Origin of the sequence: Marinobacterium jannaschii DSM 6295, from assembly GCF_000620085.1 — a bacterium.
Taxonomy (GTDB): Bacteria; Pseudomonadota; Gammaproteobacteria; order Pseudomonadales; family Balneatricaceae; genus Pontibacterium; species Pontibacterium jannaschii.
In genome coordinates, this window is record NZ_KK211071.1 from 5,315 (window position 1) to 62,985 (window position 57,671).

Here is a 57,671-nt window from a genome sequence, read left to right on the forward strand (position 1 = left end):
CGGTCATCGGTGGCAACGGTGTTGATGCTCAGGGTTGGCGCGGTCTTGTCGTAACTGATCGACTTGGTGGCCTGGGTGGCGTTATTACCCGCCTGATCAGCCACATCCGCCGTGATCGATACGGTACCTTCACTCAGGCCCTGCACTTCGCTGCTGCTGAGCGTCACGCTCCAACTGCCGCTGCTGGCGGTCGTTGTTTTGCTGACTCCGCCAACATCGACGCTGATGGTCTGGCCATCTTCGGCGTTGGTGCTGCCGCCAATGGTCAGGCTGCTATCATCTTCGCTGGCGTTAATCCGGTCATCGGTGGCAACGGTGTTGATGCTCAGGGTTGGCGCGGTATTGTCGACGTTATAGCTGGTTTCATTGCTACCTGATGGCGTAGTGTTCGTCAGGTTATTTCCAGACGGATCCTGAATACCATGACCGCTGGCGAATGCCAGAGCAACGGTGCCGTCGAGATCGGCGAGATCACCACCGCTCAGCGTGATATCCCACGCATTAGAACCAGCCGACGTTACGTTGGTAATGGTCGCGGTGGTACCGCTAACAGTGAACTCACTGGCAGATAGGTTGTTGATCGTTTCGGAGAAGGTTACCCGATAGGTCAAACTGTCGGCATTGGTCTGCTCTGAGGTCGGTGTCTGGCGTTCGATACTAACAACCGTAGGTACCTTGGTATCACCGCTGAAGTCCAGATCATTGCTGGCAAGGTTGTCTTCACTGGCAGCGCTGGTAAAGGTGTTGGCAGCAATAGAGATCTGGCCGCTCAGGCTCTGGGTATCAGCATCCGGTGTATAGGTTGCGGTATAGAGACTGTCATCACCACCATCTACTTGCAGATTGGTGAGGACACCGCCGCTGACAGTAATATCGTCGGCAGTGAAGCCAACCGGTGCTTCGCTGAAGTTAAAACTAACTGTAGCCGTCTCACCTGCCAACAGGGAGCTGGTATTGGCGGATATCGTTACGGTCGGGTTAACAACAACAGAGATCGTGGTTGCTGCAGTATCTGAAGTACCGCTGTCACCATCGGTCAGAACCAGATTCAGCACCCTGTCACCCGCCGTATCGCTGTCAGTATCAAACGTCAGGTTCTGTACCAGGGTCGCAACACGGGTCGCAGTTGCCTGGTCATTCAGGCTAACAATCAGGTTATCACTACCGCTGCCAGTACCATTGCTGGCGATGGTACCAATCACCTGTCCATCTACGGTAATTGAGCTGCCCACATCGGTATTGCTGGACAGAGTCACGCCGGAACCGGCACGGATGCTGATCAGATCACCTGTCAGGCGACCCGATGCGAAGGAAACGGTCAGCGCCCCACCATCAAAATCGCTGGAATCAATATCGCTGATCGCAGCCGCTGTGCCCTGATCAATCAGGACAGCGGATAGCGCAGATGCAACCGTCTGATTATCGGCTGCTCCCAGATAAGCGATAACCGGTTTATCGTTAATTGCATTGACGGTGACATTCCAGGTCACGCCGCTGGCAGAAACATGCGAAGAGGCATCGTCCGCCGTGGTATCGAAGGTATGGCGTGTTTCGCTGGTGCCATCCCACTCGGTATAGGACTGGTTGACACCCTGGCTGTTATCTACCGCATAAACGGTCAGGCCACCGGGTGTGCCGCTGAAATCAGCCACTGGCACAAAACGCAGATAGGTGTACTGAGACTCCAGCAACAAGGCTGCGCTGGCTGATACGGACCCAATATCATGCCAGTAATCCCCGTACTCGTCGTTGGAGTACTGCCACTTACCTTCAGTGGTTGGATTAGAAGCATCAGTGACTATGGCTATCCCCGCCTTGTTATCGCTATCCGCATCGGAAAAACCGCTAGCCACAAGCAGGTCATCGACGGAATCACCCAGGTTGGGCCCTTCATTACCATTAAAGACGTCCTCGAAATCCTTACTGACGATATCTTCATCAATCGCGGTCAGGCTGGCATCCGAGGACACTGTCGGCGCATCGTTGACCGCAACCGTATCAACCACCACCTGTACTGCACTGACGGACTCGGCTCCGGCGTTATCTTTCGCAACTACGGTAAAAGCACTTAAGCCAGTGTTGGGGGTATCTGGATCAAGATCAACACCATTGGCATTACTGGCCGGAGTCCAAAACGCCTTATTGCTGGCATCGATAGTATCGTTACTGCCCGCCGCCCAGGCAGCGGCTGTACCGGCCGTAGCTCCAATCTTAAGAGTGCCGGTAGAAACCGCTTGAACCACAAAGCCAGTTACAAAGCCATCGCCATCCGCTTCGTTCCCTGCTGAGGCCAGGTCAGAGAAACTGATCTCTTTCTCGGTATCTTCAGTGCCGCCGGTGATGTTGCTGATAGAGGTCAGGGTAGGAAGATCATTAACTGCTGCGGTTGATACAACCACCTGCACCGCACTGGCCGACTCGCCAGCGACATCATCTTGCGCAACAACAGTAAAGGCGTTGAGGTTACCGTTCGTATTGCTCGCTGGCGTCCAGAAAGCTTTATTGCTGGCATCGATAGTATCGTTGCTACCCGCCGCCCAGGCAGTGGCCGTGCCGGCCGTGGCACCAATCTTGAGTGTGCCGGTAGAAACCGTTTGCACCACAAAGCCAGTAACAGAGCCATCGCCATCCGCTTCGTTCCCTGCTGAGGTCAGGTCAGAGAAGCTGATCTCTTTCTCGGTATCTTCAGTGCCGCCGGTGATATTGCTAATGGAGGTCAGGGTAGGAAGATCATTAACTGCTGCGGTTGAAACAACCACCTGCACCGCGCTGGCCGATTCCGCATTGGAGTCATCCTCAGCAACGACGGTAAAGGCATTCAGGCTACCGTTGGCATCTGCTGCGGGGGTCCAGAAAGCTTTATTGGTGGAGTTGATCGTATCGTTACTACCCGCCACCCAGGCCGTTGCAGTACCAACAGATGCACCAATTTTCAGAGTACCGGTAGACACGGCTTTCACCACAAAACCGTTCACCAAGCCATCGCTATCCGCTTCGTTACCTGCTGTCGTCAGGTCGGAGAAACTGATCTCTTTTTCTGTATCTTCGGTGCCACCAGTGATACTGCTGATGGAGGTTAGGATCGGCGCATCATTAACCGCAGCCGTCTCAACCACCACCTGTACTGCACTGGCCGACTCAGCACCGACATTATCCTCCGCGACAACTGTAAAGGCATTGAGGTTGCCATTGGCATTACTGGCCGGAGTCCAGAACGCTTTATTACTGGCGTCGATGGTATCGTTACTACCCGCCGCCCAGGCTGTAGCCGTACCTGCCGTAGCACCAATTTTAAGGGTACCGGTAGAAACTGCTTTCACCACAAAGCCAGTAACCGAACCATCGCTGTCCGCTTCGTTACCTGCTGCGGTCAAGTCAGAGAAGCTGATCTCTTTCTCGGTATCTTCGGTGCCGCCGGTAATATTACTGATAATAGTCAGTGTTGGGTTAGCATTTGAAACCGCCAGCTCGTCATAGACAAAGTTATCGACCGCGAGGTAGTTCATCGATCCGCTAAGGACGAACTCAACGGTATCGATGTCCGTTGTAAGGAAACCTGTACCGGTCAGATCGATACGCTGCCAGGCTCCACCTTCAGCAGCCGGACTCTGGCCAAAAGCGAAAGTGGTAACATTTGCTGAAACCACCTGCTGGCCATTGAGTTTACCTATGACGGTAATTGTCTCACCAGCATCCATGACATTTCCGCCCTTGTCAGAGGATGGCCAGACATCAAACATCACGGCCTTGAAGGCGTACCCACTTGGCGCACTAATACCGCCAATATTTCCTGTCCGGATCTCACCGAAGCCAGAATCCATATAGGCATCGGAGTTACCGTTAGCGCCAATCTGATTGGAGCCATAATTATCTACTTTCTGGCCAATCATATTGCCGGTGAGGGTAAAAGTCTGACTGGAGGCGGTAAAGCTCGTGCCATTGTTAGCAATCGCCTCATAGTCATAGGAGTCGCCGGTACCCACATCGGAGATATTTACAGTGACCGTTGCATCGGTCGTGTTGTTACTGGCTCCACCGTCATCAGTCCGAACCGTCAGGGTATAAGCGGTTGTACCATCTTCATAATCCAAGTCACCGCTATCGTTAACAGTGACGGCGCCGGTAGAGCTATCGATAGCAAATGCCAGATTGCCGTCTTTATCACTATCAGTATTGCCAGAGGTAATGCTGTAAGTGAGTCCTGTATCGGTAGCGCCACCATCGCCATCGTTGGCATTTACATCAATAACACTGGTGCCGTTAGCACTGTTTTCGGCAACGGCGACATTTTCTGCGCCGTCAGAGAGATCTCCCGAAAATACAGGCGCTGTATTAACCGCGACTGGGGAAACACTTATATTGTCAATCTCAGGCATAGCCGGAGCATTAAAGGAGAATCGAACCTCATCGACATTATCAAAAGATGCGCCAAAAGTTAGTACGCCGTAGACCCCACCAGCCGTCGTTGCTGTCATAGTGTAGCTAATGCTACCGGCACTATCAGATGTGTTCAGGTCTACAGACTCGGCCGATACCACCAACGAGTTGTCTCGATATCCTGAAATCGAGACAATTGTTCCAGCCTCAGTGCTACCGTTCCCGAAGTCGAATGAGTTTAGATCGAAATCCGTACCATCAGCAGATTTCATATAATATTCGATCTGAGCAAGACTGCCTCCTTGGTTGTATAGAATACTCCGATCAGAAGCATCCCCGTCGTTATTCAGGTTTTGACCTTGCTCTGTAAATGTAGGGTTTGCAATATTGATTGCGCTATCTGCCCCAAGTGTCCAACCACTAAGCGTATAGGTAGTCACCCCTATTTCATATTTGAGGTTAGTGTTATCGAAATTTTCGCTGTCGATAGCCAACACACCCTTGAAGCTATTACCCACTATCAGGGAAGACAAAGGGCTACCATCAATTTGTCCTAGCATCTGCTCCAGTATCCAATCTCCATTTTTCAACGTCGATCCGGTTTTGTTGTCCGAAGCAGCCACATCGGCATCTGTCAGTTGTGCTATACGAGCAATAAAGTCAATCCCAGCATCACTTTCGGCCACATCACAGCCATAGATCAGCAGATCACCATCATCCGTCAGTGCCGATCCGATATCCGCCAGGGCCACGGAGTGGCTCTCGATGTTTTCATCAGAGAGTACCGCTTCACCCAGACTGATCTGTCCATCATCGCCATGGGATAAAAGATGAATCGCATCATAGCCTTCGTTCTGCTGTGCCCAGCGCTGCAGCTGGCTGATACCATCAGATTCGCCATTCAGCAGGTAGATCTCGACACCCGGGCGTATACCCTCGACCAGCGATTGGTAGTCGTCCACGCTGGTATCGATAAACGCAACTTCCTTTCTGCCGTTATTCGCTGCAGGATCGGCGGCCTGAACCTGAACAGGTGCGAGTGCGTCCGGCTGGCTTGTGGACTCAGTGACGTCACTGTCATAGGCCACATCAGTCAGTGCTTCCGCACCGGTTGCAACTGCGGCGCCATCAAGCAGAATACGCGGCTCCAGCGCAGTAATAAGAGGCTTACGTTTAAACTGGACGGCGTTTTTAGCGGTTTTTGGATACTTAGGCATAGCTAATTTCCCTGCTACCATGCGACAAGACACCGACTTAAAGCGGCTAACCTTGCAGACACGGATCTGACTTATTCTGTTTCTGAAGGCGCGTCAAAAAAGGCGGTCGCGCTCATTCCGGGTATCAAACTATCACTACTGGCAAAACGGGCTCTGAGAGTCAGAGTCTGACTCACCGGATCGATAGCCGGGTTTATGGCCACAACGCTGGCTTTAAGCTCTCCCCCGGTTTCATCGATCTTCATTCGCAGGTTCATACCTGCACGAAGCCATTTCATCCAGACCGCAGGCACTACCAGCTCAGCCTCAAGGCGCTTATCGGCAACGATCTCGATAAGCTCTTGTTGCTGACGGATATTTTCATGACGATTAACAAGTAAGCTAACGACCCGACCACTGTAAGGAGCACGAATACTGCACCGTTTAGTGTTAAGGCGGGCAATTTTCAGCTCCGCACGGGTCTGTTCAAATTCTGATTGGGCCAGGGCTACATCAAGTGCACCGATAGAGGCAAGTTCATTCAACTGCTGGGCATTTTTCAGCTTGATCTCCGCCACTTTATTTTCAGCTCCGACCTTTTCAGCCTGGGCCTCATAAAGATCACAATTCAAGCCGACAAGCAGGTCTCCTTTTCGGAATCGTTCGCCCGCACGCTTAGGTAGCGCAATGACTTTAGCCGCAAGTTCGCCGGAGAGGATCGCCCGGTCCAGCGATTTAACGACAGCCCTCGCCTCCAACGCTGCTGTTGCCTGTGCAGAAAAAAGCAGCGCCAGAGAAAGCCCAATCAGAGGTTTCATTTATTAAATCGCCTCGGTCAGATCAACGGACTATCGGAAGACTGATTTGCTTCAGCAGACTTCGTTAGCGATGGGTTCTCAATATCGGCCTCAGCACTAACTGGGGTAGCCGCTTTCACCTGCTCCAGCTCACCACGCTTCCAACGATCAAAGCGCTGTTCGATCGCACTGGTCAGGTTGGTCAATCCAGCTTCTTTATAGTCGTCCGGCAGCAGATCCATACCCATGGTCACGAATACGCGGCCATAGCTATTTTGCAGATTGGCGTAGGCCACATCACGACGAAGCTCCGCCAACAGGGTGTTGAGTGACTCGCGGATCAGATCCAGTTCAGAGCCTCGCTGGGTCTGAGCGCTGTTGCGGGTATGCGCGTTAATCCGGTTAGCAACATCAAAATACTGATCTGCCAGCTCGAAGGATTTACGCGCCTGCTCGAAGCGAATGTTTGACAGGTGCACCTGGGTCAGTACCGCCATTGACGCGGCCAGTCTCTGTTCCTCAGCCAGGGCTTCCCGGGTCTTAGCCAGATCTCGCTCAGCCCCTACTTTGAACACATCAAACAAGTTCCAGCTGATTCGGGCACCTACACTGGTCCAGTCCTGGTTCAACAAGAAGTCGCTATTGTCGCGATAAGCGCCGGCTTCCAGCGTAATGCCAGGCAACATGCTCAACATCGCGGCGCGGGTATCAGCGGCCGATATACGTTTCTGGTAGTAGGTCTCGACCAGTTCAGGACGCTGGCTTAATGCCTGCTCTTCCATCTCTTGCAGCGAGATGGATAATTCCGGCACGGTAAAATCGGGCTGGCTGACATCGGCAAGTTCGAACTCACTGCCTGGCTTCATGCCCATCAGGGCCGCCAGCTCAGTTTTTGCGTTAATCAGATCCTGCCGTAATGACTGCAGAGAACGCTGTACATCAAGTAGCTCGCGCTGATAAAAAAGGGCCTCAAGCGGCGAACGCAGGCGTAACTGCTCTACCCTGCGGGAGTTATCCAGCGCCCTGGATGCATCACCGATCAAAGGTGAAATTTTCTGCAGCAGGCGTTCCGCCGATACCGCACGCCAGTACGCGGCACGGACCTCCTGGGTAATGTTGTGACCGACTTTGCGCTCACGCTCTTTAGCGATCAGGTAACGATCCGCCTGCTGATGGGCACGTACGTAGGAAAGGCCAAAATCGAGGATATTCCAGCTGAATGCAACGCTGCCGTTGGAACGCTCTTTATCCTGGGAGACTGAGTAGGTCGGATTTGGTCCTAAGGCGTTGGGCTGCCCGTCGGTGAAGGTCACGCTGGCAGAGGCAGCAAAGTTATTGCGCTTGGCGTAACCCGCTGAAGCGGTCAGGTCTGGCAACATCTCGTAGCGCACCAGATCGACCTGCCCCTGGGCTAGCGCAGATTCCAGTGCCTTTAGTTTCTTTTCGCGGTTGAATTTGACCGCGCGGGCGATCGCCTCATTCAGAGAAACGGGGGCATCGGCTACAGCTTGTTCGCGATCCAGCCGATCCAGATCCGATTTGACGGTACTCAGTACGTTATCTGGTGAAACTACCTGAGGAGAAACAGAGCAGCCACTGATCGCAGCAGCCAGCGTTGTAGCCAGTATTGTTTTTCTGAACATCATTCCATTCTCAGTCAACTAGGATTGAAGCCTTATCACTACGGACAGGACCTCTCCATTGCTGAGTGGCGTTCCATGCCCAGAGTAGCTCATTTGGTAGCTGCAATCTGGTAGCGTTTAGTATCCCTTGGCTTAGCCAGCGCTAAATCAGCCCAGATTGCAAAAACCATAAAGATTATAGTTGAAAGATAGCAGGAGACAAACATGAATGGAACGAATATTAAAGTAAACCGTTTATGAATTTAAAACAATTCAATAACCTGATCCCTTACAGGCTTTTCGGCAACATTCTTCGACAATAAAAAGCTAACGAGGTGAATCAAAATTGTAAGCTTCTGCGCTCCAGCATCCCGAAACACAGCCGTTCAATCCATAACCTATTGATTAGCCGATTACATACTGGAAACAAAACCTGCCACAACTACCAGGTAAGTCGAACCCAAAGCCAAGCTAGCACAACCCACGCAGCTAAAGACAGCTGCACAGACACGCCTGAAGCCCATACTAATCAGAGGCAGCATTCAAACAAACCAATACCAGAAAAGTGCTGATACTATATTAACAGCACCACCAACCGCTGAAAGCAGGCATAAAAAAACCGCCTCAACAGAGACGGCTTTAACATTCAAACCAGAGATCCATCAGATCTCAGTAACACCACCCATATAAGGCACCAGCGCCTCAGGGATGCGAATCTTACCGTCGGCAGTCTGGTAATTTTCCATCACTGCCAACAGAGTACGCCCCACGGCCAGACCAGATCCGTTCAGAGTATGCGCCAGTTCTGGTTTACCAGTCTCAGGGTTACGCCAGCGAGCCTGCATACGACGCGCCTGGAAGTCGCCCATATTGGATACAGAGGAGATTTCACGGTACTTGTCCTGGCCTGGCAGCCAAACTTCGATATCGTAGGTCTTCTGCGCGCTGAAGCCCAGGTCACCACCGCAAAGCACGACAACACGATACGGCAGCTCAAGCTTCTGCAGGATCGCTTCGGCATTAGCCGTCATATCTTCCAGCGCGCCCCAGGACTTGGACGGTTCAACAATCTGAACCATCTCAACCTTTTCAAACTGGTGCTGGCGGATCAGACCGCGGGTATCCTTACCGGAAGAACCCGCTTCGGAGCGGAAGCAAGGCGTATGGCTGGCAAATTTCAGCGGCATCTGCGCTGCATCGATGATTTCATCACGCACCATGTTGGTAACAGGTACTTCAGCCGTTGGAATCAGGTAGTAGTGGCGTTCACCAAAAGGTACTTTAAACAGGTCTTCCTCAAACTTCGGCAACTGACCGGTGCCACGCAGGGAGTCAGAGTTGACCATATATGGCACGTAGATCTCTTCGTAGCCATGCTCGTTGGTCTGTACATCCAGCATAAACTGAATCAGCGCACGATGCAGGCGCGCCAGCCTGCCACGCATCACCGCAAAGCGGGAACCGGTCAGCTTGGCTGCGTTTTCGAAGTCCAGCTCGCCGCTGCCTTCACCCAGATCAATATGATCCTTAGGTTCAAAGTCGAAGCTGCGTGGAGTACCCCACTGACGCACTTCAACATTGTCTTCCTCATCAGCACCTTCCGGCACGCTGTCGTGAGGGATATTGGGTACACCTGCCAGCAGATCTTCCAGACGCTCCTGAAGCGCATTTAATTCCGCTTTGGCAGCATCCAGCTTACTACCCAGCTCAGCGACTTCAGCCAGCAACGGCTGGATATCTTCCCCGGACGCCTTCGCTTTACCGATGCTTTTCGATCGGGTGTTACGCTCATTCTGCAGCCTTTCGGTCTGAACCTGGAGTTCCTTACGCTGGTTTTCCAGCTCTACGAACTGCTCTACAGGGAATTCATAGCCCTTTTTCTTAAGCAGCTGTGCAACCTCTTCCGGGTTGGTTCGTACGTATTTAGGGTCAAGCATGACGTTTTAATGCACCTTAATCAGAACAAGCGTGTAATCCATAAGCCCGCAGACAGCGCGGCTATACATAACAAGACGCTTAATAATATATAAATCATTGCGGACATTACATGCCCTTCCTGCAGCATTGCCACAGTTTCCAGAGAAAAGGTGGAAAAAGTGGTAAAGGCGCCCATAAACCCAACCATTAGCAGCGGCCGGAATTCAGGATCAAGCTTTGATTTCTCGAGGATCAGCACAAAGCAGACACCCATCAGGAAGCTACCAACGGCATTACAGGCCAGGGTACCCATTGGCAGCTTATGAGTTGCGTTGTTGAGCAATCCACTCACCCAGTATCGCCCCAGCGCCCCCAACGCTCCGCCGATGGCGATGAATACAATATGCAGCACCGCTTTCCCCTCAAAGATCCCCGTATCGTTTCTGACCACTGCGGGCATCAAGGCCCTTCAGGTAGTTCAGCTTTTCACCTATTTTCTTTTCCAGCCCCCGATCTTCCGGCTGATACCAGTTACGATCAGCCAGCTCTTCCGGCAGATACGATTCTCCGGCAGCATAGGCGCCTGGTTCGTTATGGGCATAGCGATATTCATCACCATAGCCCATTTCCTGCATCAGCTTGGTGGGTGCGTTTCGCAGATGCACCGGCACCTCATAGCTGGGCTGCGCGGCCACATCTGCCTTGCACTGATTGAATGCCATATAGAGCGCATTACTCTTCGGTGCGCAGGCACAATAGACGGCCGCCTGAGCAATTGCGCGCTCCCCCTCTGCTGGCCCGACACGATCAAACGCATCCCAGGCATTGAGTGCCACCTGCATTGCGCGCGGGTCAGCATTACCGATATCTTCAGAGGCAATCGCTACCAGGCGCCGGGCAACATAGAGCGGATCACAGCCACCATCGAGCATCCGACAATACCAATAGAGCGCGCCATCCGGCGACGAGCCCCGTACTGACTTATGAAACGCCGAGATCATGTCATAGAACAGATCACCCTGCTTATCGTAACGCCGACCAGTGGACCGCAGTACTTCATCAAAAACGGCATCGTCGACGATCTCAACATCACCTTGCGGCTGCGCCAGATCAGACGCAATCTCCAGCAGATTCAGCGAGCGCCGCGCATCGCCATCCGCCGCCTGAGCAATCTTAGCCAGCATATCATCGGCAATCTGCAGAGATCGCCCACCCAGGCCTCTTTCAACATCATGCAAAGCCCTATTCAGCAGCTGCCGGATCTCGCTGGCTTCCAGACTGCGCAACAGGTAGACCCGCGCCCGCGACAGCAGTGCGTTATTTAGTTCAAAGGAAGGGTTTTCGGTGGTCGCCCCGACAAAAATCAGCGTGCCATCTTCGATATAGGGAAGAAAAGCATCCTGCTGCGACTTATTGAAGCGATGCACCTCATCCACAAACAGGATGGTCTTGCGGCCGCTCTGGGCCTTAATCTGCTTTGCCTGCTCAACCGCGGCGCGAATCTCCTTCACGCCTGAGAGGACCGCAGAGATGGTCAGAAACTGGGCATCAACATGGTGAGCAATCAGCTTTGCCAGGGTAGTCTTGCCCACCCCCGGCGGCCCCCAGAAAATCATGGAGTGCGCCGCCCCCTGCTCCAGGGCCGTACGCAGGGGCTTACCGGGCGCAAGAACATGACTCTGCCCGCAATATTCAGAAAGGTCTTGAGGCCTCATACGGGCCGCCAGCGGCTCGTATGCATTTGCCTGGTCGCTAAACAGGTCTTCCATTACACACCTGGGTCGACGATCAGATCTGCCCCCTCCGGCAGCTCAAATCTAAACATATCTTCAGAGAAGTCCGGATTCACCTGCTGATCATTAAACAGAATCGTGGTCCGTTGGCCTAGCGAATCTTCCAGCATCAGCTCGCTTAAAACCCCTTCAGCAAAAGCCAGCCGGATACGCTGAAAGCTGTCCTGATCACTCTTCGGCGTAAGCTCGTAAAGCTTCATCTGAGGCGTTTCACCTGCCAAAGCAACGATACTGTAGCGTTCCTGCAGCTGATCAATTCTGCCATTAAGGATCATTGCCGGTGCATTAGAGGTACTGTCATCCAATGCCCGCCGGGTTACCTGTTCCAGATCCGGATCATGGATCCAGACAAACTCGCCATCGCTGACAATTTCCTGAGGAAAAGGCTCAGAGGCCTGCCAGCGAAACAGGTTAGGCTTAGCGACAGCCAGGGTACCGGTGCTGGTCTCATTGCGAGATCGCCCCTGCCCGCTATAGGTCACCTGCTGAAAAGTAGCGCTAAAGCGGGAATAACCGCCCATCAGGCTTTTAAGTTCAGTTGCAGCATCGGCCGCATATCCGGTGACGGTAGTAAATGATGCCGAAACCAGAAGAACGGTGGTTGTCAGAATACGACTTAATTTCATCTCTTAATCCCTTACTGGAGGTGGCGCCAATACTTCTCGCTGCCCGTTGCTGCCCGCTTCGGAGACAACCCCGGCAGCCTCCATTGCTTCAATCATTCGCGCCGCGCGGTTGTAGCCGATTTTCAGCTTGCGCTGCACACTGGAGATAGAGGCCTTACGTGTTTCAGTTACAAACGCCACCGCTTCGTCATAGAGTGGGTCTTGCTCATCATCAAACATCGAACCTGAACCCCCGCCGACTGAATCTGCATCGCCGGCACTTAGAATTTCATCGACAAATACCGGTGCCCCCAGCTTTTTCCAGCCCTCCACCACACGATGAACTTCATCGTCGCCGACAAAGGCCCCGTGAACACGATTAGGTACGCTGGTTCCGGCAGGCAGATAGAGCATATCGCCATAGCCCAGCAGGTTCTCCGCCCCGGCCTGATCAAGAATGGTTCGCGAATCGATCTTGGATGAAACCTGGAAAGCGATACGAGTCGGCACGTTGGCCTTGATCAGGCCAGTAATGACGTCGACCGATGGACGCTGAGTCGCAAGAATCAGGTGAATACCAGCAGCTCGCGCTTTCTGGGCAATACGGGCGATAAGCTCTTCAACCTTCTTGCCGACAATCATCATCATGTCGGCAAATTCGTCCACTACCACCACTATATACGGCAGCGTTTCAAGCTCCGGCGCTGGCTCATCCGACGGCAATCCCTGCTGTTCAGGATTCCACAACGGATCTTTCAGTGGCTGACCGGCCTTACGCGCATTCTCAATCTTGTCATTGAATCCGGCAATATTTCGCACACCCATCTTCGCCATCAGGCGGTAACGGCGCTCCATTTCTGCCACACACCAACGAAGCCCCGCAGCGGCATCTTTCATATCGGTGATAACCGGAGTCAACAGATGAGGGATACCATCGTAGATCGACAGTTCCAGCATCTTCGGGTCGACCATGATCAGACGCACTTCATCGGGCGTTGCCTTAAACAGCAGACTGAGCAGCATGGCGTTGACACCTACCGATTTACCGGAACCGGTGGTACCCGCCACCAACAGGTGGGGCATTTTTGCCAGGTTCGCCACAACCGGATTGCCGGCAATATCGTTACCGAGGCCAAGCGTCAGCTTTGAAGAGGCTTCAAGATAAGGCTTGGAGTTCAGGACCTCACTCAGCTGCACTGTCTGGCGCTCTGAATTTGGAATCTCGATCCCCATTACCGACTTACCAGGAATGACCTCCACAACCCTAACACTGCTTACCGCCATCGAGCGGGCAAGGTCTTTGGCCAGATTGCTGATCTTACTGGCTTTGACTCCCGGCGCCGGCTGAATCTCAAAGCGGGTAATCACCGGCCCCGGATTCACTTCCACAACCTCAGCGACAACGCTGAAATCCTTCAGTTTCGCCTCCAACAACCGGGACATCGCTTCCAGCTCTGACTCTGAATATCCAGCCGCCTGATTGAGACTTGGGGGATCAAGTAGCTCGAGCGATGGCAAGCGACGCTTCGGACGCGGCGGTTTCTTGGCTGAAGCCGCCGGATCAAGCCCAAGATCCCGATCCTGCATAGGCTTATGCGCTTCAGACAGCGGCACAATCCGGACGTTCTTACGATTTTCTTCCAGCGGCACCACGGCAGCCTGCTCCAGCGGAGAAAACGCCTCTATGACATTCGCGCTGTCTGAAACTGGACCATCAGCGTCTTCGATTACCGCCGCCACTTCCATCACCTGCTCTGGTTCAGCCACCTTCCGCCGGGTACGCGCAAGCTCCTCAACAACGGGAGGATCTGGCTCAAAGGGTGGTTCATCATCAAACACAGCCGTAGCCTGACTGTCGGCTTCTGTCAGATCGTAGAGGCCGGCATCTGATTCAAATCGCGGTTCCTGACGCTCGGCCAGATCTACCCCTTGCGTTGCAACAGAGTCATTGCCAGGCTTGACCCCGAAGAGTTTACGGGACAGCTTATTGCCAGCACTCTCGGTAACTTCCCGATGACCTATATCGTCCTGATCCTCATATTCGGTCAGCTCGTCGTAGTCAGTTGCATCATCCTGGACAGGTTTTCTCGCCGGCAAGGAAACCGCGGCTGGCAGCGACAACACCAATTGCCCCAAGCGTTCAAGCAGGGACTTCCAGCTGGCTTCAAGATACAGAGTAATACCAAACAGCAGGACGGTAGACCAAAACACCGAAGCCCCGGCAACACTGAACCAGGAAACACCCCAGTCGGAAAATGCTTCGCCCAATAACCCACCCGCCGTAAAGGGAAATTCCAGACTACGGTTGGTAATGTGCGTTGATACCAGTGCACAACTACTCCCCAGCATCACCAAGAGACCACTGGTTCGCAAAATAAAATACGGCACCCCGTCAAAAAAACCACTACCCCTGCGCAACAACACCCGCACGCAAGGGTACGCAATCAGCACAGGCAACAAATAGGCACAGACTCCGACCAGAGAGATACCTAAATCAGCAAGCCAGGCACCCACCTGCCCGGCAAAATTGCTCACTTCAGGCTGATAGCCCAGGTGAGACCAGCCCGGGTCTCTCGGGTCATATCCGAGCAGTGCGAGTAACAGAAGAATATTGGCTCCGAGTACAACGATAACAGCGGCCTCCGCCGCCACTCGGGTTAACTGCGGTACAAAGCTTAAACGCTGTCCGTGATCGGGTTCGCTCAAGACAAGCTTCCTCATTTCTACATACAAAAAAACGGCCTAGACAATACCACATTTGGCCGACGCAAACCGTTGCTCCTCCCTCCCTTTAAAGCCAGCTGCGGCCTTCCCAGTCGCTTTCATCAATGCAACCACCACTAAATACCGTTAAAAAAATTCATCTTGTTGCTGAACTAATACTTATGGGCCATAGTAGATGCAACGCTTTTAACACTGGCTTAGCAGGGAACAATCAGGATCATGTCACTGCCCAATCTTTTTATGGATAATAATCGCGCGCTAACCTTTTCTATCGGTGATCGTCACTTTGGCATTGATGTAAAGAACATTCTGGCATTCACGGATTCCTTCACTGACATCAAATCAGCAGCACAGGACTCGACCGGCTTTATCGGATACCTGGACTACCGGGAAACACTAGTGCAGGTGTTTGAATGTGCGACAGCACTCAAATTACCGAGGGAACGCGACCTCCAGGAAGCGCTGATTTCAGAACTGAACAGTTACCAGCAGGCGCATATCGACTGGGTGGACGCCCTGACCCAATCAATCACCGAAGGCAAGCCTTTCACCAAAGCCCGCGATCCCCGCATGTGTGATTTCGGAAAGTGGTACTACAGCTTCACTACTGAGGATGAAGGCCTTCGCGGCATGCTTAAAAAGCTGGAGAACCCGCATAACCAGATCCATGCGCTGGCAGACCGACTGCTGGCGATGCGCGATGCCGACGATACTGCGCAGGCGATTCGGACACTGGAGATCGAACGGGACACCACACTGAAAAACCTGTTGCGTACACTTCATTCTATTCAGGATTACCTGCGCACCAACATACACCCCGTCGTCCTTCATATTACTCACGACGGACAGACTCCGTGGTTTTCAATGGTGCTCGATGAGATAGATGAAATCATCGATTACGACATCAACCGACTGGATACAGCGGCCACCAGCAACTCTCAGGAACCGGTCGATGGCTACGTCAGAGACAAGTCGGGCGTCAATTTCATGATGCTTTCAATGGACAAGCTGCATGCCTCATTAACAGGCAAAATTGCAGCAACTGCTTGAAAAATGGAAATGTGGCCTTATTCTTGGCCCTTATCTATGTCCATCTGATTGACGGTATACAATGAGCGAAGTACAACACCATCGCCTGATCATCCTGGGTTCAGGCCCCGCCGGATACACCGCAGCAGTCTATGCTGCCCGCGCCAACCTCAAACCTGTGGTAATCACCGGCATGCAGGCGGGCGGGCAGCTGACCACCACCACTGATGTCGACAACTGGCCTGGAGACGTCGATGGCGTTCAGGGTCCAGAGCTGATGGCGCGCATGCAGCAGCATGCAGAACGCTTCGATACCGAAATCCTGTTTGATCATATCAACGAAACCGATCTGAACAGCCGCCCATTCCGCCTTAAGGGCGATATGGGAGAGTACAGCTGCGATGCGCTGATCATCTCCACTGGCGCCTCAGCGCAGTATCTGGGACTGGAATCCGAAGAAGCCTTCAAGGGCAAGGGTGTATCAGCCTGCGCAACTTGTGACGGTTTCTTCTATCGCGGCCAGAAAGTTGCAGTAGTCGGTGGCGGCAACACTGCTGTTGAAGAGGCGCTGTATCTTTCCAACATCGCAGAAGAAGTCACCTTGGTTCATCGCCGCGACAGCCTGCGAGCAGAGAAAATCCTGCAGGACAAGCTGTTCGAACGTGCTGAAAACGGCAATATCAATATCATCTGGAATCATCAGCTTGATGAAGTCCTGGGTGATGATATGGGCGTAACCGGTATGCGTGTGAAAAACACCCAGAACGGTGAAACTCAGGAGCTGAACCTGGCGGGTGTATTTATTGCCATCGGCCACAAGCCGAACACGGATATCTTCGAAGGCCAGCTTGATATGAAAGATGGCTACCTGAAAATCCAGTCCGGTTCTGAAGGCAATGCAACCCAGACCTCCGTACCGGGCGTATTCGCTGCGGGCGATGTTTGCGATCACATCTACCGCCAGGCGATTACCTCAGCAGGCTTTGGCTGCATGGCAGCGCTGGATGCCGAGCGCTTCCTGGACGACCACGAAGGTTAAGTCTGTAGCGGGCATCCCAGGATGCCCGCCTTTCAACTCCTATGATATTCTGGCTTGAATCCCCCACTGCCCCGTTCCCGCCTGTCGGCACCGCCCTGAAAGACCCCAACGGCCTCCTGGCTGCGGGTGGCGACCTTTCCACCGACCGCCTTCTCGGCGCATACAGACGTGGCATATTCCCCTGGTACAACCCAGGCGAGCCCATTCTCTGGTGGAGCCCCGACCCGCGCTGCATAATCACCCCCGACCGGTTGCACATCTCCCGCAGCATGAAGAAGCGCCTGCGTAAGAAAGACTTTCAGATCACATTTGATCAGGATTTCCACGGCGTTATCGAAGCCTGCGCTGCACCGCGTGAAAACGAGGCTGGTACCTGGATTAGCCGCGAAATGAAACACGCCTACCAGACGCTGCATCAGGAAGGTCACGCACACTCCGTCGAAGTCTGGATGGATGGCGAACTGGCCGGCGGGCTTTACGGTGTAGCCATAGGGCGGGTTTTCTTCGGCGAGTCAATGTTCAGTCGCCAGAGAGACGCCTCAAAAATTGCATTTATCGGACTGGTCGAACAACTCAGATTCTGGGGCTATGCTTTAATTGACTGCCAGGTAACGAACTCGCACTTACTCAGCCTGGGTGCCTATGAAGTCCCGCGAAGCACGTTCCTGCAGCATCTGGAGCAGTCTATCGATATAACTCCGGAACATGAATGGATCTTTGATCCTAACTGCTTTGAGTGCGGAAACGATGTATGACCAATCTGAGAACACTGCATTTTTATGCCACCCCGGAACATGACTGCAGCTATCTGCAGGACCGGGAAGCCAAAACACTGTTTGTAGACCCTCAGGCGATTATCGCCAAGGATACCTACAGCCAGCTTTCAGATCTTGGATTTCGCCGCAGCGGCCGTCATATCTACCGCCCTCACTGCAATGACTGCCAGGCATGCATATCAGTCAGAATCCCCTCTACAGAGTTCCAGCCAAGCCGCAGCCAGAAACGGGTCCTGAGTAAGAACAGTGATATTAAGATCCGCGTCGTCACGCCACAGTTTAATCAGGAATACTACGAACTCTATTCCCGCTACATCTCCTCACGCCATGCCGATGGTGACATGTACCCACCCAGCGCAGAACAATTCAATTCTTTTCTTGTCGATGGCGATCAGGAAAGCTGCTTTATTGAAATGAGGGGACCAGACAACAGCCTGATGGCGATCGCCGTGACCGATTACCTTGAAAATGGACTGTCCGCCATCTATACCTTCTACGACCCGGATGACACCCGGCGCAGCCTGGGCACCTTCGCGATTCTTGCCCAGATTCGCCATGCATGCCATATAGGACTGCCTTACGTCTATCTGGGATACTGGGTACGAGAATGCAGAAAGATGAGCTACAAAATTGCATTTCGTCCCAGTGAACTACTTCTGGATGGCCACTGGGTAACAATTAAGTAATTGCCCTACAACATAAATGTCTTTGATATTGCAGGCCATTTAGGGCAGAATACGGCGCTTAAAATACAGGTCTGGGCTTTAAAAAGCCGAACGAGGTAGGTACTGAATGGCTAAAGAAGATAGCTTTGAAATGGAAGGCACCGTTGTTGACACTCTGCCGAACACTATGTTCCGTGTAGAGCTCGAAAACGGTCACGTTGTTGTTGCTCACATCTCCGGTAAAATGCGCAAAAACTACATCCGCATTCTGACAGGTGACAAAGTTAAGGTCGAACTGACACCTTACGATCTGAGCAAAGGTCGCATTGTTTACCGCGCCCGTTAAGCAGCTACCCTGACCTGCCATAGAGGCAGCCATCAGGCTGCCTCCATAACCTCCACAACAATCTCCCCATCTTCAGAGACGGTAATAAATACCTCTCCACCGCGGTCCGCCAGGTCACCGAAAAGAATCATTTCAGCAAGCGGCTTCTTCAGCTTATCCTGAATCAATCGTTTCATCGGACGCGCACCCATCTGCTCATCATAGCCATTGCTGGCAAACCAGCTACGGGCAGCCTCATCCATATGCAACACAACCTTCTTCTCATCAAGCTGCGCCTGAAGCTCTGTCAGGAACTTGTCGACGACGCCTTTGATAATATCGTGAGTCAGTGCTTTGAACTGGATAATTGCATCCAGTCGGTTACGGAACTCCGGTGTAAACATCTTACGGATTGCCGCCATGCCGTCACTGGTATGATCCTGATGAGTAAAACCAAATGATGCCCTGGCCATCGCCTCAGCCCCGGCATTGGTGGTCATCACCATAATCACATTGCGGAAATCAGCCTTGCGACCGTTATTGTCGGTCAGGGTACCGTTGTCCATCACCTGCAACAGCAGATTAAAGACTTCCGGATGAGCTTTCTCTATCTCATCCAGCAACAGCACACAGTGCGGAGACTTGGTGATCGCTTCAGTCAGCAGACCGCCCTGGTCGTAACCAACATAACCCGGAGGCGCACCGATCAGTCGAGAAACCGTATGGCGCTCCATATACTCTGACATATCGAAGCGCACCAGCTCGATTCCCATCAGCCGTGCCAACTGAGTGGTCACTTCCGTCTTACCTACACCGGTCGGACCTGAAAACAGGAAGCAGCCCACAGGCTTATTTGGATCCTTCAGACCTGCACGGGAAAGCTTGATTGCCGATGACAGGGTATCAATAGCCTCGTTCTGACCCAACACCACCATCTTCAGATTGCCATCTATATTCGCCAGGAGATCCTTATCAGAGGCCGAGACACTTTTCGGCGGGATTCTGGCGATCTTGGCAACGATAGCCTCAACGTCGATGACTTCAATAGTCTTCTTACGCAACTCAGAAGGCAGGAGGCGCTGGTAAGCACCCGCTTCATCAATCACATCAATGGCCTTATCAGGCATATGCTTATCATTGATATAGCGGTCAGCCAGCTCTGCGGCCGCTCTCAGGGCATCATCTTCATAGGTCAGCTCATGATGGGACTCAAAACGCTGTTTCAAGCCGCGCAGTATCTGGTAAGTGTCGTCCACGCTAGGCTCAACCACATCAACCTTCTGGAAGCGGCGGGCCAGCGCACGATCCTTTTCAAAAATTCCGCGGAACTCCTGGAAAGTGGTAGATCCAATACAGCGAATCTCACCGGAACTCAGCAGAGGCTTAAGCAGGTTGGAGGCATCCATTGAGCCACCGGACGCGGCGCCCGCGCCAATAATGGTGTGGATCTCATCAATAAACAGGATCGCATGTTCCTGACGCTTGATTTCGTTCAACAGCCCTTTAAGGCGTTTCTCGAAATCACCGCGGTATTTGGTCCCGGCGAGTAGCGCACCCAGATCCAGTGCATGGACAACTGAATCCTTAATAATGTCAGGTACCTTACCCTCGACTATAAGCTTGGCCAGACCTTCAGCTATTGCGGTCTTACCAACACCGGCCTCACCGACCAGTAGCGGATTATTCTTGCGGCGTCGTGAAAGAATCTGCACAACGCGCTCCACTTCCGAGTCACGCCCCACAAGCGGATCGATACGGCCCTGTGATGCCTGAACGTTCAGGTTCACTGCATACTTGGCCAGCGGGCTTTTCTCGCCCTCTTCAGTCGCTTCTCCCTCAAGAGGTGTATTAGGCTCTTCCACATCATGCTCCGGCGACTTGGAAACACCGTGGGAGATAAAGTTGACTGTATCTATGCGCTCCACACCCTGCTTCTGCAAGGCATAGACAGCTTGGCTTTCCTGTTCACTAAAGATAGCCACCAGTACATTGGCGCCAGTAACTTCGCTTTTACCGGATGACTGAACATGAAACACTGCGCGCTGCAGTACACGCTGGAATCCCAGTGTTGGCTGAGTTTCCACATCAGGAATGTTATCGGGCAACAATGGCGTGGTTTCATCAATGAAATCAGTAAGCTGCTTACGAAGCTGCTCGAAATCAGCTCCACAGGCGCGCAATACGTCCGACGCTTCGCGGTTATCGAGCAATGCCAGCAGCAAGTGCTCAACCGTCATAAACTCATGCCGCTTCTCTTTCGCATTCTTGAAGGCTGCACTGAGCGTGTCTTCTAAACCTCTATCAAGCATGGTGCCTCCTTCCAGCTATACGCTCTCAATTTCACATAACAAGGGATGCTTATTATCTCTTGCATATTGATTCACCATTGCCGCTTTAGTTTCCGCGACTTCACGGGTAAATACCCCACACACTCCCTTACCTTGAGTATGGACCGATAACATCACCTGCGTCGCCTTTTCCTCATCCATGTGGAAGAAAAGCATCAGGATTTCAACCACAAATTCCATAGGTGTATAATCATCATTGAGTAACACCACACGATACAGCGATGGCCGTTCGAGCTCTGGCTTAGCTTCCTGAGTCGCTACGCCATGATCAAACTCTTCATTGCTATCGTGGCCCTCATCGGACATTCGTATCTCTTTCACTGTCAGTTGCACCTTGTCGTACTCAATCCAAACTCTAGTTCGTTACCCTTCAGCATAACCTTTGTTGCAGCAATTTCACCTGAAAATCTCTTAAAGCCGATACAGCCTCGCCAAAATCCGCAACATTCCCGGAATACGGCGTAATACTGGCAGCCAATTACTAACATCAATGTGGCGACAGGCCTCATCACCGACCGGCACGCCACCCCAATACAGCAAAGCCTGTTCACTCCGGCTGGCGAATCCTCAGCGAAAAGTCCGGCAAGCATTGACCTATCATTCAAGAAAACAACACGACCTGACACGCAAGATAGTTGAATTAATGCCACCAACAGACAATCAGGCCGAATGACAGACCTCTGACCTAGGGAAGGAGAAGAATATGTCTGAAATTTATAGTGGACTCCTGATCAGGTGCTATACTGCCGTGAGCAGGTGCAGCACAGTCGTGACTCAGCAACCTCCAATTAAAAATTGACACACCCTTTTCGCTTTTGCAGATCTTGCTCAGGGCTCTGCATTGTAACAGCTGAAAAAGCGCAAGTTTAAGGCGACAGGTGCCTTTAGTATTTTTGAGTTTTAGGAGTTTTCTATGCAGACAGGGAAAGTAAAGTGGTTTAACAATGCGAAAGGTTACGGATTCATCCTTTCAGAAGATTATGAGGAAGATCTCTTTGCACACTACTCTGCGATACAGGCTGACGGATATAAAAGCCTGAAGGCCGGACAGATGGTTGAGTTTGAAACCCAACCGGGGCCAAAAGGAACCCACGCCATAAACATTAAGCCTCTCGACAAGCAATAATTGTCACACAATAAAAAACCAGCCATTTGGCTGGTTTTTTATTATTGATCGAACACTACATATTATCGATCACAGCTCCGCCAAATTCAGAGCATGAAAGCAGTGTTGCATCGTCCATCAAACGTTCGAAATCATAAGTCACCGTTTTAGCCGCAATAGCTCCGTCCATACCGCGTATTATGAGATCGGCAGCCTCAGGCCATCCCATATGTCGCAACATCATCTCGGCTGACAGGATCACTGAACCCGGATTAACCTTATCAAGCCCGGCGTATTTAGGCGCCGTACCGTGCGTCGCTTCGAAGATGGCCACCTCATCCGACAGATTTGCTCCTGGGGCTATACCTATACCACCCACTTCTGCAGCCAACGCATCGGAAAGATAATCCCCGTTCAGGTTCAGGGTCGCAACCACATCATATTCGGCCGGCCTCAAAAGTATCTGCTGCAACATCGCATCCGCTATTACATCTTTAACTACGATCTCTTTTCCGGTATTGGGGTTCCTGAATACCATCCAGGGACCATCCCCCATTAAAGTGGCACCAAATTCCTCTGCCGCCAACTCATAACCCCAGTCCTTAAAGGCCCCTTCAGTAAACTTCATGATATTGCCTTTGTGCACCAGGGTTAAAGAACTGCGATCATTATCTACGCAGTACTGAAGCGCCTTCCTTACCAGGCGCTTGGTTCCCTGTTCCGATACCGGCTTAACCCCTATACCGCAATTCTGATCAAAGCGGATTTTAGTCACGCCCATCTCTTCTTTCAGAAACCTGATCACCTTATCGGCCTCAGCGCTACCGGCCTTCCATTCGACGCCCGCATAGATATCCTCGGAGTTTTCACGATAGATCACCATATCGACATCACCGGGTTTAACCACCGGACTGGGCACCCCTTCAAACCAGCGAACAGGTCTCTGACAAACATAGAGATCAAGTTCCTGTCGCAATGCAACATTGAGCGATCGGATCCCACCGCCCACCGGGGTTGTTAACGGCCCTTTTATGCCGACGACAAACTCTCTGAATGCCTCCAGGGTTTCTTGCGGCAACCAGGTATCCTGATCGTATACCTGCGTTGCTTTTTCACCCGCATAAACTTCCATCCATACGATTGACCTGGCACCGCCATAAGCCTTTTGGACCGCCGCGTCCACGACTTTAATCATCACCGGGGACACATCCATACCAATTCCGTCACCCTCGATATAGGGGATGATCGGGTTCTCAGGTACGTTCAGCGATGAGTCTGCATTAACAGTAATCTTCCGGCCTTCAGCGGGCACCTGTATGTTCTGATATCCCATTCTTCACTCCAGATGTTCACTTTCATTTATAGAGAGAGCTTGCCCTGATCAGGCATAGATTTTTTAGCCTGAGGTTACAAATCACTAACCCACAGCCCCTAATCAGCCTAGACGCTGCTCTGCCCTTTAGCGACTTTTTATAACAACTTGCGAAGAAACGACTTTCCTGAGGAATAAGCAAACGGAAGGCGCTGGCCTGATCCGGTCAACTGCGAGATACTTGCCGCCATGTCAAATATCATTCTGCTCAATAAGCCTTTTCAGGTCCTGACTCAGTTCACTGACTCTGAAGGGCGCACAACACTGGCCGATTACGTAAAAGAAGATGGGTTCTATGCCGCTGGCCGCCTCGACTATGACTCGGAAGGACTTCTGATACTCACTGACGATGGCAAACTACAGCATCATCTGGCCCATCCCCAGTTCAAACTGGAGAAGACCTATTGGGTGCAGATTGAAGGCGAGGCCGACGAGAAAGCGATTGATACCCTGCGAAAAGGCGTCACGCTGAAGGACGGTAAGACCCGGCCAGCCCGTATCAAGCGCATCCCGGAACCCGATATCTGGCAACGAACGCCGCCGATAAGAGAGCGTAAGAACCAGGCGACAAGCTGGCTTGAGATCCGAATTACAGAAGGTAAAAACCGCCAGGTCAGGCGTATGACTGCAGCCGTGGGATTCCCGACGCTCAGACTGATCAGATACGCCATAGGTAACTGGACGCTGGGAGATTTATCGCCTGGACAGTACAGAAAAGAACAGGTGAATCTGGCTTTACCAGCCAGCAAACAAAGCGGGAAAAAACGCCCCTCTTCTGTCACACCTCGCCGACAAGGTGCGAAGCGCCCGACAACCTCCTCAGGCCGTCGAGCCAGACCCTGAGAATCCTGTCAGGGACTTAACGGCCGCACATCTGTGCTGTGTGCGGCCCAACCTCTTTGCACTAACGGCTTTTCCAGGATTCTGCAGCGGAGAGATCGGTTGCCTTCTGATCAACCCAGCTCTCACCCTGAGCGGTTATTTCCTTTTTCCAGAAAGGCGCATCGCGTTTCAGGTAGTCCATGATAAATTGCGAAGCCTCAAACGCATTCTTACGATGCGCACTGGCCACACCAACAAATACAATATTTTCGTTCAACGCCATGCGGCCAACCCGGTGCAATACAATGACATTGCCGAGCTCCCAGCGTTCACGGGCCTGAGCGACGATCTTCTCCAGCGCCTTCTCAGTCATCCCCGGATAGTGTTCAAGATAAAGCCCCTTAAGCGAATGGTCAGATACCAGTTCACGTACAATTCCGGTAAAAGTGACGACCGCCCCACTGCGGGCATCGTCACAGCGCAGCTGTTCTGTTAGCGCTCCGGTATCGAAGTTTTCGCTCTGTACAAGCACAAGGGTACGGCTCATCGATATAATCCTTAAATAAAATCGTAAGTCTGCCTCAGTCTACCATGTCGCCCGGAGCAACCGTCAGTGATTAATCTGGCGCGTCCGGCGCTTTATTGGTATCGTTTGCCGTTTTGAAAAATCAGTGCACGGAGATCATATGCGCTGGACACCGCACTCAACTGTCGCGGTCGTTGTTGAACAAAACGGCCGCTTTCTTTTGATTGAAGAAAGATCATCTGGCCGGATTGTCCTGAATCAACCCGCCGGGCATATCGAACAGGGTGAAACCTTCATCGAAGCAGCGGTCAGAGAGGCCAGGGAAGAGTCAGGCTGGGAAGTAGAACCGAAGAGTCTGATCGGCTTTTACGTTCATCCTTCCATTAATAACGACATCACCTACCACCGGATGTGCTTTCATGCCGCGGCTGTGCAGCACTACCCGGATCAGCCGCTGGATGATGGTATCATCACAACACACTGGCTGACGCTGGGCGAGATCGAACAGCAAGCCGCTCGGTTGCGCACGCCGGTCGTATTACAATGCATCTACGACTACCTGGCCGGCCGCTCGTTACCACTTGATTTTATTGTTGAAGAAGTTTGACTGGAGATATACCGAGTCCATGAGTGACCACGGAAATACCAAAGTAATTGTCGGCATGTCCGGCGGCGTGGATTCTTCTGTTTCGGCCCTACTGCTGATGCAACAGGGCTATCAGGTCGAAGGCCTGTTTATGAAGAACTGGGACGAAGATGACGGCACTGAATACTGTACCGCCAAGGATGACCTTGCCGATGCCCAGGCCGTATGCGACAAACTTGGCATCCACCTGCATAAGGCGAATTTTGCCGCCGAATACTGGGATAATGTCTTCGAACACTTCCTCGAAGAATATAAGGCCGGTCGCACACCCAATCCGGATATTCTCTGTAACCGTGAGATCAAATTTAAAGCCTTCCTCGAATACGCCAAGATGCTTGGCGCTGATCTGATCGCCACCGGTCACTATGTGCGGCGTGGCGACATTGATGGCCACGCTTCGCTGCTCAAAGGCCTTGATGGCAACAAGGATCAGAGCTACTTCCTGCATCAGGTCGGTGAAGAGGAACTGGCCCAGACCCTGTTTCCGGTGGGCGAGCTTGAAAAACCAGCAGTCCGCGAACTGGCAGAAGAGCACGACCTGATCACTCACAACAAGAAGGACAGCACCGGCATCTGCTTTATCGGTGAACGGCGCTTTAGTGACTTCCTTAAACAGTACCTGCCAGCCCAGCCAGGCAAGATAGAAACACCGGATGGCGAAGTGATCGGCGAACACACTGGACTGATGTATTACACCATCGGTCAGCGCCAGGGGTTGCAGATTGGTGGCCTGAAAAACTATCCGGACGCTCCCTGGTTTGTCGCAGCGAAAGATCTTGATCGCAACGTACTGATCGCCGTACAAGGCAAGCAGAACGACCTGCTGTTTACCGACTGGCTGACAGCAAACGAGATCTTCTGGATTAATGGCGAATGCCCGAAGCTGCCACTGCAATGCAAAGCCAAAGTACGATACCGGCAGGACGATCAGGACTGTATCGTGGAGATGACCGATACCGGTGAGTACCTGGTGACCTTTACCCAGGCGCAACGCGCCATCACACCAGGTCAGTCACTGGTACTCTATTCAGAAGATCTCTGTCTCGGCGGTGGCGTCATCGAGTCCACCGGCAAGTCAGGCGAGCGGAGCAAATAATTATGTCGCGCAGTCATGACGAACAAGCAATCGCCCTGGCGGGGATTTTCCAGGCAGCCGCACTGGTAGAGCAGATCGCCAACCGCGGCATGGTTCCACAAAACGCGATAGAGACGAGCCTGTACAGTATATTCGTCACCTCGCCGAAGTCGACCGAAGAGGTCTACGGCGGCGTTCATGACCTTCCCTACAACCTGCAGCTGGGCCTGCGCACATTACAGGATGCGGTCGACAAAAACCGCACGCCACAAAGCCGCGATATCACCCGCTATGCCCTCAGCATGATGTATCTGGAGCGTAAACTCAGTACTGACAATGACATGCTGGGCAAGATAGGCGCCCGGCTGGATCAGGTCGGCGAACAGGCCCGATACTTCAATCCACAGGACGCTGAAGAGCAGATCACTGCATCCAGTTACTGCCATCCAAGCGTGGTCGCCAATCTTGCCAGCCTCTATCAGGAAACACTAAGCACATACAGCTTCCGGATTCAGGTCGGTGGAGACCCCCGTCATCTTCAGAACGCTGAAAATGCCGCCAAGATCCGCGCGCTGCTTCTCGCCGGCATCCGCTCTGCCATGCTGTGGCGGCAGGTCGGCGGAAAACGCTGGCACTTGCTGTTCTTCAAATCCCGGGTACGCCCGTCGCTGAAAAAAATCCAGCGCTGACTCACACCGGTAAACAGGCGCAGAATCAGCCTCTGCGCCTGTTTATTTCAAATATAACCATAGAGATTCTCGGTGTACGACAGCGAAGGCTTTATCCGCTATAATGCCGCCCTTCCGTATAACTGAGCGAACGAAGAGATCAATTCATGGAGCTTTCCGCCCTCACCGCTATTTCCCCGGTTGATGGACGCTATGGCAGCAAAACTGCTGACCTGCGTGCTGTTTTCAGTGAATTTGGTTTAATCCGCGCACGCGTCACTGTAGAAGTGCGCTGGCTGCAGAAACTGGCCTCCCATCCTCAAATCAGCGAAGTGCCTGCACTGAGCGATGACGCCAATGCCATCCTGAACGCACTGGTAGATAACTTCGGTCAGACCGAAGCTGAACGCGTTAAAGAGATTGAGCGTACAACAAACCACGACGTTAAAGCCGTTGAGTACCTCATTAAAGAACGTATTGCCGATAACAGCGAATTGGCTGCTGTCTCCGAGTTCGTTCACTTTGCCTGCACTTCTGAAGACATCAACAACCTGTCCCACGCGTTGATGCTGAAAGAAGGCCTTGAAACAGCTCTACCGGTAATGGAACAGGTTGAAGGTGAAATCGCCCGCATGGGTCGTGACTTCGCCGGTCAGCCAATGCTGTCTCGCACCCACGGCCAGACAGCCTCCCCTACGACTGTCGGCAAAGAGATGGCTAACGTCGCTTACCGCCTGCAGCGTCAGATCAAGCAGCTGAAAAATACTGAAATCCTGGGCAAGATCAACGGTGCAGTGGGTAACTACAATGCTCACATCTCCGCCTATGCGGATGTTGACTGGGCTGCCAATGCCAAAGAGTTTGTTGAGAGCCTGGGCCTGAGCTTCAACCCATACACCACCCAGATCGAGCCGCATGATTACATCGCCGAAATGTTCGATGCGATCTGCCGCTTCAACACCATCCTGATCGACTTCGATCGCGATGTATGGGGCTACATCTCTCAGGGCTACTTCAAGCAGAAAACAATCGCCGGTGAAGTTGGCTCCTCCACGATGCCACATAAGGTCAACCCGATTGACTTCGAAAACTCCGAAGGCAACCTCGGTATCGCCAATGCAATCATGCAGCACCTGGCAGCAAAACTGCCTATCTCCCGCTGGCAGCGTGACCTGACCGACTCTACCGTGCTGCGTAATATGGGTGTGGGCTTCGGCTACAGCCTGATCGCCTATCAGGCCAGCCTGAAAGGCATCTCCAAGCTGGAGCTTAACGCAGCCCGCCTGGATGCTGACCTGGAAAACAGCTGGGAAGTCCTGGCTGAACCAATCCAGACGGTGATGCGCCGCTACGGTATCGAAGAACCGTATGAAAAACTGAAAGCGCTGACACGCGGTCAGGACATGACCAAGGCAACCATCCAGGCATTCATTGATACACTGGAGATGCCTCAGGCAGCTAAAGATGAGCTGAAAGAGCTGACGCCGCAGACCTATATAGGCAACGCGGCCGAGCAGGCCAGCAACATCTGATCACTATAGTAAACGGGGCTTTTTAGCCCCGTTTTTTTATGCCCGCAATAATGGAGTATTAAAGGTCGAAGCATGGAAACTCTGATCGCCTCAGATAACACAGCCGTTCGCTACATCAGCATGGGTCATGGACGACCGGTCATCTTCCTGCATGGCTGGACCGCCAATTCAAGAGAGTGGCTGCCATTTGCTGCGGAGCTTGCCGACGAATTCAGGGTTTTCTGCTGGGATGCCCGAGGACATGGCGATCACCGCTACCCTGAACAATGCAATACAGACGTCAGCCGCATGGCGCTCGACCTGGAAGAGCTGATGGACAAACACCAGCTTCAGGACGCCATCCTCGTGGGACACTCTATGGGGGCACTTACCAGCTGGGAGTATATCCGCCAGCACAGCGATCAGCGCCTGGCAGGTCTCTGCATCATCGACCAGTCTCCCAAACTGGTAACCAGCCCCGACTGGCAACATGGCATCTACAGCAACTTCCCTGCCGACAAGCATCAGGCATTTCTGGAACGACTGAAACAGGATTTTGCCGAAGGCGTACTTGAACTGGTGGCATTCGGACACAATGCCCGCTCCAGGGAAAACTATGAGCGCAACTCCCGCGGCTTTCAGAAAACCCGGGAATACCTGGCCTCGCTGCGTGGAGATCTGCTGCGACAGTGCTGGCAATCACTGGCTAACGCCGACTATCGTAACCTGTTACCGGAAATACAGATCCCTGCGTTACTTATCTACGGCGATGAAAGCCAGTTCTACTCCGAGCACCTGGCACGCTACGTACAGGATTCCCTGACCCGTTCAGAACTGCACATCTACGAAAACTCCGACCACTCTCCTCACCTTTGGCACAAAGAACGCTTTAGCTACGATCTACGCAAGTTCATCCACCAGCTCTAGCAGTCTGGCGACATACAACGACCTGACAGAGAACACTTCTACGCCGGATACAAAAAGAGATGCAATTACCCGAAAGTCGTTTACGGTATGGCGTTTAGCACGACCCTAAGCGCTGCTATAATTGCAGCCCTTTGCATCCTGGCGTAGTACCCCCAATGCTCGATAACATTCGCGTAGTTCTGATTAACACTTTCCATTCCGGTAACATCGGTGCCGCCGCACGCGCCATGAAAAACATGGGCATCAGCCAGCTGTATCTGGTGGAACCCCGGGATTTCCCAAGCGAAGAAGCAGAATCCCGCGCCGCAGGCGCCAAGGATCTGCTGGAAAACGCCATCGTGGTCGCCAGCCTTGAAGAGGCTATCAGCGACTGTCAGCTGGTGATCGGTACCAGTGCCCGGACCCAGCGCACCTTTGACCTGCCACTGCTACATGCCCGCGAAGGCGCGGAGCAGGCCGTGGCCGAAGCTCATCAGGCGCCTGTCGCCCTGGTGTTCGGGCGTGAAACGATGGGGCTGCACAATAGTGAACTGCAGCAATGCAACCTCCATGTCTACATACCGGCAAACCCGGAATACCCGGTTCTCAACGTATCCCAGGCGATCCAGCTGCTCTGCTACGAGATCTGGTGTGCCAGCACCGAACGTCAGATTGCGCCCAAGCAGGAAGCCTACCCGCGCCAAAAGGAGATGGGACTTTTTTACCAGCATCTGGAACGCGTACTGCACAGAACCCGGTTTATCATTCCGCAGCATCAGGGCAAGGTGCTGGAAAAACTCCATCGCTACTTCAACCGCTCCCGCCCGGAAAAAACAGAACTCAACATGCTGCGCGGCATCCTGACCTCGATTGAAGAGTCACTGGATGAGAAGAAGTAACACCCTTCAGGGTTATCCGGTGCCATATTCAGGAAGCAAAAACCGGCTTCCCATGCAACAGCCCGGCATCCAATAGCTACAACAATTCCAATACAGGTGAGAAACAATGCAAGACAACCTACAGTCACTGATCGAACAGGCAGAAGAACTTCGCGACGGACTGAAAGTCGTTCATGACCGCACCCAGCAGGTTCAGTACAACTCCGAAGCTATTCGCGAGCAGGCAAAGCTACTGAAAAAATACATCAACATGATCGGTAACAACCGCATCGCCGCCATGGCCGCCAAAGACAAGCGCAAAGTCATGGGCGAGATGGAAGACGCTATTGATCGCCTGCTGGAGTTCGTAGACTAATGACCGCGGCCTTCACCCTCTTTGGCGAACTGACAGCTGAGGAATTCCTGCGCGATTACTGGCAGAAAAAGCCGCTACTTATTCGCAATGCCTTTCCTGATTTTGAACCGCCAGTCGCGGCCGAGGAAGTCGCCGGCCTCGCCTGCGAAGCCGACGTCGAGTCCCGCCTTATCATCCAGAGTCCGGATGGCAAAGAGTGGAAGCTAAAACACGGCCCATTCAGTGAAGAGAGCTTCTCCGACCTTCCCGACAGTCACTGGACACTGCTTGTCCAGGCGGTAGACCACTGGGTACCCCAAGCCAGTGAGTTGATCGAACAGTTTCGCTTCGCCCCAAACTGGCGTATCGATGACCTGATGATCAGCTATGCAGCCGATGGCGGCGGCGTAGGCCCTCACTACGACAACTATGATGTGTTCCTGATTCAGGCTGAAGGCCAGCGTCGCTGGGAAGTTGGGGGAATCTTCGACGAGTTCTCACCACGCCGGGAGAATACGCCCGTCATGATATTGACTGAATGGAAGGAAGAACAAAGCTGGGTACTTAACCCAGGCGATATGCTCTATCTCCCCCCCAGAGTCGGACACAATGGTGTCGCCGTCGGCGATGGCTGCATGACCTATTCCGTTGGATTTCGCGCCCCCTCCCACGAGGAGATCCTGCGCGGCCTGGTAGAAGAACTCTCAGGCAAACTTAAGAATGAGGATCGCTACCAGGATCCCGACCTTGAAATCCAGAGCAACCCCGGCGAAATCAGCCCTAAGGCAATCGCTCAGATCCGGTCTATCACAGAAGAATACCTGTGCAACGACAGTTTCCTGTCAGACTGGTTCGGACGCTATATGACAGAACCTAAGTATCCGGATCTGGAGCAGGTACCGGAAGACGAAATCTCCCTGGAACAGATCCAGGAGGTTCTGGAAGAGGGTGATCTGCTGCTAACCCGCAATGAAGGCAGCCGCTTCTCCTACTACCAGCTCGCCGATGACAAAGTGATTCTGTTTGCCGACGGCAACAGCTTTGAATGCGAAGGCGCTACCTGTGCACTGGCTACCGGCCTGTGCCAGAACGTGAATATCGTGATCAACCAGGGCGACTGGTCAGATCAGGCACTGCAGATACTGGTGAGCCTGTTCAACCAGGGCTCTATTTACTGCGAATAAACCAGCCTCGCTCTCGCTGCCGGTGTCAACTCTTCGCACCACCGGCAGCGGCTTCCTCTTCTACTGCCTTCGCCACCTCGACAATCGTCCTCCTGAGCCACTTGTGGGCACTGTTACGCTGCAGCAGTGGGCTCCAGGCCATCTTTAGTTCAAACGGTGGTATCTCGAACGGAGGCGCTTTCAACACAATACCTGCATTACCTTCCTGCGCCTGCAGTGCTGCTTTACTCGGGATCGTCACGATCAATGACTTGGACTGCGCCAACTGACAGGCTGACTGGTAGTGACGGGTAAACACAGAGATATGCCGCTGACAGCCGATTCTGGTCAGGGCTTCATCAACCCATCCCAACCGCTTGGTATCTTTAGGCGTGAGCCCCATCCCCGCCCCCATGCCGGTTTTACTCACCCACACGTGATTGCCCTGCAGATAGCTATCCAGCGTAAAGTCATCCACGATCGGATTGCCGGCGCTTAACAAACAGGAGAAGCTATCGCGCCACAGTGTGACCTGATGAAAGGACTGCGGCATCGAATCAAAGCGGTTGATGACCAGATCCACCTGACCCCGCTCCACTTCCAGAAAACTCATATCACTGGGCGTCAGAATATCCAGCACAACGTCCGGGGCTTCCACATGAAGGCGATCCAACAGCTTCGGTAGCAGAGTTGCCTCCCCGTAGTCACTGGTCATGATACGGAAAACACGGTCGCTGGAGGCGGCATCAAAATCCGTGCTGGGCTCCACCGCCTGCTCGATCACACCGATCACTTCACGGATCATCGGCTGCAACTCCTGGGCGCGCTCCGTTGGCACCATCCCCTCACTGGTGCGCACAAGCAACGGATCGTCAAAGGTTTCGCGCAACCGGCGCAAGCCGTTACTCATCGCAGGCTGGGTAATCCCGAGGATGCTGGCCGACTTGGTCACATTGCGTTCACGCAACAGCACATCCAGATACACCAGCAGATTAAGATCGACCCGCCCAAGATTCATAAATCACACCCTTCTAACGATCAATTCATCCAGCCGTAACTGTTTGGAAACATTAAACCAATGTACCACATTCACCAGAATGATACCCAAGATAACCACCATTTATTTCATTTATGCCACGTCACGCACTAGTATTGATCCTGTTCTCGAATTGAGCAGCCACACCACAGGCCGCCACATAATAATTAAGGATTTGCCATGTCTACACTGAACAAAGATATCGAAAGTATCGCTGCGCTGAAGGCCGAAGCAGGAAGCCCCTGGGATGCGATCAATCCAGAATCTGCTGCACGCATGCGTGCTCAGAACAAGTTCAAAACTGGCCTGGATATCGCTAAGTACACTGCCGGCATCATGCGCCGTGACATGGCTGAATTCGACAAAGACAAAACCAAGTACACCCAGTCCCTGGGCTGCTGGCACGGTTTTGTAGGTCAGCAGAAGCTGATCTCCATCAAGAAGCACTTCGGCACCACTGAACGTCGCTACCTGTACCTGTCCGGCTGGATGGTTGCTGCCCTGCGCTCCGACTTCGGCCCTCTGCCAGACCAGTCCATGCACGAGAAGACGGCAGTAGCCTCTCTGGTTGAAGAACTCTACACCTTCCTGCGTCAGGCAGATGCACGTGAACTGGGCGGCCTGTTCCGCGCACTGGACAAAGCACGCGAAGCGGGCGATACAGCTAAAGAAGCTGAAATCCAGAATCAGATCGATAACCACGAAACGCACATCGTGCCAATCGTTGCCGACATCGACGCCGGTTTCGGTAACGCTGAAGCGACTTACCTGATGGCGAAGCAGATGATCGAAGCCGGTGCTTGCTGCCTGCAGATCGAAAACCAGGTTGCTGACGAGAAGCAGTGTGGTCACCAGGACGGCAAGGTAACCGTACCTCACAACGACTTCCACGCTAAGCTGCGCGCACTGCGTTACGCTTTCCTGGAGCTGGGTGTTGATGACGGCCTGATCGTTGCACGTACCGACTCCGAAGGTGCTGGCCTGACCAAAGAGATCGCGGTGGTTAAAGAGCCAGGCGACCAGGGTGACGTATACAACTCCTTCCTGGACGTTGAAGAAGTGGCGCCAGAAGACACTAAAGAAGGTGATGTACTGATCAGCCGCGACGGCAAACTGGTTCGTCCTAAGCGACTGGCTTCCGGTCTGTACCAGTTCCGCCAGGGTACCGGTCATGAGCGTTGTGTATTCGATTGTATCGAAGCACTGAATGCTGGCGCTGACCTGCTGTGGATCGAAACAGCTGTGCCGACTGTCCACGAAATTAAAGGCATGATGGATGACGTACGTAAAGTTCACCCGGATGCGAAGCTGGTTTACAACAACTCTCCATCGTTCAACTGGACGCTGAACTTCCGCCAGCAGACTTACGATGCATGGGCTGCTGAAGGTAAAGACGTTTCCGCTTACGACCGTGACAACCTGATGTCTGCTGAGTACGACAACTCTGAGCTGTCCGCCGCTGCTGACGCTCGCGTTAAGACTTTCCAGGCTGATACTGCCCGTGAAGCGAACGTATTCCACCACCTAATCACGCTGCCGACTTACCATACGACCGCCCTGTCTGTAGACAACCTGGCGAAAGAGTACTTCGGTGAGCAGGGTATGCTGGGTTACGTCGAAGGTGTCCAGCGTAAAGAGATCCGTCAGGGTATCGCATGCGTTAAACACCAGAACATGGCGGGTTCTGACATGGGCGACGACCACAAAGAATACTTTGCGGGCGAAAATGCACTGAAAGCTGGCGGTGCGAAAAACACCTCTAACCAGTTTGGTTAATATTCATACCCATAAGGGCTGAATCAGAAAGGGCGGATTTTTATTCGCCCTTTTTTGTTATTTGCACTTCACTACTTCAATTAAAATCACCAGTTTATTCCTTGCTACTTTAATTCCTGATCTGCGCAGTCACTCTTTCAACCCGCCATATATCAGCTTTGATTTATCAATCGGGAATCGACCACCTGATATACTTTACCCATTATTTTTACTCCTTACTCGTTAGGCATAGTTAATTTCCCTTAGCTCCCCAGATACTCTTTACGCCTCGCCCATAGCAGGCTGGTCCACAATAGCTTTGCCCTCAGCCCTCAGTCCTCAGCCCTCAGCCCTCAGCCCTCAGCCCTCAGCCCTCAGCAAAAGATAACTTAGACAATTGATTTGTAAGGATTTTGTAGTCAAATATACATATACCAATACGAGATAAAAAGGATGCCACTTATTTCTTTTAGTTTATGTAAAAAACCAGAACAACTACATCAATCAGTCCGATAATTAAATTATATTCTCCAACCCTTTATTAAACAGGCGCTGCAGAGCAACCAGATACTTTGGCCCTGTAAATTGACTACAAACCAGACGATTAATAGCCTTGTAGCAAAACTACATGGAGAAATTATCGACCTTCATGCTTTTGACATTAGTATTAGATAAAGCGATCATTAACCCACGGTTTTATTAAAGCACACCTGAAACCCCGCCTTGGGAATTTCCAGCATTGCTTTATCAACCCTGAAAGTTTTGCGGCAGATTTTGGTTCATGCGATCCGTTTGATCAGCACCGACTTTCTCTCGTTGTTCATTGGGCGCCGGAGCAATCCTCCGGTTAATGAACATCCTTATTGGCGTTTACCCCTGTTTCGCCGGACCCTGCCATTGTGCAGGGTTTTTTTATGGCTGAAATCTCTATTGACTTACTGTATTTAGTGAAGGGCCGTAGCCATCCAACCCAAAAAAACCGGCACCCAGGCCATGAGGCAGCAGCATGCGAATAAGTACTTTCCCTCATTACAAGAATCGCTTATGTTTTGAGGACTGAAAGGGAGAGTATTAATGAGCACGCAATTAACACCCGCACTCAGCGACGCAACACTTCAGCTTGAAGGTGGCGTCGCACTGGTTACTTTTAATCGCCATGATATCCGTAATGCGCTGACCGGAAGTCAGCTGATTGACGACATTCTCAAGGTTATAGACTGGGCCAACCAGGATAGCCGCGTTGCCGTACTGGTCTTTACCGGCGCGGGCAGTGCGTTCTCTGCCGGAGGCAATATCAAAGAGATGCAACACCGTGACACCACCCATAAGGACGGTGCCTTCAGCGGTGATGTCTACCAGGTGCAGGAAAAATATCGTCGTGGTATCCAGCAGATCCCGCTGGCGATGGAAAAGACTGAAGTCCCTACCATTGCCGCCATCAATGGCCCCGCCATCGGCGCCGGTTTTGACTTCGCCTGTATGTGTGATATCCGTATCGGCTCAGACAATGCGCGGATGGGTGAAACCTTCGTAAACCTGGGCATAATCCCCGGCGACGGCGGCGCCTGGTTCCTACAACGCCTAATCGGCTACCAACGCGCTGCAGAACTGACATTTACCGGCCGTGTTATTGATGCCAGCGAAGCCCGGTCTCTGGGTATTCTGCTGGAAGTTGTCAGCCCTGAAGCATTGCTGGAGCATACGCTTTCTATTGCAGCCCAGATGGCAGCCAAGCCACCGCAAGCACTGAGGCTGACCAAACGCCTTATGAAATCAGCCCAGCGTCTCGAACTGCCCGACTTTCTCGACCAATGCGCCCTATTTCAGGGTATATGCCATAACACTGAAGACCATCTGGAGGCGGTCAGCGCATTTATCGAAAAGCGCCCCGGTGACTTCAACGGCCGCTAGCAGATACTGAGGCAGCTCCGGCTGCCTTGCCCACTTCCAGTTCGCAGCCAAGCGGAAGCGGTCGCAGCCAATGCAGTGAATCCGTATAATTTCCGCCAGCTCAATTACTGCGGATATATCATGTCGTCTGATTCCACCCGATCCAAAGCTGCCAAGCCGGGCCACCACCCTCGCAACATTCATCAGGGACGCTATGACTTTGACGCCCTGGTCACAGCGGAGCCCTCGCTCAGCCCCTTTGTCACCACCAACCCGCGCGGCGAAGCGACAATAGACTTTGCCGATCCCCAGGCGGTTAAGGCATTGAATGGTGCGTTGCTTAAAGCCTGCTATGGCCTTGCACACTGGGCAATACCCGATGGCTATCTCTGCCCACCCATTCCCGGCCGGGCAGACTATATCCACCATCTCGCCGATCTGCTCGCTGCGGACAATAATGGCACAATCCCCCGCAGCAAGAAGGTAAAGGCATTCGATCTCGGCACCGGTGCTAACTGTATCTATCCGATTGTCGGCCATCGCAGCTACGGCTGGAAATTCGTTGCCAGCGATATAGACCCACTCTCCGTCGAGCATGCGCGCCATATCGCACGCTCTAACAAGGCCCTTAAAGGCGCGATAGATCTGCGCCAGCAAGCCAACCCGGAGCATTTCTTTACCGGCATCCTGAAAGACGATGAACTGATAGACTGCACACTGTGCAATCCTCCCTTCCATGCCTCCGCCGAGGCTGCGGCAGCCGGCTCTGAGCGCAAGGTCGCCAATCTGAATAAGCAAAGCCAAAATGCCGGGGAAGCCACCCTGAACTTTGGTGGCCGGAGCAACGAGTTATGGTGCGATGGTGGCGAAGCCGGGTTTATTCGTAAGATGATCATAGACAGTGAAAACTGGCAGCAGAACTGCCTGTGGTTTACCTCACTGGTTTCACAAAAGGAAAACCTGCCAGCCATCCTCCGCCAGCTTAAAAAGAGCGGCGCAAAGCGGATAAAAACCGTAGATATGGCACAAGGCCAGAAACGCAGCCGGTTTATTGCCTGGACCTTCTTTGACGATCAGGATCGATCCGGCTGGGCACAGCTACGCTGGCGCTGAGACGCTGAGACGCTGAAGATCCACAGGCTCAGAGCTTGCACCCAGTCGGGCGTAGCTCTGGCCAGCGCTGTAGCCAGCCTTTGACGAGGATTCTTTCCTTATAGAGATCGATCGGGCGCGCCGGGTTATAGGTCAGTTCCAGTGCAAACAAGGACTCCAGACCGAAAGGCGCGTTTATTTCCAACTCCCCGCCTGCCGACAGCCGGACCGCTATGGCCGTTTCTTTTTCCGGCCAGAACCCCATCGCGTCGGCACAATCCTGATAGGGGCGATCCGGATGCCTCAAGTGCATCCGGGCCTGGTTTTTCACTTCCCAACGAGTAAGGCCACACCGAGAAGCCAAGACCTGCTGCAGCTCAGCATCCCTTCCGGCACTGCAGTCTTGCGCATCAAAGTAGATTACATCCACATCATTGAGGGGTGATGCCGCATATCCGTGCAGGTGGTCCCAGGCCCCATTGCGCACAAAGCCAGCCGCAACCCAGCAGTCCGGCAGCCCCAGCGCGGCCACATGCCGCAATATAGATAGATTCTGCTCCGTACTTAGAATTCTGACCAGGCGCTCAGAATGATGCAGTTCAGCTGCCATAGAGAGATATCCTCATACCAGATCAATCTCGATACGTATTGTTTTTAATGTATATGTATTTTTTGAAACTACATTCATAGCGAAAGCGCACGTCGCCGTGCAACTATGGTGATCCTGGGCAAACACTGGACTTTCCCGGAAACTCCATTAGCATTTCGCCCCCGAACCAAACATATTACTTAATGAAACTCTATCAGCCACAGACCCTGCGTCGCAGATTCTCGGCCTTAGCCCTAATCTTTCGAATTATGATCTAGGCTTGAATAAACAATCCCGGTCAGGATGAGTTTCTACCAATACTCTCAAGACATACCGGAACACTGATAAATTCATTCCGGAGGGCTTTATGGAACGATTTATAACAAACATGCCAAAAACCGAGCTTCATCTCCACCTCGAGGGCAGCCTCGAACCTGAGATGATGTTCCGGCTGGCCAAACGCAACAATATTGAACTCCCCTTCCCGTCCGTTGAAGCGCTCCGGGATGCCTATAACTTTAATAACCTTCAGGAGTTCCTCGACCTCTACTATCAGGGGGCCGATGTCCTGCAGACCGAGCAGGACTTTTACGACCTGACCTGGGCTTATCTGCAGCGCTGCAAGGCAGAAAACGTTATGCATATTGAACCGTTTTTTGACCCGCAAACCCATACAGACCGAGGCATACCCTTTGATATTCCTATTACCGGGATACTCAGGGCGCTTGAAGACGGACAGGTTCGACTCGGCATCAGCTATAAGCTCATTATGTGTTTCCTGCGCCACCTCAGCGAAGAATCTGCATTCGAAACACTCAGACAAGCCACCCCCTACCGTAATCAGCTTACGGCAGTGGGTTTAGACAGTTCAGAAAAAGGCAATCCTCCGGAAAAATTCAGCCGGGTATTTGAAGCCGCCCGGGAGATGGGATTACTCACGGTCGCGCATGCGGGAGAAGAAGGCCCTGCACAGTATATCTGGGACGCACTGGACCTGCTGGGCGTAAGCCGGGTTGATCACGGAGTACGGGCCATAGAAGATCCCATCCTGATGCAACGCCTGATCGACGAATCCATAGCCCTGACAGTCTGTCCACTTTCGAACCTGAAGCTATGCGTATTCCGTCGCATGGAGGACCATAATATCCTCGATATGCTGGATCGCGGTATTAAGGTTACTGTAAATTCCGACGACCCGGCCTATTTCGGCGGTTACGTGAACGCAAACTATCTGGCGCTGGAGAAAGCACTGGGAATGACCAAACAGCAGGCGATAAAACTCGCAGCCAATAGCATTGAGTTCAGTTTCGCATCAGAAACCCGCAAAGCCCGCTTACTTTCCGAATTGCAGCTCTTTGCCCGTCAGCATCAGTGCGAGCTTTAAAGCCACTGTTAACCAGGCTTTAACCGCGGTTAAAGCCTTTTCCTGCCCACTTCGCCTCACAGCTAATTACCCAACCAATCGAACTTCGCCTGAAATTAACCCTGGGCACACCAGATAAATTACCCTATTGGGTCAGGCTATCTTCTTAATAAACCGCTGCCGACTTTTGAACCAGTGTTCACTTTCTATACTGAAGTTTCACTACTTAATTAAAATTATGTGCGGGCAGGTGCATTATGGCGTCTAAATATCCTTACCTCCGGCTATCCGTTCCGCCCGTCATAATCTGCCTGACACTCTATGCCAGCCCGACTTTAGCTGAAGATTCGGTACGCGGACTATATGCCGGAGCCGGCTGGCTGAAAGCATCGTTTAAAAACAACTGCGCCGCCGTGAGCGAATTGGGCTTTAGCGGCCGTTGTGATGACCAGGATGGCAGCTGGAAGGCGTTGCTGGGCGGCGGCCTGTCGGAACACTGGGACTGGGAGCTGGGCTATTACCGGGGCGTCGAAAGTGATCTGAGCGGCACCATCAATAGCAATCCGGTAACCGGTAAAACCGAAGTCAGCTCTCTGGCCAGCCTGTCCCTGCTCAACCGAGTTTCACTGGGCAGTGAATTCTCTCTTTTTGCCCGAATTGGCGGCTATTACTGGGACCTCGATACTCACGCGCAGGGTAGTTCAACTTCGGTCAGCCTGTCAGATGAGGGCTGGGATGTGCTGATCGGTTTTGGCGCCGATCTGGACCTCGGAAAAAGCGCAATGATCCGCTTTGAATGGGAACGCTTTGTCGCCATCGGCAACGACGAAACCACCGGCGAGGACGATATCGACGCCTGGTCTGCCAGTCTGATCTACAAATTCTGACACCGAATGAGCAGACCGCGGGTAAAAAAAAGCTCACTCCGGAGTGTGAATCGGAGTGAGCCTTAAAAGGGTAAAACACTAGAAACGGCGTCAGATATTGCCGCCCCGGATTAGCGGACGTGGCAGATAGTGATGCAGATAGCGCAGCGCCACATATCCCACCACCAGCATCGCAATTGCCAGCTCAACCCGGGCGGCGAGTTCAAACTGCAGGGCGACTGAAGCCTCCAGTGGCAGCGTTGCGATATAACCACTGACCTTGAATAAAGCGGTGGCACTGATCACCATCGGAAAGGTGAACGCCGCGTAACCGGGACTGAACGGCAGACGCAGCAGGTCCCAGAATGCCAGGTAGATCACCAGCGTCATGACAACTGCAATACCCAGCAGCGTCAGCACCAACAGCAAGGATGGCTGCTCTACCAGATTCAGGTATCCGGCCAGGCAGAGGCTTGGCGGCGCAGCCAGAATAGCGACCGTCGGCTTGGCTCCGTCCGCAATCGCCGTGCCGAAGATCAACCGATACAGCATCAGTGGCAGCAACAGGAAATAGCTAAAGATACCGAAGTACATCAATGCTTCAGCCACCGGTACCAGCCCGCTATTGGGGCAGGTTAGCGCAGCAACAACCAGACCCACCGGCGGAACAAACCAGCTCGGTAGCATCTGCTGCAGATCAAACTGTCGCAAACGATGGATAAGGAACAGCGTAAGAAAAGCCAGATGCATGGCGACCGCAGCCATCCAGAGCTGGGCTCCGGCCACGGCTGACAGATCAGCCACGCTTCGGCTGAGCACCATCAGCGCCATCGCGAAGGTTGGGATTACACTGCCAATGACCGGATGGGCAAGCTCCTGCCACAGCGTGACCGGATTCAGTAAAAATTTCACCAGCACGGATAACAATAACGCAGCAGCCAGTGCCGCTCCCGTATACTGCAACGTAGTACCGCTGCCCAGGGCCGAGTCCGCACAAAGCCCCAGGCTGGCAATAGCCAGTGCCAGGCCGCTGGCCGGGGTTGGAAACCTTGCTATCTTCCGTCTGGTTCTGGCGATCATGACACTGCCCTCCTATTGAATGCGGCAATCATAGCCAGCTTTAGATGTTTGTGATATACAAACGTTTTATACATTGAGTTAAAGTAGATTGAACACCAAGAACATCACCCTTAAGCAGCTGCGCATCTTCTCAACCATTGCGCGCGCGGGTTCTCTGACGCTGGCAGCCGAACAGCTATTTATTACCAAAGCCGCTGCTTCGATGGCCCTGCAGGAGCTGGAGCGCCAGCTGGATACGCGCCTGTTTGATCGCCTCAACAATCGCCTTATCCTGAATAGCCAGGGCGAGATCCTTCGACCACTGGCTGAGGAGGTCCTGCAACGGGTTGATGCCATTGCGGTAGAGCTGGGATCAAATGCCAGTAATCAGCCTCCGCTGCGCATCGGTGCCAGCAACACTATTGGCAACCATCTGCTGCCCGCCCTGCTCGGAGACTTTCTGCGCAGCCATCCCTGCAGACGTCCCCAGGTCGTTATATCCAACACCTCGCAACTCAGCCAGCAGCTGGAACAATATGAGCTGGATATTGCCCTGGTTGAGGGTAGTTTTCAGTCTGATCAGCTGGATAGCGAAAACTGGCTCAGGGACAGGATGGAGATCGTGGCCAACCCCCACCACCCTTTGGCAAATGGCGAGATTCACGCAATTGAAGCTCTGGAAGCGGAATACTGGGTCCTGCGGGAATTCAACTCAGGAACCCGCGAGCAGTTTCAGACGGCGCTGGCTCCCAAGCTGAACAACTGGCAGATCGGACTGGAGCTTAACACCAACGAAGCGATCATCAATGCGATCTCGGCAGGACTGGGACTCGGCTATATGTCGATACTGGCAATCAATAATGCCGTCAGCCAAAACCAGCTGGCGATAATCCGGACCCGTAATGTCAGCCAGCGACAGCTACGCATCGTTACCCATCGCCAGAAATACCACAGCCCGCTACTGAATCAGTTTATTGAATTTTGTCGCTTCTGGTCGCCCAACTAAAAAGCCACCCCGGCAAGGCTGGGGTGGCTTCTGTGCAGCTGCTGCCTGTCAGGCGTTGCAGCACGGCTTCTGAAGAGGGCTATCAGTTTTTCTGACTGCGCTCGCGCTGTCTTTCACGTTCAGCCTGCTTCTCCAGGCGGCGCTGCGCAATCGCATCATTGGCCTGTGCGCCGATATGCTCCTCGCCCCGCATACGGGCCAGCTCCGCCTGAAGCTCACGCTGGCGGAAGCGCTGCTTCTGCTCTTCGGAGTGCTTATCGAAGCAACGCGGGCAGCTAACGCCCTGCTCGTATTGCTCGCTCTGCTTGTCTTCCGCGGTAATCGGCAGGCGACAGGCATGACACTGATCGTAGGAGCCTTTTTCAAGGTCGTGATTCACAGCGACACGGTTATCGAAGACGTAGCATTCGCCCTCCCACATGGACTGATCTGAATCCACCTCCTCCAGATACTTAAGGATGCCGCCTTCAAGGTGATAAACCTCTTCGAAGCCTTGCTCCTTCATATAAGCCGTCGATTTCTCGCAGCGAATACCACCGGTGCAGAACATCGCGACCTTCTTATGCTTTTCCGGGTTCAGGTTTTCTGCCACATACGCCGGAAACTCACGGAAGGTTTCGGTATTTGGATTGATCGCATTCCTGAAAGTACCGATCTCAACCTCGTAATCATTGCGGGTGTCAACCAGTACCACCTCCGGATCGGAGATCAGCGCATTCCATTCAGCAGGCTTCACATAGGTGCCGACCACTTCTTTCGGATCGATCCCTTCAACACCCATAGTGACAATCTCTTTTTTCAGCTTCACCTTGGTGCGGTAGAACGGGTTGCTGTCATCATAGGATTCTTTGTAACCCAGTTCAGACAGGCGTGGATCGGATTTCAGCCACGCCAGCAGGTTATCGATGCCTTCGCGGGAAGCGGCAACCGTACCGTTGACCCCCTCTTTAGCCAGCAGCAGGGTGCCACGCACACCAAACTCTTCCATTTTCAGGCGCAGCGGTTCGCGCATCGCTTCGAAATCGTCCAGAGTGACAAACTTATAGAGGGCACAAACAACAACTTGAGACATCAGTATTTCCTGTACTTGCGATCCGGAGCGTAAATCCGGAGCAGTGATTAGTGCCCGAAAGGGCGTTTAAGGCGCGCATTATAGATCAGACCGACCTCGTAGTCTGCCTGTAGCGCTTAGCAGGTGACTCCGCCTTATTCTATCTACAAATATTTTTGTTGTTTCAGGCAAAGCATGACTTTAGCAGCACTATAGAGCCCGCCGAAACATGCGCACCGGTGGTGCCGGAACTGCGACCGAATCTGGATAAATTTCATCGACTTAGCCAGCGAAACACTCCACTCATCAGGGCGCACCCTGATGAGTGATTTAACTGCTGAATTAATTTCACCGATAGACTGAAATAGTCTCGTTTGTCGCGACTCTTCACTGCCCCTATGATGCCCGGCATTGATCGCCAGCCAGCGCAAATCGGACTCTCCACCCAGTCTGAATTGCAGTCCCCTTCCTGCCAGATCAGCCACGATTGCGCCAATGGCCCGGTAACACCTAATTTCTGAGGCACGAATAATGTATAACTCAACACCGAAATTCGACGAAATCTCCTATGTAAAATCGTTTGAGCGCGTCAGAGCCACCCTGCACGCCAGTGAACTGATCGATCTTCGCGACGTGCTGCAGGACGCAGAAGACCTGCGCGGCAAATGGGCTGAGGCACTGCTCCGAAACTTCGGCAAGCGCCAGTCCTCCCCGCTGGTTTTTCAGCTACCATAGGCATCAGCCCTGAATAATTTAAAAGGCCCTGTCGCTGTGCGACAGGGCCTTTTTTGTATCAGGTGTCCCTCAGACTCAGGGCCTCGCCGTGTATGCCCTGGAGGGCTCAATAGTTCCGGTTGTCAGGGGGCGGTTTCAGACTCCAGCAGGCCTATCAGCCTCAGCGCCTGCTGGCGCGACTCACCACAATGTTCCGGCATGGCACGAAACTGGCGGCAGGGTTCCGGATAGCTGTCGCTCTCCCAGATGCGACAGAATCCTGTCTCAGGAATCAGGTTGGCACAGGCAACACCGGCGGGCTTACCCTGCGGCATCCCCGGCAGTGGAATATTGATGGAGGGCGCGATACAGCAGGCCGCACAGCCGGGACGACATTGCATGGAGAGTACTTCAAAGACGTGAGGAAACGGCTATATTAGCAGCCGCCAGCAGAAAAAGATAAAGCGCGATCATCGAATGATGATCGCGCTTCGCATTTAGCCTCGACCGGATCAGCCGACCCGGCCATACCTGATCAGATCTGACTGACGAAGATCAATGCGCCTGGCACGAGGAAGAACACCGTCACCACATAGCCCAGAGCAATTGACTTACGCTCAGCGGCCACATCTGACAGCTTGTCTGCCAGCGTCAGGGGGATATTGCGCAGCATCGGCACACCAAATATCAGACACACCGCCAGTACGTTATACGTCAGATGCACCAGTGCAATCTGCAGGGCAAAGATTGCCGCATCACCACTAACAGCGGTAGCTGCCAGCAGAGCGGTGATACAAGTCCCTATATTGGCACCCAGCGTAAATGGATAGATATCACGTACTTTCAGTACACCAGAGCCCACCAGCGGCACCATAAGGCTGGTGGTGGTTGAAGAAGACTGCACCAGTACCGTCACGAAAGATCCGGAAACGATACCGGTAAACGGACCACGACCGATCGCGTTATGCAGCATCTCCTTGGCCCGCCCTACCAGCGCCTTTTTCAGCAGCTTACCGACCACCGCAACAGAGACAATAATCAGCGCAACGCCCAGCAGGATCATCACAATACCGCCGACCGGCTCAGGCAGAGAGTCCAGCGAACCTTTAACCGAAGAGGTCACCGGCTTTACCAATGGCTTGATAAAGTTCATGCCCTTGATGCTCATCGAATCACCACCGGCCAGCAGCGATGCCATAAAGCCGCTGATCTTCTCCAGGAAACCAAACATCAGCTCCAGTGGCAGGAAGATAATTACCGCCATCAGGTTGAAGAAGTCATGGATAGTCGCCGCGGCAAAGGCACGCTTAAACTCTTCAACCTTACGGATATGCCCCAGGCTGACGATGGTATTGGTAATCGTGGTACCGATATTGGCACCCATAATCATCGGTATCGCGGACTCAACCGGTAAGCCGCCGGCCACCAGGCCAACAATAATTGATGTCACTGTACTGGAGGACTGAATCAGCGCCGTGGCCACGGTACCGATTATCAGGCCAAGAAACGGGTTCGCCGCGAAAGCAAACAGCTCTTTCGCTTCACCGGCAGTAGACCACTTGAAACCGGTACCGATCATGCCCACTGCCACCAGCAGCAGATAGATCATGCCGACAATCGTTATCCAGCGTCCCCATTGAGATCTGCCGGTATCCAGTGGCAGTGAAGTATTAGTAGCGTCCACGATGTAAAACCTCATCATCCGAAATTATTGTGGGGAATCCCCTGAATTCGAGCGCTATAGTTCTTGTTATGTTGCGAAATTATGACGGGATTATTTCGGATATATATGACGCTTTTGTTACATTGCGGTAACTTTTCTGAAAGATTGCTGAAACATTGATTTGGCGCGGCTTTCAGTCCGATCGCTCTGGCTGGTAAGCATCAGAGATCAGGCAAATATTTCAGACAGTTCATGTCTTAACCAGCAGGCCGCGCGCCCCTCTCCCGCAAGTGCCGGAAACACCAACTGAGGCCGGTAGGTGATGCGTGAATCCTGCACAGAGTCCAGCTCAACAAGCAAACCGCTCTCCAGATCGTCAGCCACCAGTGCCAGTGGCATCCAGCCATAGCCGGCCCCCATCCGCAGCGCCTGATATTTGGCATTAAAGTCAGACAGATAGTAGATCCTCTCTGAGCCAAACGTCTGAGAGCCGCCGCTGGCATCATCACATCCGGAGTCCGCCACTGTCAGTTCGGTTTGCTGCTGCAACTGCGCCAGCGAAATGTCGGACTGCTGCGCCAGCGGATGATCATTTACCGCCACTAGTACCGCCTCAACGGGCTTCAGCGGAATCGCCGTTAATGCGGAATCAGGTTTGTACTCCAGGGTCAGCATCATATCCGCATCCTCGGCCGTAAAGCGGCGCTGTACGCCGCTGAGGAACTCAACCCGCAGCAATACACGGGTGGGAATATCCCGCGCCCCCATCTGCTTAAGCAGGCCCAGCAGGGGCGCTATCGGCAACATGCCGTCTGTGATCAGCTTCAACTGGGGCTCCCAGCCTGCTGAAATACGATGTACCAGCTGAGAGACCGACTCGGCCTGGCGTAACAGCTTTCGTGCCTCCTCCGTCAAGCGCTCTCCCACCGGTGTCAGCGCCGCACGGTAGCCACTGCGATCGAACAGCTCACATCCCAGCTGCTGCTCCAGCTTAGCAAGCTGGTAACTGACGGCTGACTGGGTTTTGTGCAGATAGCGCGCTGCCGCCGCGAAGCTACCGCTGTCGACAATAGCAATCAGTACTCGTAATGCTTCCAGATCCGGGGCCACAGGAAACTCCATCAATATTTTTGATCATCTTGTAAAAGATATTGCGCTTTTTCAGATAATTCAAAGCGATTAGCTTGATTAGGGAATCAGCCATTCAGAACTCGCAGTACCGGAATCGGCTCAAACGTATAGATATCCATTGTCGATAAGAGGTGTGTTATGAAACACAATCCGATAGGTCTGAGGGGGATTGAATTTACCGAGTTTGCCTCACCAGATACCGACTATATGCATCAGGTTTATACCGCTTTTGGCTTTTCCCACCTGAAACGCCATAAGACCCGCGATATCAGCTACTACAACCAGAATGACATCCACTTCCTGCTTAACCACCAGCGGGCAGGGTTTTCCGCCGAATTTGCGCGGCAGCATGGTCCGGCCATCTGCTCGATGGGCTGGCGGGTCGATAATGCGGAGTATGCCCGTGCTGAGGCGATCCGGCGTGGCGCAAGGGCTGCAGACCCGACCAGGACAGACCTGCCCTATCCGGCCATCTACGGCATCGGGGACAGCCTGATCTATTTTATTGATCGCTGGGGGCCTCAGGGCAATATCTATCAGAGTGACTTTGAGCCGTTAGAGAAACCACAGCATGTGCCTGACCTGGGATTTATCGCTATCGACCATCTCACTAATAATGTCTACAAAGGCACTATGGAACGCTGGGCCAGTTTCTATAAAGAGGTTTTCGGCTTTGAAGAGGTGCGCTACTTCGATATCAAGGGACAGAAAACCGGGCTGATCTCCTATGCATTGCGCTCGCCGGACGGCAGTTTCTGTATTCCGATCAATGAGGGTAAGGACGATAACAATAACCAGATCGACGAGTATCTGACCCAGTACCATGGCCCCGGTGTGCAGCACATCGCCTTTCTCACCAACGACCTGTTGGCATCACTGGATGGCCTCGACCGCAGCGTGATTGATACGCTGGACATCAGTGAGCACTATTATGATGAGGTGTTCCAGCGGGTACCCCATGTCGCAGAGGATCACCAGCGGATACATGATCATCAGGTGCTGGTGGATGGCGATGAACGCGGTTATCTGTTACAGATATTCACCCGCAATCTGTTCGGCCCGATCTTTATCGAGATGATCCAGCGGCATGATAATCAGGGCTTTGGCGAGGGCAACTTCCAGGCCCTGTTCGAGTCGATCGAGCGGGATCAGCAACGCCGCGGCGTTCTTTGAAGACTTGCTACAAAAGCACAGAGATCTAAAGCAGGCCATGGCGACTGCCCATGGCCATTATTCATCACCAGGCTCGCCTTGCGGGCAAGGGCCTTCTGTAGTTAGCTCGTGACGGAAGGGTATCAAGCAATTGTTTTTGCCCAGATATCACAGGCAAATAACGGAAAGGTCCTCTATAGGGTCAGGCCAGCTTCTTATAGAGAAACAGCAGCACAAAAGCGCCGGCAGTCGCCGTAAGGATACTGCCTATACTCAGCCCTCCGGTGGTTCCCAGGCCAAAGAATGACCCCAGCCAGCCACCGACAAAAGCACCGGCAATCCCCAGTACCATAGTCATAATCCAGCCGCCGCCATCTTTACCCGGCATCAGCCACTTTGCCAACGCACCGGCGATCAGGCCGAGAATAATCCACGAAATAATACCCATAGGACGCACCTCGTTGATGAGACATGTTTGAATTAAGGGTGCTAACGCGCCCTGCCTTCCACGCGGACTAAGGACCCCTGCCTCACGACGTTAACAGCTGCACCTGCATTCAATAGTAGCTAAAGTGGCAGAATATGTAATTTCCGTTCAATAACAAGGTGACAAAATTCAGGCGGGATGATTGTCCGGGACAGGGAAGCTAGCTGCGCTCAGCCTGGCCTTACGCAGCTGCTCTGGCGACTTGCCAGATACAGCTCCCAGAGTTGCTGCTTTTCAAGCCAGAACATCGGAGTGGTATTAAAAAATTCAGACAGGCGCAGTGCTGTATCAGCGGTAATCGCTCGCTGGCCGTTAACAATCTCATTCACTCGCCGACGGGAGATGCCCAGTTGCTTTGCCAGCCGTGACTGACTGATCCCCAGTGGCGTCAGGTAACAGTGCTCCAGCAGCAACCCCGGATGTTGCGGTTTGCGTGGAGTATAGCGCCAGTATTGCATCTTAACTTCCCAAAAAATCCGTACTGCCGGGGGCTGATCCAGCCTGCTGAATGACTGATCCGGCAGTACGGTGCGAGGGCCGTGACAACCCTGCTGGCAACACGCCTAACGGTTTAGAGAAACTGACTGTCGTGACAGGACATATTGCCCCTCCTGCCCTTACCCGGCCGGGATGTCCGACTAGTCCGGGCGGTTATCCTTAAACATGCGCCATCCGCCAACCATGGTTGAGATCAGGCTCTGGCGCGACATGATGTCCTCACGCACCGCCACATAGACATGGATCATCACAAACAGAATGATGTACCACATACCGAGGTGGTGCCATGTATGGACATCCTGACTCTGTCCCATCAGCGGAATGATCCAGCCAAACCCGATATCGGCCCAGCTGCCCTGCCCCAGGCCTTCACTATAGAGGGCAAAGCCGGTCAGGATCATGAACGTATTTCCCAACACAAAGAAGCTGAACATCGCCAGCTGGCCCAGCGGGTTATGACCGATATACTTCTTCGGCGTCTTCTCCAGAAACAGATACCAGCGCACCTCATGCCAGGCTTCAGCCCACCACTGCTTCCTGTGCAAGGGCACAATAAACAGCTCCCGGGCATGATGGTTGCCAACAATCGCCCAGTAGATCCGGCCTATAAACGCCACTGCCAGAATGTAGCCCGCCGCAAAATGTGCGAAGCGGATATATCCCATCAGATAGTTATCGATCGCCTCCCCCGGCATTGTCGGTAGAGGCGAACCGATAAAATAGCCACTGGCACAGAGTACGATCACCGATAAAACGGTTATCCAGTGCCATAACCTGACCGGCGCCTCGTAGACATATACCGCGGTCTGCTTGCGCTGGCGCAGCTGAGAGCGGCTTTGCTGCTCGGCATTGCGGGCATCATTTTCATTCACTGCCTTTGTCATTCTCGTGACCTCCTCGGGCAGCGCGGCGCGTGACGCGCCGCGCTGCTCGTTAGCGGATTTTGACCTTCGACAGTTCCTGACCGTCTTCAGACATGACATGGGTAGAGCAAGCCAGACATGGGTCGAAGCTATGCAACGTACGCAGAATTTCAACCGGCTCGTCCGGACGTTCCATCGGCGTATTCAGCAGCGAGGCTTCAAAGGCACCGATGTTGCCATCCGCATCACGCGGGCAACCGTTCCAGGTGGTCGGTACAATCGCCTGGTAGTTCTCGATCTTGCCGTCTTTAATCTTGATCCAGTGGCCCAGCGCCCCGCGCGGTGCCTCATTGATCCCAACCCCCTTGGCCTCTTTCGGCCAGGTACTCGGATCCCACTTTTCGACGTTTGCGGTGGAAGAATCACCGTTCTTGATGTTGTTCACCAGACTATGCCAGTCATCCAGCATCGTATCGGCACAGAGTTCACACTCCAGCGCGCGAGCCAGGGTGCGACCCAGGGTGGATGGCAGGAACTGTTTCAGCCCCAGGTCGAGGCCGGTGTTCTGGTTAAAGCCCGCCAGCGAACGGTCCACCTGCTCTTTGATGTACTCTTTGCCCGCGGCGTAGGCGATGATGTAGCGTGCCAGCGGCCCCACTTCCATCGCATGGCCCTTCCAGCGCGGTGCTTTAATCCAGCTGTACTTGGCTGACTCATCCAGCTCTTTGATGTTGGTCTTGGTGCCCTTAAAGTTCGGCCCCAGCTCAAAGTGCGGATCGGTTTCCCCATCCCATGGATGCAGGCCCGACACACCATTAGCGTACTTGTACCAGGAGTGATCGACCACCTCCTGAATCTGGTTTGGATCACGCACATCCACTTCGTGGATCTCGTTCCAGTTACCACCGACAATCGCACCGGCCGGTAGCAATTCGCTGGACTTGTCGTCCTGTATGGTGGCGTAGGTGCCATAGGAGAGCAGGTTTTCTGCCGCCAGACCACCACCGTAAAGCCAGTCCTTGTAGATGCTGGCAATCGCCATCACATCAGGCAGGTAAACGTTTTTGGTAAAGGCCTGAACCTCTCTGATACGCTCCAGCACGAAGTTCAGCGTGACCATATTGACCGGCGCACCGGAGGCCCCGGTATCGTCCATATTGATAGCACAGGCGACGCCGCCCACCATATAGTTCGGATGGGGGTTCTTGCCGCCAAAGATGGCATGAATCTTCACTACCTCTTTCTGCAGATCCAGCGCCTCCAGGTAGTGCGACACGGCCATCAGGTCCGCTTCGGGCGGCAGTTTATAGGCCGGGTTGTCCCAGTAGCCGTTGGAGAACAGTCCCAGCTGCCCCCCCTCGACAAAACGCTTCAGGCGGGTCTGCACATCCTTGAAGTAGCCCGGACTGGACTTCGGATGGTGCGGAGAGACCATCTGCTGCAGCTCCGAGGTCTTCTTCGGATCGGCTTTCAGCGCATTGACCGGATTCACCCAATCCAGTGTATGCAGGTGGTAGAAGTGCACAATATGGTCATGCACCTGCAGAGTTTTATCCATCAGGTGACGGATCAGGTAAGCGTTGTAAGGGATCTGGATATCCAGTGCGTCTTCAACCGCTCGCACCGATGTCAGGGCGTGAGTCCCGGTACAGACGCCACAGATACGCTCGACAAAAGCCCAGGCATCACGCGGGTCGCGGCCTTTCAGGATAACTTCAAGGCCCCGCCACATAGTACCGGTGGAGATCGCGTTACGGATCACATTGTTCTTATCGACGTTCACCTCGCAGCGCATATGCCCTTCGATACGCGTTACCGGGTCGACGACGATACGGCGGCCACTATTGTCGAGGTCGCTGGCATTTAACGGCTTAGTCATTATTCATGATCTCCTTTGTGCTGGGCGCGTTTAATAGCGGATACGGCAGCGTGCGCCGCTATACCGGCCCCGACTGCACCCGCAGCAGCCATACCGATCTCGTCGGCGTTTTTCTCAATACCGAACTGTTGGATATCGGTCAGGCGATCATAGAATGAGCCTTTATCCCAGAAACCATCTTCGGAGCAACCGATACAGCCGTGACCGGCCTGGATCGGGAAGGAAGTGCCTTCATTCCAGCGTACAGTGGAACAGGCGTTATAGGTGGTGGGGCCCTTACAACCGACCTTATAGAGGCAATAGCCCTTACGTGCGCCTTCGTCATCCCAGCTCTCAACGAACTGACCGGCATCGAAGTGCGGACGGCGGTAGCATTTATCGTGTATGCGCTGGCTGTAGAACATCTTAGGCCGGCCCTGGCGGTCCAGCTCAGGTACCTTGCCGAAGGTCAGCATATAGGAGATGACGCCGGTCATAACCTCAGCGATCGGCGGACAGCCCGGCACTTTTATAATCGGTTTATCGGTAATCACCTTATGGATAGGTACCGCCTGGGTCGGGTTCGGACGGGCCGCCTGCACACAGCCCCAGGAAGCGCAGGAACCCCAGGCAATAATCGCCTTGGCATCCTTAGCCGCATGTTTCAGCTGGTCGAGGAAAGGCTTGCCACCGACGATACAGAACATACCGTCTTCGTTCAGAGGCGGATTACCCTCGACCGCAAGGATATATTCGCCCTTATATTTCTTTATGGTGTCTTCGAGCGCCTGCTCCGCCTGATGACCCGCGGCAGCCATCAGCGTGTCGTCATAGTCGAGGGAGATCATCGACAGCACCACATCCTTAACCAGCGGATGGGCAGAGCGGATAAAGGATTCGGAACAGCAGGTACATTCCAGACCATGCAACCAGAGCACCGGAGTGCGAGGCCTGGTTTCCATCGCATTAGCAATACGTGGCGCAAACGCAGGCCCCAGGCCTAGCGCGGCGGCCGTCAGGCTACAGTATTTAAGGAAGCTTCGTCGCGTGATGCCCTGCCTGCGCATCACCTCATAGAACGTTTCAATCTGGGGCATTCGGTACTCTCCGTCACGTGGGAACAGCCACTCCACAGACGCCCTCCCTTTTGAGGAATGATCGCCTGCCTTTTTCGTTGTTGTTAGGAAAAACAGCGAAGCAAACGACGTACCAATACCGCACACCCTCGCGGGCACTGCAGTCCGGCCCACGGCGGCAGAATCGAGAAGCAAACCGACTATCCAGCCTGCATAACCAACCGGTAACTCAACTGACACCCTGAGGTAGCAATATGGCGCTAGCGTCATCGCCCATCATAGTGAAACTGACCGATTGGACTCATGTTCCCGTCGGGAAGCAAAAGCAGGGTTGGCCGGGAGTCCTGCACCGCCGAGAAGAGCAAGAGAGAGCGCACCGAGAAGAGCAGCGTACAAGCTACGCTGGGGCAGTAATCTAAGCATGTTCAGAGCAAAAACCGTCGCGATTTCCGCCCGCGATCGGACCGTAGGCCAGAGCAAATAACAGGGATTTTCACAGCCATGCACAACTCTCACACCAGTACCCTGATAGATCTCCATCCCCTGACCGGTGTTGTGCTGGATAGCTACAACGAAGCGCACAATATATTCGCCGATCTCGCTAATCGCCTGTATGACCTGCTTATCGCCAGTAAAGGAGGTGACCCGCACGACTATGCCATTACCGAATCGATCGACATGCTGATCAGCCACACGGCACAGCAATTTGAATATGAAAACAAAGAAATGCAGCGCAGGGCCTTTCCTGCTGCGCCACAGCATATTGAGGAACATAGGGAAGCGTTAGAAAAGCTGGTGAGAGCGCGCCGGAAATGGCTGACAGCCGGTAACGCTGACCGGCTGGATCACTACCTGACTCGGGAGCTGGCGCCCTGGCTGGTCAGCCACATTACCCGAATGGACAGTGTGGCCGCGATGTATATCGCGGCGGACAAAATGGTGCCGGAAAAGCCGGAAAGCAAAGCCACGCCATCTGCTGCGCTTAATGCCTCTGAAAGCAATAAACCCGATTCCCTTTCTGGGCGTTAAGCGCTCAGCTGCGCCAGGCTAACTGATGAGTGGGTTTTCAGGCAATTCTCTGCTGAAAGGCTTCAATACTGTCCAGCAGCTGCATATTCATATCGTTTTCAAAATCATCGAAGGGACGATTATGCAATGACAAATAGCGCCCGACCTGATTCTCAGACAGGCGTTTTTTATTAACATGGTACTCAAACTCAGGAAGCGTCTTATCCCGTCGCGGTACCAGCTGCCAGTTGACGAAGTCTGTGTCCAGCTGCCCAAACGCCGGGGAGGCAAAACGGCAGAAATGATCAACCAGATTATCGCCATTCGGCCCCAGACAGCCCGGTTCGATCCGCATAATAACTGTAAGTTTCATTGAATCAGGTAAGTTACCTACTGCCATTCAAATATTCCTTAAATCCCTTTGACCGCAAACAGCAAGTCGTTCTTGTTATAGGTTAGACCCTGCACCGAGGCCATTTTCACTGCGATCAATCAGGCAGCTGCATCCTCACGGAGCAGGTCAAAGCTCGCACTCCATGAAAGCCGACATCTTTCATCATTACATCAGAAATTATTCCGATTCGTCTTCTTTTTTCTGTGCCAGATACTTCGCCTGCCACTCATTTAACTCTTCATAGTACGTATCCCAGACACAGGGAGAACAGCCGCCTTCACAACATTCATGCTCACCCGGTGGCTGCGGCCTTTCCTGATCACTCATTACCCATACTCCTCACTACAACAGCCCTGATATCAGGGTTTAAAAGGGACAGTCTAAATAAATCGACGGCTCTCGGCTATTGGACGCTGGTCGCAGGGGTAATTCCATTTCGCCAGATACCGGAAAGTAACTTTTTTCACAGCTCGATTGCCGGTTGTCAGTCCTTCACCAATAATCGACTGTCTTGAAGAGGTAATACCAACGTCATTTGCCGGGGCTACATTCGATGCCTCTTTCAACCCAGATATGGAATACGGAGTACAACGATGTTTAATCGTACTTTCCGCCGCAGCGCCCTGGCCATCATGGTTGCCGCAGCCGCGACTGGCGCACAGGCTGATGCGTTTAATCGAATTGCGAGTTTTTCTACAATCAAGAACCTTCCGGCCAACAGCGATATCAAAACAGAGACCTCGGCTGAGATTATCGACGTCTCTGAAGATGGCAAAACGCTGGTGTACTCCGACAGCCCGCTGGAAGGTCTGGGCATTATCGATATCAGCGATGCCGACGAGCCTGAAGCCAAAGGCTTTATTAAAACTGCCGGTGAACCCACCTCCGTGGCCTTCAGCGGCGACTATGTACTGGCGGGTATCAACACTTCTGAAAGCTACACCCAGCCCAGCGGTTTCCTGGCAGCGATCGATCTGGACGACAGAAAAATCGAGAAGCAGTGCGATCTGGGCGGTCAGCCAGATTCAGTCGCTGTGTCCAAGGATGGAAAATTCGTCGCCGTGGCGATCGAGAATGAGCGTGATGAAGACCTGGGCGAGGGCGTACTGCCCCAGCTGCCAGCAGGCTTCCTGGTGATTGCGCCACTGGAAGATGGAAAGCCTGAATGTGATGAGATGCGTCGTGTCGAGCTGACCGGACTGGCCGAGATCGGCGGCGAAGACCCTGAGCCGGAGTTTGTCGATTTCAACGGCAACAATGAGATCGTCGTGACCCTGCAGGAGAACAACCACCTGGTAATCGTCGATGCTGAAACAGGCAAGGTGATCAATCACTTCTCCGCCGGTGGCGTCGACCTGCAGATGGTCGACCTGACGAAAGATAAGGCGCTGAGCTTCGACAAAACCCAGCAGAACCGCCTGCGTGAACCCGATTCTGTTAAGTGGCTCGACAACGACCGCTTTGTCACCGCCAACGAAGGCGATATGAATGGCGGCGCCCGTGGCTTTACCATCTTTCACAAGGATGGCCGTGTACTGTTTGAATCCGGTGCGGGCTTCGAACATGAAGTGATAATGGCCGGTCACTACCCGGAAAAACGCTCCGGCAAAAAAGGTAACGAACCGGAAGGTCTGGCGGTTGGAAAATTCGGCAAGGACACCTACATCTTCGTACTCTCCGAGCGCGGCGGTGCGATCGGCGTCTACCGCGACACCGGTGCGGCCCCGGAATTCATGCAGCTGCTGCCATCCGGCATCGGCCCTGAGTCTGCGGTGGCGATCCCGTCACGAAACCTGCTGGTCAGCGCCAACGAAAAAGACCTGATCGAAGATAAAGGTCCTCGCTCTCACGTCATGGTCTACAAGCTGAATGGCAAAGCAGCCAGTTACCCGCAGATCAAGTCCGGCCGTAACGCGGCTGGCCAGCCCATCGGCTGGGGCGCCCTGTCCGGCCTGACTGCCGATCATGATCTGGCCGGCAAGCTCTACGCCGTCAACGACAGCTTCTACGCCACCCAGCCAACGATCTTCACTATCGACGCTAACCAGAGCCCGGCGAAGATCACCAGCGCCCTGCCCGTTACCCGCAACGGAAAGCCTGCTGAGAAGCTGGATCTGGAAGGAATCGCACTGGACGGTAAGGGCGGCTTCTGGCTGGCCTCCGAAGGCAAGACCAAAAAGAAAGTACCGCACGCCATCTATCACGTGAACGCTCAGGGCGAGATCGACCGCACCCTGAACTTCCCGGAAGCACTACTCAAGCACGAAAAGCGCTTCGGCTCTGAAGGTATCACCGTGATCGGCGATAGCCTCTGGATCGCTATCCAGCGTCAGTGGAAGGATGACCCGGCCAACACCGTAAAACTGGTCTCCTACAACCTGAAGACCGACACCTGGGGCGCTGTACGCTACCCAACCGAAGCTGCCAGCACCGGCTGGGTCGGCCTGTCAGAGATCACCGCTCATGAGGATGAGGTTTACATCATCGAGCGTGATAACCAGATCGGCGAGAACGCTAAGATCAAACGTCTCTACAAGATCGAGCAGAGCGAGCTGAAACCGGCACCGCTGGGCGGCGAACTGCCTGTGGTGAAGAAAGAGCTGGTACGCGACTTTATCCCGGACCTGATGAAAGCCAACGGCTATGTCACCGACAAGATCGAAGGCTTCACCATCGATGCTTCCGGTAAAGGCTACGCCGTCACCGACAACGACGGTGTTGACGACAGCTCCGGCGAAACCTTCTTCTTTACCACCGGTAAGATGTAGGGATTAAACCTGGCTACAACGAAAAATGGCCGGTTATTCCGGCCATTTTTTATCTGTCTTATCAACAAATAAACTCAGCGGCACTACTTAAGCGCCGACAACACCTCATCGA

The 57,671-nt window shown here is 53.2% G+C and carries 52 protein-coding genes (1 of these 52 cut by a window edge); 25 read left to right on the plus strand and 27 right to left on the minus strand.

What is annotated here, in order from left to right:
• The 8 genes from Q354_RS28510 to Q354_RS0123795 form a co-directional block, all read right to left on the minus strand.
• A partial coding sequence (locus Q354_RS28510; protein ID WP_036231402.1) for a DUF4347 domain-containing protein occupies positions 1-5,594 on the minus strand: 5,594 nt, incomplete at its 3' end.
• A 71-nt stretch (positions 5,595-5,665) separates the two neighbouring features.
• Positions 5,666-6,391, minus strand: a complete 726-nt coding sequence (locus Q354_RS0123765) for an efflux RND transporter periplasmic adaptor subunit (protein ID WP_027859802.1) — start codon at positions 6,389-6,391, stop codon at positions 5,666-5,668.
• 17 nt (positions 6,392-6,408) lie between these two features.
• Complete coding sequence (locus Q354_RS27060) at positions 6,409-8,016, minus strand: TolC family protein (protein ID WP_211252317.1); 1,608 nt, start codon at positions 8,014-8,016, stop codon at positions 6,409-6,411.
• A gap of 638 nt (positions 8,017-8,654) precedes the next feature.
• Entirely contained in the window at positions 8,655-9,929 is a 1,275-nt protein-coding gene (gene serS, locus Q354_RS0123775) for a serine--tRNA ligase (RefSeq protein WP_027859803.1), read from the minus strand.
• Positions 9,930-9,949: 20 nt separating this feature from the next.
• Positions 9,950-10,321: a fluoride efflux transporter CrcB gene (gene crcB / locus Q354_RS0123780; protein ID WP_027859804.1), complete on the minus strand. Its 372-nt coding sequence runs from the start codon at positions 10,319-10,321 to the stop codon at positions 9,950-9,952.
• A gap of 10 nt (positions 10,322-10,331) precedes the next feature.
• Complete coding sequence (locus Q354_RS0123785; protein WP_027859805.1) at positions 10,332-11,678, minus strand: replication-associated recombination protein A; 1,347 nt, start codon at positions 11,676-11,678, stop codon at positions 10,332-10,334.
• A complete protein-coding gene (gene lolA / locus Q354_RS0123790; protein WP_027859806.1) occupies positions 11,678-12,328 on the minus strand; it encodes an outer membrane lipoprotein chaperone LolA in 651 nt (216 codons plus the stop codon). The genes Q354_RS0123785 and lolA overlap by 1 nt, the downstream gene beginning before the upstream one ends.
• 3 nt (positions 12,329-12,331) lie before the next feature.
• Positions 12,332-15,013 (minus strand): DNA translocase FtsK, encoded by a 2,682-nt coding sequence (locus Q354_RS0123795; RefSeq protein ID WP_027859807.1) that lies wholly within the window; start codon positions 15,011-15,013, stop codon positions 12,332-12,334.
• A gap of 237 nt (positions 15,014-15,250) precedes the next feature.
• On the opposite strand from Q354_RS0123795, the gene Q354_RS0123800 reads away from it, so the two are divergent.
• The 5 genes from Q354_RS0123800 (at position 15,251) to infA (ending at position 18,886) form a co-directional block, all read left to right on the plus strand.
• Positions 15,251-16,081 (plus strand): CZB domain-containing protein, encoded by an 831-nt coding sequence (locus Q354_RS0123800; RefSeq protein WP_027859808.1) that lies wholly within the window; start codon positions 15,251-15,253, stop codon positions 16,079-16,081.
• Positions 16,082-16,142: 61 nt separating this feature from the next.
• The gene (gene trxB / locus Q354_RS0123805) at positions 16,143-17,099 is read left to right on the plus strand and encodes a thioredoxin-disulfide reductase (RefSeq protein ID WP_027859809.1); all 957 of its coding nucleotides are present in this window, start codon (positions 16,143-16,145) and stop codon (positions 17,097-17,099) included.
• A gap of 41 nt (positions 17,100-17,140) precedes the next feature.
• Positions 17,141-17,854: a leucyl/phenylalanyl-tRNA--protein transferase gene (aat, locus tag Q354_RS0123810; protein WP_027859810.1), complete on the plus strand. Its 714-nt coding sequence runs from the start codon at positions 17,141-17,143 to the stop codon at positions 17,852-17,854.
• A complete protein-coding gene (locus Q354_RS0123815; RefSeq protein ID WP_027859811.1) occupies positions 17,851-18,561 on the plus strand; it encodes an arginyltransferase in 711 nt (236 codons plus the stop codon). Before aat ends, Q354_RS0123815 begins: the two co-directional genes overlap by 4 nt.
• 106 nt (positions 18,562-18,667) lie before the next feature.
• Complete coding sequence (gene infA / locus Q354_RS0123820; protein ID WP_027859812.1) at positions 18,668-18,886, plus strand: translation initiation factor IF-1; 219 nt, start codon at positions 18,668-18,670, stop codon at positions 18,884-18,886.
• Between the two features lie 32 nt (positions 18,887-18,918).
• Here the strand turns inward: infA and clpA are convergent, their stop codons facing one another.
• On the minus strand, positions 18,919-21,174 hold the full coding sequence (gene clpA, locus Q354_RS0123825; protein ID WP_027859813.1) for an ATP-dependent Clp protease ATP-binding subunit ClpA: 2,256 nt from the start codon (positions 21,172-21,174) through the stop codon (positions 18,919-18,921).
• A gap of 15 nt (positions 21,175-21,189) precedes the next feature.
• The gene (gene clpS / locus Q354_RS0123830) at positions 21,190-21,519 is read right to left on the minus strand and encodes an ATP-dependent Clp protease adapter ClpS (RefSeq protein ID WP_027859814.1); all 330 of its coding nucleotides are present in this window, start codon (positions 21,517-21,519) and stop codon (positions 21,190-21,192) included.
• A 607-nt stretch (positions 21,520-22,126) separates the two neighbouring features.
• Between clpS and cspD the strand changes: the two genes are divergently transcribed.
• Positions 22,127-22,339 (plus strand): cold shock domain-containing protein CspD, encoded by a 213-nt coding sequence (gene cspD / locus Q354_RS27065; RefSeq protein ID WP_036231410.1) that lies wholly within the window; start codon positions 22,127-22,129, stop codon positions 22,337-22,339.
• Positions 22,340-22,394: 55 nt separating this feature from the next.
• Here cspD and icd read toward each other — a convergent pair whose 3' ends face one another.
• Positions 22,395-23,651: an NADP-dependent isocitrate dehydrogenase gene (gene icd, locus Q354_RS0123840; RefSeq protein ID WP_027859815.1), complete on the minus strand. Its 1,257-nt coding sequence runs from the start codon at positions 23,649-23,651 to the stop codon at positions 22,395-22,397.
• A 228-nt stretch (positions 23,652-23,879) separates the two neighbouring features.
• Here icd and Q354_RS0123845 point away from each other — a divergent pair, with 228 nt between their 5' ends.
• A complete protein-coding gene (locus Q354_RS0123845; RefSeq protein ID WP_027859816.1) occupies positions 23,880-24,533 on the plus strand; it encodes a pseudouridine synthase in 654 nt (217 codons plus the stop codon).
• A 61-nt stretch (positions 24,534-24,594) separates the two neighbouring features.
• Here the strand turns inward: Q354_RS0123845 and moaE are convergent, their stop codons facing one another.
• Entirely contained in the window at positions 24,595-25,059 is a 465-nt protein-coding gene (gene moaE, locus Q354_RS0123850; protein WP_027859817.1) for a molybdopterin synthase catalytic subunit MoaE, read from the minus strand.
• A gap of 139 nt (positions 25,060-25,198) precedes the next feature.
• Here moaE and Q354_RS0123855 point away from each other — a divergent pair, with 139 nt between their 5' ends.
• The 8 genes from Q354_RS0123855 (at position 25,199) to Q354_RS0123890 (ending at position 32,261) form a co-directional block, all read left to right on the plus strand.
• Positions 25,199-25,645 carry an NUDIX hydrolase gene (locus Q354_RS0123855; protein ID WP_027859818.1) on the plus strand — a complete coding sequence of 149 codons (447 nt, stop codon included), beginning with the start codon at positions 25,199-25,201 and terminating at the stop codon, positions 25,643-25,645.
• A 19-nt stretch (positions 25,646-25,664) separates the two neighbouring features.
• On the plus strand, positions 25,665-26,780 hold the full coding sequence (gene mnmA, locus Q354_RS0123860) for a tRNA 2-thiouridine(34) synthase MnmA (protein WP_027859819.1): 1,116 nt from the start codon (positions 25,665-25,667) through the stop codon (positions 26,778-26,780).
• Positions 26,781-26,782: 2 nt separating this feature from the next.
• Positions 26,783-27,448, plus strand: coding sequence for a high frequency lysogenization protein HflD (hflD, locus tag Q354_RS0123865; protein WP_027859820.1), 666 nt, complete (start codon positions 26,783-26,785; stop codon positions 27,446-27,448).
• A gap of 146 nt (positions 27,449-27,594) precedes the next feature.
• The gene (gene purB / locus Q354_RS0123870) at positions 27,595-28,959 is read left to right on the plus strand and encodes an adenylosuccinate lyase (RefSeq protein WP_027859821.1); all 1,365 of its coding nucleotides are present in this window, start codon (positions 27,595-27,597) and stop codon (positions 28,957-28,959) included.
• A gap of 72 nt (positions 28,960-29,031) precedes the next feature.
• On the plus strand, positions 29,032-29,865 hold the full coding sequence (locus Q354_RS0123875; RefSeq protein ID WP_027859822.1) for an alpha/beta fold hydrolase: 834 nt from the start codon (positions 29,032-29,034) through the stop codon (positions 29,863-29,865).
• Positions 29,866-30,020: 155 nt separating this feature from the next.
• Positions 30,021-30,743, plus strand: a complete 723-nt coding sequence (trmJ, locus tag Q354_RS0123880; RefSeq protein ID WP_027859823.1) for a tRNA (cytosine(32)/uridine(32)-2'-O)-methyltransferase TrmJ — start codon at positions 30,021-30,023, stop codon at positions 30,741-30,743.
• A gap of 106 nt (positions 30,744-30,849) precedes the next feature.
• Complete coding sequence (locus Q354_RS0123885) at positions 30,850-31,098, plus strand: hypothetical protein (protein ID WP_027859824.1); 249 nt, start codon at positions 30,850-30,852, stop codon at positions 31,096-31,098.
• The gene (locus Q354_RS0123890; RefSeq protein WP_027859825.1) at positions 31,098-32,261 is read left to right on the plus strand and encodes a ribosomal protein uL16 3-hydroxylase; all 1,164 of its coding nucleotides are present in this window, start codon (positions 31,098-31,100) and stop codon (positions 32,259-32,261) included. Before Q354_RS0123885 ends, Q354_RS0123890 begins: the two co-directional genes overlap by 1 nt.
• A 25-nt stretch (positions 32,262-32,286) precedes the next feature.
• On the opposite strand, the gene Q354_RS0123895 is transcribed toward Q354_RS0123890, so the two are convergent.
• Positions 32,287-33,258 carry a LysR family transcriptional regulator gene (locus tag Q354_RS0123895; protein ID WP_027859826.1) on the minus strand — a complete coding sequence of 324 codons (972 nt, stop codon included), beginning with the start codon at positions 33,256-33,258 and terminating at the stop codon, positions 32,287-32,289.
• Between the two features lie 198 nt (positions 33,259-33,456).
• Here Q354_RS0123895 and Q354_RS0123900 point away from each other — a divergent pair, with 198 nt between their 5' ends.
• The 3 genes from Q354_RS0123900 to rlmF all read left to right on the plus strand — a co-directional run bounded on the left by Q354_RS0123900 (position 33,457) and on the right by rlmF (position 38,034).
• A complete protein-coding gene (locus Q354_RS0123900) occupies positions 33,457-35,052 on the plus strand; it encodes an isocitrate lyase (protein ID WP_027859827.1) in 1,596 nt (531 codons plus the stop codon).
• Between the two features lie 1,053 nt (positions 35,053-36,105).
• On the plus strand, positions 36,106-36,942 hold the full coding sequence (locus tag Q354_RS0123905; RefSeq protein WP_027859828.1) for an enoyl-CoA hydratase-related protein: 837 nt from the start codon (positions 36,106-36,108) through the stop codon (positions 36,940-36,942).
• Positions 36,943-37,062: 120 nt separating this feature from the next.
• On the plus strand, positions 37,063-38,034 hold the full coding sequence (gene rlmF / locus Q354_RS0123910; RefSeq protein WP_027859829.1) for a 23S rRNA (adenine(1618)-N(6))-methyltransferase RlmF: 972 nt from the start codon (positions 37,063-37,065) through the stop codon (positions 38,032-38,034).
• 28 nt (positions 38,035-38,062) lie between these two features.
• On the opposite strand, the gene Q354_RS0123915 is transcribed toward rlmF, so the two are convergent.
• Positions 38,063-38,623, minus strand: coding sequence for a nucleotidyltransferase family protein (locus Q354_RS0123915; RefSeq protein WP_027859830.1), 561 nt, complete (start codon positions 38,621-38,623; stop codon positions 38,063-38,065).
• A 346-nt stretch (positions 38,624-38,969) separates the two neighbouring features.
• On the opposite strand from Q354_RS0123915, the gene Q354_RS0123920 reads away from it, so the two are divergent.
• Both Q354_RS0123920 and Q354_RS0123925 read left to right on the plus strand, forming a co-directional pair.
• Positions 38,970-39,986 (plus strand): adenosine deaminase, encoded by a 1,017-nt coding sequence (locus Q354_RS0123920; protein ID WP_027859831.1) that lies wholly within the window; start codon positions 38,970-38,972, stop codon positions 39,984-39,986.
• Positions 39,987-40,222: 236 nt separating this feature from the next.
• Entirely contained in the window at positions 40,223-40,852 is a 630-nt protein-coding gene (locus Q354_RS0123925) for an outer membrane beta-barrel protein (RefSeq protein WP_027859832.1), read from the plus strand.
• Between the two features lie 90 nt (positions 40,853-40,942).
• Here Q354_RS0123925 and Q354_RS0123930 read toward each other — a convergent pair whose 3' ends face one another.
• On the minus strand, positions 40,943-41,911 hold the full coding sequence (locus Q354_RS0123930; protein WP_027859833.1) for a TDT family transporter: 969 nt from the start codon (positions 41,909-41,911) through the stop codon (positions 40,943-40,945).
• Between the two features lie 88 nt (positions 41,912-41,999).
• On the opposite strand from Q354_RS0123930, the gene Q354_RS0123935 reads away from it, so the two are divergent.
• The gene (locus Q354_RS0123935) at positions 42,000-42,896 is read left to right on the plus strand and encodes a LysR family transcriptional regulator (RefSeq protein WP_027859834.1); all 897 of its coding nucleotides are present in this window, start codon (positions 42,000-42,002) and stop codon (positions 42,894-42,896) included.
• Between the two features lie 82 nt (positions 42,897-42,978).
• On the opposite strand, the gene trhO is transcribed toward Q354_RS0123935, so the two are convergent.
• A complete protein-coding gene (trhO, locus tag Q354_RS0123940) occupies positions 42,979-43,968 on the minus strand; it encodes an oxygen-dependent tRNA uridine(34) hydroxylase TrhO (protein WP_027859835.1) in 990 nt (329 codons plus the stop codon).
• A 510-nt stretch (positions 43,969-44,478) separates the two neighbouring features.
• Here trhO and Q354_RS0123950 point away from each other — a divergent pair.
• Positions 44,479-44,682: a hypothetical protein gene (locus Q354_RS0123950; RefSeq protein ID WP_027859837.1), complete on the plus strand. Its 204-nt coding sequence runs from the start codon at positions 44,479-44,481 to the stop codon at positions 44,680-44,682.
• A gap of 122 nt (positions 44,683-44,804) precedes the next feature.
• On the opposite strand, the gene Q354_RS27070 is transcribed toward Q354_RS0123950, so the two are convergent.
• The 3 genes from Q354_RS27070 to Q354_RS28925 form a co-directional block, all read right to left on the minus strand.
• Positions 44,805-45,062, minus strand: a complete 258-nt coding sequence (locus Q354_RS27070; protein ID WP_027859838.1) for a YkgJ family cysteine cluster protein — start codon at positions 45,060-45,062, stop codon at positions 44,805-44,807.
• Between the two features lie 134 nt (positions 45,063-45,196).
• Positions 45,197-46,345: a Na/Pi symporter gene (locus Q354_RS0123960; RefSeq protein WP_245601120.1), complete on the minus strand. Its 1,149-nt coding sequence runs from the start codon at positions 46,343-46,345 to the stop codon at positions 45,197-45,199.
• 207 nt (positions 46,346-46,552) lie between these two features.
• Positions 46,553-47,434 carry a LysR family transcriptional regulator gene (locus tag Q354_RS28925; RefSeq protein WP_169828935.1) on the minus strand — a complete coding sequence of 294 codons (882 nt, stop codon included), beginning with the start codon at positions 47,432-47,434 and terminating at the stop codon, positions 46,553-46,555.
• Between the two features lie 159 nt (positions 47,435-47,593).
• Here Q354_RS28925 and hppD point away from each other — a divergent pair, with 159 nt between their 5' ends.
• Positions 47,594-48,628 (plus strand): 4-hydroxyphenylpyruvate dioxygenase, encoded by a 1,035-nt coding sequence (gene hppD, locus Q354_RS0123970; protein WP_027859840.1) that lies wholly within the window; start codon positions 47,594-47,596, stop codon positions 48,626-48,628.
• Positions 48,629-48,809: 181 nt separating this feature from the next.
• Here the strand turns inward: hppD and Q354_RS0123975 are convergent, their stop codons facing one another.
• From Q354_RS0123975 to Q354_RS0123995, 5 genes are all read right to left on the minus strand, one after another.
• Positions 48,810-49,055 carry a GlsB/YeaQ/YmgE family stress response membrane protein gene (locus Q354_RS0123975; RefSeq protein WP_027859841.1) on the minus strand — a complete coding sequence of 82 codons (246 nt, stop codon included), beginning with the start codon at positions 49,053-49,055 and terminating at the stop codon, positions 48,810-48,812.
• Positions 49,056-49,264: 209 nt separating this feature from the next.
• On the minus strand, positions 49,265-49,552 hold the full coding sequence (locus Q354_RS27080) for a HigA family addiction module antitoxin (protein ID WP_036231423.1): 288 nt from the start codon (positions 49,550-49,552) through the stop codon (positions 49,265-49,267).
• Positions 49,553-49,732: 180 nt separating this feature from the next.
• Entirely contained in the window at positions 49,733-50,476 is a 744-nt protein-coding gene (gene cybH, locus Q354_RS0123985) for a Ni/Fe-hydrogenase, b-type cytochrome subunit (RefSeq protein ID WP_027859842.1), read from the minus strand.
• A gap of 49 nt (positions 50,477-50,525) precedes the next feature.
• Positions 50,526-52,334: a nickel-dependent hydrogenase large subunit gene (locus tag Q354_RS0123990; protein ID WP_027859843.1), complete on the minus strand. Its 1,809-nt coding sequence runs from the start codon at positions 52,332-52,334 to the stop codon at positions 50,526-50,528.
• Complete coding sequence (locus tag Q354_RS0123995) at positions 52,334-53,410, minus strand: hydrogenase small subunit (protein ID WP_027859844.1); 1,077 nt, start codon at positions 53,408-53,410, stop codon at positions 52,334-52,336. Before Q354_RS0123995 ends, Q354_RS0123990 begins: the two co-directional genes overlap by 1 nt.
• A gap of 480 nt (positions 53,411-53,890) precedes the next feature.
• Between Q354_RS0123995 and Q354_RS0124000 the strand changes: the two genes are divergently transcribed.
• Positions 53,891-54,418 (plus strand): bacteriohemerythrin, encoded by a 528-nt coding sequence (locus Q354_RS0124000; RefSeq protein WP_027859845.1) that lies wholly within the window; start codon positions 53,891-53,893, stop codon positions 54,416-54,418.
• 37 nt (positions 54,419-54,455) lie between these two features.
• Here the strand turns inward: Q354_RS0124000 and Q354_RS0124005 are convergent, their stop codons facing one another.
• Both Q354_RS0124005 and Q354_RS28095 read right to left on the minus strand, forming a co-directional pair.
• Positions 54,456-54,797, minus strand: a complete 342-nt coding sequence (locus Q354_RS0124005; protein WP_027859846.1) for a hypothetical protein — start codon at positions 54,795-54,797, stop codon at positions 54,456-54,458.
• A 171-nt stretch (positions 54,798-54,968) separates the two neighbouring features.
• Complete coding sequence (locus Q354_RS28095; RefSeq protein ID WP_084332746.1) at positions 54,969-55,118, minus strand: oxidoreductase-like domain-containing protein; 150 nt, start codon at positions 55,116-55,118, stop codon at positions 54,969-54,971.
• A 266-nt stretch (positions 55,119-55,384) separates the two neighbouring features.
• Between Q354_RS28095 and Q354_RS0124015 the strand changes: the two genes are divergently transcribed.
• Complete coding sequence (locus Q354_RS0124015; protein ID WP_027859847.1) at positions 55,385-57,559, plus strand: esterase-like activity of phytase family protein; 2,175 nt, start codon at positions 55,385-55,387, stop codon at positions 57,557-57,559.
• Between the two features lie 83 nt (positions 57,560-57,642).
• On the opposite strand, the gene Q354_RS0124020 is transcribed toward Q354_RS0124015, so the two are convergent.
• A protein-coding gene (locus Q354_RS0124020) for an alpha/beta hydrolase family protein (protein ID WP_027859848.1) crosses the window boundary here: on the minus strand, positions 57,643-57,671 show its 3' end. Its footprint extends 982 nt past the window's final position; 29 of the gene's 1,011 nt are visible here — the last part of the coding sequence; its start codon lies off the right edge, out of view — the gene reads right to left on this strand; the stop codon is at positions 57,643-57,645.

What these genes read in the sequence shown, in the direction of transcription:
- Q354_RS0123765 (WP_027859802.1), bottom strand. Translation starts at nt 6,391, where the DNA reads ATGAAACCTCTGATTGGGCTTTCTCTGGCGCTGCTTTTTTCTGCACAG.
- Q354_RS27060 (WP_211252317.1), bottom strand. Translation starts at nt 8,016, where the DNA reads ATGATGTTCAGAAAAACAATACTGGCTACAACGCTGGCTGCTGCGATC.
- serS (WP_027859803.1), bottom strand. Translation starts at nt 9,929, where the DNA reads ATGCTTGACCCTAAATACGTACGAACCAACCCGGAAGAGGTTGCACAG.
- Q354_RS0123785 (WP_027859805.1), bottom strand. Translation starts at nt 11,678, where the DNA reads ATGGAAGACCTGTTTAGCGACCAGGCAAATGCATACGAGCCGCTGGCG.
- lolA (WP_027859806.1), bottom strand. Translation starts at nt 12,328, where the DNA reads ATGAAATTAAGTCGTATTCTGACAACCACCGTTCTTCTGGTTTCGGCA.
- Q354_RS0123800 (WP_027859808.1), top strand. Translation starts at nt 15,251, where the DNA reads ATGTCACTGCCCAATCTTTTTATGGATAATAATCGCGCGCTAACCTTT.
- trxB (WP_027859809.1), top strand. Translation starts at nt 16,143, where the DNA reads ATGAGCGAAGTACAACACCATCGCCTGATCATCCTGGGTTCAGGCCCC.
- aat (WP_027859810.1), top strand. Translation starts at nt 17,141, where the DNA reads ATGATATTCTGGCTTGAATCCCCCACTGCCCCGTTCCCGCCTGTCGGC.
- Q354_RS0123815 (WP_027859811.1), top strand. Translation starts at nt 17,851, where the DNA reads ATGACCAATCTGAGAACACTGCATTTTTATGCCACCCCGGAACATGAC.
- infA (WP_027859812.1), top strand. Translation starts at nt 18,668, where the DNA reads ATGGCTAAAGAAGATAGCTTTGAAATGGAAGGCACCGTTGTTGACACT.
- clpA (WP_027859813.1), bottom strand. Translation starts at nt 21,174, where the DNA reads ATGCTTGATAGAGGTTTAGAAGACACGCTCAGTGCAGCCTTCAAGAAT.
- clpS (WP_027859814.1), bottom strand. Translation starts at nt 21,519, where the DNA reads ATGTCCGATGAGGGCCACGATAGCAATGAAGAGTTTGATCATGGCGTA.
- cspD (WP_036231410.1), top strand. Translation starts at nt 22,127, where the DNA reads ATGCAGACAGGGAAAGTAAAGTGGTTTAACAATGCGAAAGGTTACGGA.
- icd (WP_027859815.1), bottom strand. Translation starts at nt 23,651, where the DNA reads ATGGGATATCAGAACATACAGGTGCCCGCTGAAGGCCGGAAGATTACT.
- Q354_RS0123845 (WP_027859816.1), top strand. Translation starts at nt 23,880, where the DNA reads ATGTCAAATATCATTCTGCTCAATAAGCCTTTTCAGGTCCTGACTCAG.
- moaE (WP_027859817.1), bottom strand. Translation starts at nt 25,059, where the DNA reads ATGAGCCGTACCCTTGTGCTTGTACAGAGCGAAAACTTCGATACCGGA.
- Q354_RS0123855 (WP_027859818.1), top strand. Translation starts at nt 25,199, where the DNA reads ATGCGCTGGACACCGCACTCAACTGTCGCGGTCGTTGTTGAACAAAAC.
- mnmA (WP_027859819.1), top strand. Translation starts at nt 25,665, where the DNA reads ATGAGTGACCACGGAAATACCAAAGTAATTGTCGGCATGTCCGGCGGC.
- hflD (WP_027859820.1), top strand. Translation starts at nt 26,783, where the DNA reads ATGTCGCGCAGTCATGACGAACAAGCAATCGCCCTGGCGGGGATTTTC.
- purB (WP_027859821.1), top strand. Translation starts at nt 27,595, where the DNA reads ATGGAGCTTTCCGCCCTCACCGCTATTTCCCCGGTTGATGGACGCTAT.
- Q354_RS0123875 (WP_027859822.1), top strand. Translation starts at nt 29,032, where the DNA reads ATGGAAACTCTGATCGCCTCAGATAACACAGCCGTTCGCTACATCAGC.
- trmJ (WP_027859823.1), top strand. Translation starts at nt 30,021, where the DNA reads ATGCTCGATAACATTCGCGTAGTTCTGATTAACACTTTCCATTCCGGT.
- Q354_RS0123885 (WP_027859824.1), top strand. Translation starts at nt 30,850, where the DNA reads ATGCAAGACAACCTACAGTCACTGATCGAACAGGCAGAAGAACTTCGC.
- Q354_RS0123890 (WP_027859825.1), top strand. Translation starts at nt 31,098, where the DNA reads ATGACCGCGGCCTTCACCCTCTTTGGCGAACTGACAGCTGAGGAATTC.
- Q354_RS0123895 (WP_027859826.1), bottom strand. Translation starts at nt 33,258, where the DNA reads ATGAATCTTGGGCGGGTCGATCTTAATCTGCTGGTGTATCTGGATGTG.
- Q354_RS0123900 (WP_027859827.1), top strand. Translation starts at nt 33,457, where the DNA reads ATGTCTACACTGAACAAAGATATCGAAAGTATCGCTGCGCTGAAGGCC.
- Q354_RS0123905 (WP_027859828.1), top strand. Translation starts at nt 36,106, where the DNA reads ATGAGCACGCAATTAACACCCGCACTCAGCGACGCAACACTTCAGCTT.
- rlmF (WP_027859829.1), top strand. Translation starts at nt 37,063, where the DNA reads ATGTCGTCTGATTCCACCCGATCCAAAGCTGCCAAGCCGGGCCACCAC.
- Q354_RS0123915 (WP_027859830.1), bottom strand. Translation starts at nt 38,623, where the DNA reads ATGGCAGCTGAACTGCATCATTCTGAGCGCCTGGTCAGAATTCTAAGT.
- Q354_RS0123920 (WP_027859831.1), top strand. Translation starts at nt 38,970, where the DNA reads ATGGAACGATTTATAACAAACATGCCAAAAACCGAGCTTCATCTCCAC.
- Q354_RS0123925 (WP_027859832.1), top strand. Translation starts at nt 40,223, where the DNA reads ATGGCGTCTAAATATCCTTACCTCCGGCTATCCGTTCCGCCCGTCATA.
- Q354_RS0123930 (WP_027859833.1), bottom strand. Translation starts at nt 41,911, where the DNA reads ATGATCGCCAGAACCAGACGGAAGATAGCAAGGTTTCCAACCCCGGCC.
- trhO (WP_027859835.1), bottom strand. Translation starts at nt 43,968, where the DNA reads ATGTCTCAAGTTGTTGTTTGTGCCCTCTATAAGTTTGTCACTCTGGAC.
- Q354_RS0123950 (WP_027859837.1), top strand. Translation starts at nt 44,479, where the DNA reads ATGTATAACTCAACACCGAAATTCGACGAAATCTCCTATGTAAAATCG.
- Q354_RS27070 (WP_027859838.1), bottom strand. Translation starts at nt 45,062, where the DNA reads ATGCAATGTCGTCCCGGCTGTGCGGCCTGCTGTATCGCGCCCTCCATC.
- hppD (WP_027859840.1), top strand. Translation starts at nt 47,594, where the DNA reads ATGAAACACAATCCGATAGGTCTGAGGGGGATTGAATTTACCGAGTTT.
- Q354_RS0123975 (WP_027859841.1), bottom strand. Translation starts at nt 49,055, where the DNA reads ATGGGTATTATTTCGTGGATTATTCTCGGCCTGATCGCCGGTGCGTTG.
- Q354_RS27080 (WP_036231423.1), bottom strand. Translation starts at nt 49,552, where the DNA reads ATGCAATACTGGCGCTATACTCCACGCAAACCGCAACATCCGGGGTTG.
- cybH (WP_027859842.1), bottom strand. Translation starts at nt 50,476, where the DNA reads ATGACAAAGGCAGTGAATGAAAATGATGCCCGCAATGCCGAGCAGCAA.
- Q354_RS0123990 (WP_027859843.1), bottom strand. Translation starts at nt 52,334, where the DNA reads ATGACTAAGCCGTTAAATGCCAGCGACCTCGACAATAGTGGCCGCCGT.
- Q354_RS0123995 (WP_027859844.1), bottom strand. Translation starts at nt 53,410, where the DNA reads ATGCCCCAGATTGAAACGTTCTATGAGGTGATGCGCAGGCAGGGCATC.
- Q354_RS0124000 (WP_027859845.1), top strand. Translation starts at nt 53,891, where the DNA reads ATGCACAACTCTCACACCAGTACCCTGATAGATCTCCATCCCCTGACC.
- Q354_RS0124005 (WP_027859846.1), bottom strand. Translation starts at nt 54,797, where the DNA reads ATGGCAGTAGGTAACTTACCTGATTCAATGAAACTTACAGTTATTATG.
- Q354_RS28095 (WP_084332746.1), bottom strand. Translation starts at nt 55,118, where the DNA reads ATGAGTGATCAGGAAAGGCCGCAGCCACCGGGTGAGCATGAATGTTGT.
- Q354_RS0124015 (WP_027859847.1), top strand. Translation starts at nt 55,385, where the DNA reads ATGTTTAATCGTACTTTCCGCCGCAGCGCCCTGGCCATCATGGTTGCC.